This is a genomic window from uncultured Algoriphagus sp. (assembly GCF_963974365.1).
Taxonomy (GTDB): domain Bacteria; phylum Bacteroidota; class Bacteroidia; order Cytophagales; family Cyclobacteriaceae; genus Algoriphagus.
In genome coordinates, this window is the sequence record NZ_CAXBBX010000017.1 from 57,672 (window position 1) to 102,875 (window position 45,204).

At 41.1% G+C, this 45,204-nt stretch carries 31 protein-coding genes (1 of these 31 cut by a window edge); 24 read left to right on the forward strand and 7 right to left on the reverse strand.

Annotated elements, in window-relative coordinates:
* On the reverse strand, positions 1-865 hold the beginning of the coding sequence (locus AACZ87_RS20065; protein ID WP_339869853.1) for a TonB-dependent receptor. The gene continues 2,213 nt to the left of window position 1, outside the view; the window shows 865 of its 3,078 coding nt (coding positions 1-865); its start codon is at positions 863-865; its stop codon lies beyond the left edge, outside the window.
* 498 nt (positions 866-1,363) lie between these two features.
* Entirely contained in the window at positions 1,364-1,906 is a 543-nt protein-coding gene (locus AACZ87_RS20070; protein WP_339869855.1) for a 2'-5' RNA ligase family protein, read from the reverse strand.
* A gap of 243 nt (positions 1,907-2,149) precedes the next feature.
* On the opposite strand from AACZ87_RS20070, the gene AACZ87_RS20075 reads away from it, so the two are divergent.
* Complete coding sequence (locus AACZ87_RS20075) at positions 2,150-3,064, forward strand: universal stress protein (RefSeq protein WP_339869856.1); 915 nt, start codon at positions 2,150-2,152, stop codon at positions 3,062-3,064.
* Here the strand turns inward: AACZ87_RS20075 and AACZ87_RS20080 are convergent.
* Positions 3,061-3,996 carry a class I SAM-dependent methyltransferase gene (locus AACZ87_RS20080; protein WP_339869857.1) on the reverse strand — a complete coding sequence of 312 codons (936 nt, stop codon included), beginning with the start codon at positions 3,994-3,996 and terminating at the stop codon, positions 3,061-3,063. The genes AACZ87_RS20075 and AACZ87_RS20080 overlap by 4 nt on opposite strands.
* Positions 3,997-4,230: 234 nt before the next feature.
* Here AACZ87_RS20080 and AACZ87_RS20085 point away from each other — a divergent pair, with 234 nt between their 5' ends.
* Positions 4,231-4,902, forward strand: coding sequence for a methyltransferase domain-containing protein (locus tag AACZ87_RS20085; protein WP_339869859.1), 672 nt, complete (start codon positions 4,231-4,233; stop codon positions 4,900-4,902).
* Here AACZ87_RS20085 and AACZ87_RS20090 read toward each other — a convergent pair.
* Together AACZ87_RS20090 and AACZ87_RS20095 are read right to left on the reverse strand one after the other, a co-directional pair.
* On the reverse strand, positions 4,899-6,686 hold the full coding sequence (locus AACZ87_RS20090) for an ABC transporter transmembrane domain-containing protein (RefSeq protein WP_339869861.1): 1,788 nt from the start codon (positions 6,684-6,686) through the stop codon (positions 4,899-4,901). The genes AACZ87_RS20085 and AACZ87_RS20090 overlap by 4 nt on opposite strands.
* Before the next feature lie 164 nt (positions 6,687-6,850).
* A complete protein-coding gene (locus tag AACZ87_RS20095; RefSeq protein WP_339869862.1) occupies positions 6,851-7,450 on the reverse strand; it encodes a hypothetical protein in 600 nt (199 codons plus the stop codon).
* 184 nt (positions 7,451-7,634) lie between these two features.
* Between AACZ87_RS20095 and AACZ87_RS20100 the strand changes: the two genes are divergently transcribed.
* On the forward strand, positions 7,635-11,279 hold the full coding sequence (locus tag AACZ87_RS20100; protein WP_339869864.1) for a hypothetical protein: 3,645 nt from the start codon (positions 7,635-7,637) through the stop codon (positions 11,277-11,279).
* A gap of 37 nt (positions 11,280-11,316) precedes the next feature.
* On the opposite strand, the gene AACZ87_RS20105 is transcribed toward AACZ87_RS20100, so the two are convergent.
* Positions 11,317-12,546, reverse strand: coding sequence for an FtsX-like permease family protein (locus AACZ87_RS20105; RefSeq protein ID WP_339869866.1), 1,230 nt, complete (start codon positions 12,544-12,546; stop codon positions 11,317-11,319).
* An 11-nt stretch (positions 12,547-12,557) separates the two neighbouring features.
* Positions 12,558-12,944 carry a 30S ribosome-binding factor RbfA gene (gene rbfA, locus AACZ87_RS20110; protein WP_339869868.1) on the reverse strand — a complete coding sequence of 129 codons (387 nt, stop codon included), beginning with the start codon at positions 12,942-12,944 and terminating at the stop codon, positions 12,558-12,560.
* 209 nt (positions 12,945-13,153) lie between these two features.
* Between rbfA and AACZ87_RS20115 the strand changes: the two genes are divergently transcribed.
* From AACZ87_RS20115 to AACZ87_RS20215, 21 genes are all read left to right on the forward strand, one after another.
* Positions 13,154-14,416: a hypothetical protein gene (locus AACZ87_RS20115; RefSeq protein ID WP_339869870.1), complete on the forward strand. Its 1,263-nt coding sequence runs from the start codon at positions 13,154-13,156 to the stop codon at positions 14,414-14,416.
* A gap of 228 nt (positions 14,417-14,644) precedes the next feature.
* Positions 14,645-15,916 carry a hypothetical protein gene (locus AACZ87_RS20120; protein WP_339869872.1) on the forward strand — a complete coding sequence of 424 codons (1,272 nt, stop codon included), beginning with the start codon at positions 14,645-14,647 and terminating at the stop codon, positions 15,914-15,916.
* Positions 15,917-16,159: 243 nt separating this feature from the next.
* Complete coding sequence (locus AACZ87_RS20125) at positions 16,160-16,768, forward strand: DUF4255 domain-containing protein (RefSeq protein WP_339869874.1); 609 nt, start codon at positions 16,160-16,162, stop codon at positions 16,766-16,768.
* On the forward strand, positions 16,765-17,892 hold the full coding sequence (locus AACZ87_RS20130; RefSeq protein ID WP_339869876.1) for a hypothetical protein: 1,128 nt from the start codon (positions 16,765-16,767) through the stop codon (positions 17,890-17,892). The genes AACZ87_RS20125 and AACZ87_RS20130 overlap by 4 nt, the downstream gene beginning before the upstream one ends.
* 14 nt (positions 17,893-17,906) lie before the next feature.
* Positions 17,907-19,646 (forward strand): phage tail sheath C-terminal domain-containing protein, encoded by a 1,740-nt coding sequence (locus tag AACZ87_RS20135; RefSeq protein ID WP_339869878.1) that lies wholly within the window; start codon positions 17,907-17,909, stop codon positions 19,644-19,646.
* Positions 19,647-19,672: 26 nt separating this feature from the next.
* On the forward strand, positions 19,673-21,130 hold the full coding sequence (locus AACZ87_RS20140) for a phage tail sheath C-terminal domain-containing protein (protein ID WP_339869880.1): 1,458 nt from the start codon (positions 19,673-19,675) through the stop codon (positions 21,128-21,130).
* A 40-nt stretch (positions 21,131-21,170) separates the two neighbouring features.
* A complete protein-coding gene (locus tag AACZ87_RS20145; RefSeq protein WP_111320708.1) occupies positions 21,171-21,605 on the forward strand; it encodes a phage tail protein in 435 nt (144 codons plus the stop codon).
* 3 nt (positions 21,606-21,608) lie between these two features.
* Entirely contained in the window at positions 21,609-22,079 is a 471-nt protein-coding gene (locus AACZ87_RS20150; RefSeq protein ID WP_283413554.1) for a phage tail protein, read from the forward strand.
* A gap of 4 nt (positions 22,080-22,083) precedes the next feature.
* The gene (locus tag AACZ87_RS20155; protein ID WP_283413553.1) at positions 22,084-22,239 is read left to right on the forward strand and encodes a DUF5908 family protein; all 156 of its coding nucleotides are present in this window, start codon (positions 22,084-22,086) and stop codon (positions 22,237-22,239) included.
* Between the two features lie 11 nt (positions 22,240-22,250).
* On the forward strand, positions 22,251-23,042 hold the full coding sequence (locus AACZ87_RS20160) for a hypothetical protein (protein WP_339869883.1): 792 nt from the start codon (positions 22,251-22,253) through the stop codon (positions 23,040-23,042).
* Between the two features lies 1 nt (position 23,043).
* On the forward strand, positions 23,044-24,798 hold the full coding sequence (gene vgrG / locus AACZ87_RS20165; RefSeq protein WP_339869884.1) for a type VI secretion system tip protein VgrG: 1,755 nt from the start codon (positions 23,044-23,046) through the stop codon (positions 24,796-24,798).
* 3 nt (positions 24,799-24,801) lie between these two features.
* Positions 24,802-25,080: a PAAR domain-containing protein gene (locus AACZ87_RS20170; protein WP_283413550.1), complete on the forward strand. Its 279-nt coding sequence runs from the start codon at positions 24,802-24,804 to the stop codon at positions 25,078-25,080.
* Position 25,081: 1 nt separating this feature from the next.
* Entirely contained in the window at positions 25,082-25,495 is a 414-nt protein-coding gene (locus AACZ87_RS20175; protein ID WP_339869885.1) for a GPW/gp25 family protein, read from the forward strand.
* Positions 25,492-28,878: a baseplate J/gp47 family protein gene (locus AACZ87_RS20180; protein WP_339869886.1), complete on the forward strand. Its 3,387-nt coding sequence runs from the start codon at positions 25,492-25,494 to the stop codon at positions 28,876-28,878. Before AACZ87_RS20175 ends, AACZ87_RS20180 begins: the two co-directional genes overlap by 4 nt.
* 11 nt (positions 28,879-28,889) lie before the next feature.
* Complete coding sequence (locus AACZ87_RS20185; protein WP_339869887.1) at positions 28,890-33,125, forward strand: hypothetical protein; 4,236 nt, start codon at positions 28,890-28,892, stop codon at positions 33,123-33,125.
* An 11-nt stretch (positions 33,126-33,136) separates the two neighbouring features.
* Positions 33,137-36,781, forward strand: a complete 3,645-nt coding sequence (locus AACZ87_RS20190) for an Ig-like domain-containing protein (protein WP_339869888.1) — start codon at positions 33,137-33,139, stop codon at positions 36,779-36,781.
* Positions 36,781-38,358, forward strand: coding sequence for a contractile injection system tape measure protein (locus AACZ87_RS20195; protein ID WP_339869889.1), 1,578 nt, complete (start codon positions 36,781-36,783; stop codon positions 38,356-38,358). Before AACZ87_RS20190 ends, AACZ87_RS20195 begins: the two co-directional genes overlap by 1 nt.
* Positions 38,352-39,701, forward strand: a complete 1,350-nt coding sequence (locus AACZ87_RS20200; protein ID WP_339869890.1) for an ATP-binding protein — start codon at positions 38,352-38,354, stop codon at positions 39,699-39,701. Before AACZ87_RS20195 ends, AACZ87_RS20200 begins: the two co-directional genes overlap by 7 nt.
* Entirely contained in the window at positions 39,698-39,886 is a 189-nt protein-coding gene (locus AACZ87_RS20205; protein WP_339869891.1) for a hypothetical protein, read from the forward strand. The genes AACZ87_RS20200 and AACZ87_RS20205 overlap by 4 nt, the downstream gene beginning before the upstream one ends.
* Before the next feature lies 1 nt (position 39,887).
* A complete protein-coding gene (locus tag AACZ87_RS20210) occupies positions 39,888-43,964 on the forward strand; it encodes a DUF4157 domain-containing protein (RefSeq protein ID WP_339869892.1) in 4,077 nt (1,358 codons plus the stop codon).
* 724 nt (positions 43,965-44,688) lie between these two features.
* The gene (locus AACZ87_RS20215) at positions 44,689-45,177 is read left to right on the forward strand and encodes a hypothetical protein (RefSeq protein ID WP_339869893.1); all 489 of its coding nucleotides are present in this window, start codon (positions 44,689-44,691) and stop codon (positions 45,175-45,177) included.
* Positions 45,178-45,204: the final 27 nt, after the last annotated feature.

Sequence of the window (45,204 nt, forward strand, 5' to 3'; positions counted from 1 at the left end):
GCGCAGCAAGTTCAGATTGACCTGCATTTGTTCTTTTTTCATTTGCAATAGTAACCCACTCATCACCAGTAAGGAGATCAAACGTATCTACAGCCTCATTGAAGCCCATAGTAGTGCTGTAATTCACCTTAGCTTTCCCAGTTGCTCCTCTTTTGGTTGTGATCAAGATGACACCATTTGCAGCTCTAGAACCATAGATAGCAGATGCAGAACCATCTTTCAATACTTCAAATGAAGCAATGTCAGAAGGGTTGATATTTGCCATAGGGTTTGAAGCGTTAACAGCAGATCTGTCAGAATTCACCATAGGAACTCCATCAATAACGAAAAGCGGGCTTGCACTTGAAGTAAGTGAGTTCACGCCACGGATTCGGATGATTGGAGCAGAACCCAAGATACCACTTGGAGTAGTTACTTGCACACCTGGTGCTCTACCTGCAAGCTGAGTCTCAAAAGAAGGAGACACCAAATTCTCAATAGCTGAAGCGTCAATTGAAGCTACCGAACCAGTGATTTCTCTTCTTTCTTGAGTGCCGTATCCGACTACCACTACTTCATTAAGTGTTTTTACATCAATGTCAAGTACCACATTGATAATGGAATTTGAACCTATAGACATTTCTTTGGTCAAATAGCCAACAAAACTGTACACAAGAACAGAAGCATCTGCAGGAACTTGCAAAGAATAACTTCCATCCAAATCGGTTATCACCCCTTGCGCGGTACCTTTTACGACTACACTTGCACCTGGTACGCCCTCTGGCTCTTCGGCCGAAGTAACCCTACCGGTGATGGTCTTGCTTTGCGCCAAAACTGTCACCAAGGACAGCAACGCGAAAGCACAGGTTAATAAAACTTTCTTCATAGGTTGAACATTTACGTTTAGTTATATTTTGACGCGAATATTAACCGAAAGTTTGAATTGAAAAAGAGCACAACTAACACGTAGTCAAGCCTCTAAAATAGATTATATCGTAAATTTTATATTTTAATAAAAAGCACCTCTTAAAACAGTCAGTTATTGAATTTATCAGATTATTATTTCAAAAAAATCATAATTCCTTCCAAAAAAAGAGGAGCTAATCTAAAAAAATATCTTTTACCTACCTGCTTAACCTAACTTTATAAAAGTACAATTATCAACCTAACTATATTTTATGATATTTTACCAAATAATATTCCTTTAATCGATTAGTTTCATATGAAAACAGTAAAATTCGATTGCTAGGAAATTGTATAAGCAAATATACAAAAAGTATAATATTTCGTTATATCATTAAAAACCGATGTAATATTTTTTTTAGCAAATTTTGAATAAAATGTAATTTTCTGTAAAAATCTTTATTAAAGCCTATAATTCAGATCAAATTAATCCTAAATCAATTTTTTTGTACACTTTCCATTCACCCTTTACCCGTTTTAGCACTGAGATCTGATTTTCCTTTAATTCTTGATAAATATCAACTTCCTTCGCGTATTTAAGAATATTCTGAAATTCAGTTTTCTTAACATCTTTAAAAGCGATGGTCATATGCGGCTGATAATTTCGGTCACTTAACTCATCTACGAGGTTAAGCTTCCTTTTACAAAAACTTTTTAAAGCGCTTTGGAAATCATAAAACTCCTTAGGTGCATCAACCCCGAGGTAGATTACTCGCTCCCCGAAAGTTTTCACTCCTTTTATTGACAAACTAGCAGGCCCATAACTACTCCCAAACTTCCTCAACTGTCCAATGAGCTGATCCTCCTTTGCCTCATTATAGATAAATGGCATTTTCAATGTGACATGAGCAGGAGACTTAAGGGCAAATTTAGCTTGAAACCTATCCCTAATTTCCAATTTCAGGGTAGTCACTTTTTCCTGAAACTCACCTTCAGGAACAATCGCCAAAAAATACTTCTGCATCACTTTCATATACTTATAATTATCTTTGGTAGGACATATTTTCAGTTCCTAACCTACCTTCCGCATCTACACTTGGTTCGGGAGAGTCATTCAACTAGTTAAGTCTGCAGCCTTACGTCAAATATCTCATCTTTTTCATCCCGCTAAATTACCTTGAAAAGGATTTCATCACGTAAAAACAGAAAAACTATTCGATTAACTGGATCAAAGTTTTAAATTAAGGGGAATAAACACCAAACAACTATGAAGCATTTTTATAAGGCCATGATTGGTCTTGATCTGACAGAAATGGACGATATCCTGATCAAAAAGACGATTGTATACCTGAATTTCCTAGGGATAGATAAATGCTACTTTGTGCATGTAGCCAAAAATTTGGCCGTGCCGGATGAAATTTTGAAAAACCACCCTGAATTATTGGCGCCAGGAGACGAATCTATCGAGGCTTTAATTCAATCCAAACTCGAGGAATTTGATTTTCCAGACAGTATGGAAATAGAAGTCTTCGCTGAAGAAGGTGCCCATCCCTTAGATACGCTTATCCGCTGGGCTAAAATCAAGGATGTGGATCTCATCATAATGGGGAGAAAAGAAGAACTCCAAGGCAGTGGTTCTCTGGCCAAAGGAGTGGCAAAAAAAGCTCCGTGCTCCGTATTGCTTTTGCAGGAAAGGAGACCTCCTGGATTACCTAAAAAAATTATGATCCCTTCGGATTTCTCAGATCATACAGATTTGATCTATGATTTTGGCGAAAGAATCTCTGAAGAACTCGGCGCAGAACTCATGCCGGTCCACCTCTACGAAGTCCCTCATGGATATTCAAAGACTGGAAAAACCTATGAGGAATTTGCTGAAATCATGAAGGAAAATGCGCAGGAAGATTTCAAACGTTTTATCCAGAAGCATAATCACAAGGAATTAGAATGTCATTTTGTTCTGAATGATGGTGAAGGTCAGGGCAAAGCCTTGCTGGAAGAAGCAGAAAAACTCGGTGCGGATATGATCTTACTTGGCTCCCGAGGCAAAACCAAATCCGCAGCAATTCTTCTAGGGAGTGTTGCAGAGAAATTAGTGCTAGTAAATAATGTACTTCCTATGCTCATCTTCAAAAAGAAAAATGAAACCATGGGATTCTTTGAAGCTTTATTTAAAGTCTAATCTGGCTTAGTAAGAAAAAAACAAACCTGATCTCCTTTGCCCTCCTTATTATATTGGAGGGCTTTTTTTTCGAATACAGCCAATTCTTGCTGAGAATACCGCTCGTTCATTAGCTTGTGATCCAGAGTAAATCCTTGCTCATATAATCCTGTCCCCCAGAATTGAAATCCCGTAGCGTCAAAAAGGACTTCCTCAAGATTAAAACCCAGCGTTTTGGAAAGTATGTCAAACCCTGCTACGGATGGAATAATCAAATGTCTAGGCGCATCTAGCTGCACCCAAAATTGCCGCTTTTCTTTCCAAATTGCCGCATCAGTCACAGGTGTTCTAATCAGCAACTTTCCGCCAGGATTCAATTTGTCAAAACAAGCCTGAAGAGCTTCCATTGGGCTTTCCATATGCTCAAATGCATGATGCATCATGATCAGATCAAAGGAATTGCTACTCTCCTCTAATTGCTTCTTCCAGAGATGTAAATGGGAATTGATTTTCTTGTCATGCTCTAAAAACGGATCGAAGCCATGTAAATCAGTATATCCTGAAGCATACATTTCATAGAGCAACTGACCGTTGCCACAGCCTACATCAGCGATTTTCGCATCGAAAGGTGGATTAATTTTCTTTAGCCAGTGCGCATAAATTCCAGGCTCAAAGACTTTAGCCTTCGTTGTTTTCAACAGATTCATCCGAATCTGCTTAAACAGTCTTCTAGCAAATCCTGATTGCACCAAGGGCAAGAACGAATAGTATCCTGAGCTCGAATAATAATCCCCGAGATTTTGAGGGATTTCATCCAATTGAATTGATTTACAATCCAAACATTCTGAATAATGGAAAGAGCCTCCCATGCCAAACATTCGCTCAGTCGCCTCAAAAGTGCCTAAGCTATTACTCCCACAAAACTTACAAGCTTTATCCAAATCAAAAGACATTTCCACGAGTAAAAATCTGCTCGTAACTAGTTTTCAATAGATTTCACAATTCAATTACATTCCGATCCATTAAAATAAAAAGAGGCCATTATCAGGCCTATTTCCAATTTAAACCTGAATTCTTCTGATTAGCTCTGAATTGAGATTCATTTCAATGCTAAAATTAAGCAAAGAATCCCCAAGGCTGATTACTTTTGTGATTATTTGTTAGTCGAAACGCCCGCTGGGCAACGCATGAGTTTTATTTCGAATTTATTTTCACCTTCCGATAATCCCGACTCTTTAGGAGCCAAATTTAGAAACCAAAGACAAAAGGATTTTGAGGATTTATTCTTCCAGAATTTTTCAAAAAATGACCCAATTCGCATCCTCGACGTAGGAGGAGCTGCTTATTTCTGGGATACGAGTAGCCTGCCGTCCCTTCCTAATGTTGAGATTGTGCTCCTCAATCTTCGAGAAGAACAAACAACCCATCCAAAAATTAGGTCTGTCGTCGGCGATGCTACGAATATGGCTGAATTTGCAGAAAACAGTTTTGATCTTGTTTTTTCAAACTCGGTAATCGAGCACTTGTATACTTGGGAAAATCAGCAAAAGATGGCTAGTGAGATCATTCGTGTGGGCAAAAAACACTTCATCCAAACGCCAAATCGAACTTTCCCTGTAGAGGCACATTATGCTATTCCCTTTGCACAGTACGCTCCTAAACGGCTGTTGCATTTTTTCCTTACAAAAACTAAGGTAAGCAGACTTCGAAAATGGGATCCAAAAGATGCGCAGCAATACCTTGATGAAATCAGACTACTTGACCTAAAAGAAATGAAACTGCTTTTCCCTGATTCAAGTATGTATCTGGAAAAAATCTTCGGAATGGTCAAATCAATCTCTGCACATAACCTTTCTTAGTCGGCAAACTGTAGCCTTACCAAGTTGGCATAGAAGCCATCCTCTCTAGTGAGAAGATCAGTGTGATTGCCTTGCTCTACGATTTCTCCGTCGCTGAGCACATAGATTCTATCTACTTTGCGAATCGTAGCCAATCTGTGCGCGATGATGATGGTAGTTCTACCTTTCATTAGCTCATCTAATGCCTCCTGAACCAGGTGCTCTGACTCCGCATCTAGCGATGATGTCGCTTCGTCCAAAATCAAAATCGATGGGTCTTTCAAAATCGCACGAGCTATTGCCACACGTTGTCTTTGACCACCTGATAGCTTCACTCCGCGCTCACCTACAAGTGTATCTAGCCCCTCTGGGAATTGGGAAATAAACTGCCACGCGTTCGCCTTTTTGGAAGCCAAAATGATTTCTTCCTCGGTTGCACCTGGTTTGGCATAGGAAATATTCTCACGAATAGACCCACCAAAAAGCAATACTTCCTGTGGCACCATACCAATATGTGAGCGGAGATTTTCCAGATTCCATTCATCCAAAAGCCTGTCATCTACTTGAACAGATCCTTTCTGGACCTCATAGAACCTCATTAATAACTGAATGATCGTAGATTTTCCAGCCCCAGAATGCCCAGCCAAAGCCACTTTTTCTCCAGGATTTACATGAAAAGTCAGGTCTTTCAGCACTTCCATTTCTGGTCGGGTCGGATAGTGAAAGCCTACATTACTAAAGGCGATTTTGCCTTGGAAATTGGTAGCATTAGCTCCTGAAACTGATTCTGGCTCCTCGTCCAATATTTCCAGCACTCGCTCAGAAGAACCGATCGCCTTTTGAACCTGACCATAGATATCTCCAAGTCCAGCGATGGATCCACCAATAAATGTAGTGTACAACACAAAGGAGACTAACTCTCCAACGCTCATATCTCCAGAACTCACCAAACTCGCTCCGTACCACATCACCGCTACAATTCCGCCAAACAGGGCAAAAATGATAAAGGAAATAAATGCTCCTCTGTATTTGGCAGCGCGTAATGCAACACCAACCACGCGGTTTAGCCCACCACCATACCGAGCTGATTCGAATGCTTCTCCTACAAATGATTTGACTGTGCTGATAGATTGTAATGTCTCCTCCACGATCACATTTGCGGCAGCAAGTTCGTCTTGGGTACTTTTAGAAAGTTTTCTGATAAACCTCCCAAAAACCATTGCAATTACAACCAAAACAGGGAAAGTGGCCAGCATGAACAAGGTCAATTTAGGTGTATTTACCATCAGAAAAATAACGCCAGCGACAAGAGTTACAACTTGTCGGAAAAGCTCTGCCAGCGTGACCGAAAACGTATCCTGAAGCATGCTCACATCAGAAGTAATGCGGCTAATCAACTCTCCAGTACGACGCTTATCAAAGAATGTCATCGGTAAGCGCACCATTCGTGAATACAAGGCCAAGCGAATATCACGCATCGATCGCTCCGAGACTAAGGCAAAAAGCCAAACTCTGAAAAAGGAGAAAATACTCTGTACGGCAAGAATCCCTACCAATATCAAAGCGATCGAATTGATATCGCTTACGATCCAATCCGTTCCTTGAGCAGTATCAATGAGCTTACCTGCAACAAACGGGAAGGTAAGCAGGGTAAGTGAAGAAAATACTAGGAAAATCAACCCTAAAAAGAATGCTCCTTTATAAGGCATCAGAAATTGAAAAATGCCTCCGAGCTTACTTAAATTCTGCTTATTCAACTTCCTCTTTTCACTCTCGTCCAAAGCAGTTCCTCTTTTCTTAGCCATTCGTTATTTTTGGTATTGAGGGGACAAACTTAAGGCTTTTTTCGCAAGGATTTCCTTAGTAAAAGTGAAAGGTTTGACCATCCACTCCTACTATTTGAGCAATCATAGCTTTTCAATCCGGAGTGGGTTTACTTCTGCACTTTCAAAAATGAGGAAAAGTGCAACTATCTGCCCAATTGTGCATCAACCAATTCACGCTTCAGCTTGCGCTCACGATCTAGCATATTCTTACGATGATTGTCAAATTCCTCCTGCACATCAGCCAAATCTTTTTGGGCTTTCTTGATTTTTCTGAAGCTGGTAAAATACTGGAAGGAGAAAATAGCCAATGCTCCCGCTAGAACTGCTACTAAAACCCACATCATAGAGGAATAAACAGTCTTGTGAATTCCCATTCCCAAAAATGAAAAATTATCCTTTTCGTCAATTGCAGCCTGCTTTTCGGTTTCTGCTGTTTCCAAAATCGCATTGAGGTTTTTAATTGAATCCTTCTCGCTTACTATCAAAAGCTTAAGATCTCCAACTTCTTTTCTCATAGTGACCATTGAATCCAGAATATTGGACTTTAGCTTATCCAAATTGGTTCGCTTCACTACTTTATATTCCTGGAAGTTATTTGAGACACTGTAGATGTATTCAAACTGGCTATCTATAGTTCCAGAGTTAAGTGATCCTTTGTCCTCAGAATTTTCCTGTGAAAAACTGTAAGACGGAAAGGTGATCAAAGAAATCAAAACTAGGAACAGGGAAAGTACGCTCTTCATTGGGTAATCTATTTACAAACTAGGGTGAAATGCTTCGGTGTCCAATAAACATGCCTTGGAGGGTAAATACAAGGTTATTTGTATTAAGCTATCTCATTACACTTTTACAAATTTTACACTAAACATTGATTTTCAATACATTATAAGCTACATTGATTTATATTTTTTATTAATTTTTTTTCCTATGGTTAAAACCGTAAAAATCTGGCTGGTGCTTTTACCTCTTATTCTTATTATCGGGGTGGTGCTATATATGCAATCCTATAAGAATCAGCAAGAACTGGCAAATCAGCTGACCAGAAGCGTAGAAGCATCCAAAAATGATATAGTACGAGCCTTAGAAGATTACTACACAAGGGTAGAAGCCTATTTCGTACGAGAAGGATCAGCAAAATCAGCAATCCTTCGCTCTGATAAAAAAACAAGGATAGAAGCCAATAAACTTGCTCAAATCATTACCTGGAAGCCTAATTATACCAACCCAAAATTACTTAGTTCTTCATCTGATTTTGATGATTCTCTAAACTTCAAAAATGGGATGGTCATAAAAAATGGATTAGTCATTCGAATAGAAAATTTGCAGAATGACTATGACATAGATCAGTTTAGAAAAGCTTTCAATATTCCTGAGAATACTTCAAAAGAGTCTGTAAACTCTTTGGTGGTTGATTTAGAAATTCCGATCACAGAACTTTTGCGAAAGCAGAGCACCAACAAAATCTTTGAACACTTCTTTATCACCTTCGATGACGGAACCATCCTCTATCCAGCTGATGAGGCAGGAATCAAGCTTTTTATCCCCTCAGATATAGAGATTGACACCTTGGGCGTGACCAACTCTGGCACGGATATGATCCAGCTCAACTATTCCGGAAATCAGACCAGAGCCTATGTATCACCTATTCCTATAGAGAATCAACAACTCTACGCCGTAGGGTTGATCTCAGAAGGCACTTACCAAAAAGTAGGAATGCGCTTGGACTTCGGTAAACTTAGTATGTTGATCCTCTTTTTATTGATCCTGATCGCTTTAGTCCCAATCCTCGGGGTGATGAATCTTTCACCAGGCGATAACCTCACTCAAAACAAGGTAACTCAGGTGGGTATTTCACTGGTTTGCCTGACGATTATCATTGGCTATTCTATCTCTCAGTTTAAGAATGAACCAGACCCTGTGGCCGAGCAATCAGAGCTGGTGAACCAGCTTGAGTGCAGTTTGAGGGATTCTTTAGCTATCTATAAGGCAACCCTGGAATCTATTAATAGCTATGAGCAACTAGATAAGTTGCAAGTAAATTTCAATGAGGTCATTGCTTTCAGACCTACTGGGTATGTCGATAAAATCTATTTCAAAAATGCACCAACTCCTTTAATCGACTTTTCAAAGGACAGTTCAGCCATTGATTTGAGTCAGCGGGAGTATTTCACCTTTTTCACTAATAAGTCAATAGCAAGCAATACTTTTCTAGACTCACACTACAGCAGATCTGATGGACAATTGGAATCTGTGATCTCCAAAGACTTTGAATCGGGCGGCGATGGGAGCGAAATATCCGGAATAAATGCCATTACATTTAAGTTTAAGGTAGATCCAGGCTTAAGTGATCATTACCGCTTTCTCGCGCTCAAGGAAAATGGAAAAATCCTGCTAAAAAGCAATAAAATTTCTTCTCCAATCGCCACTATCCAAGAAGGAATCAATCAGGAGAAATGGGGAGAGATCAGCTCTTTAATGAGAAATAATTCAAATTCTACCTCCCACATAGAAACCTCACTTTATTTGAATGGTAATTTTTACACAGGAGTCCTAAAAAGGGTAGCTATTGATGGGTTTGATGAAAATGTCTGGCTACTATTTCTGGTGAATGAAAACATCAGTCATGCATTCTCCTCACTGAGCTCTGCAGAGTCCATCTCTTTGCTTAGTATCTATTTCCTGGCTTTGGTATTTAGTTTATTGATCCAAAAATATTCGAGAAGGTCGTTGGATAAGCAGGGTACCAAGGCATTTCTATATTCCTGGCTGGAGCCAAACGCCACTAATCTCCCTAGACTAAACTACCTAATCTTCGCCTATATAATCTATGCAATTTGTCTGATCGGTATATACTATGCCGCTGCAGTCTCGCATACAGATATGCTACTCTTGCTGATTTACTCCAGCTTTCTGATCTCATTTGTCAACTTATCTACGTCGATCAATTCGATGACCTTCGACGATTTCACGGAATTTAAAGTTCAGAGATACTCGATGAGATCGATAATCTTGGCCGGAATAAATCTTGTATTGATCATTTTCATTTGCTTCTGGAATGCACAGGTAATAATACCTAGCCTAGTATTGACTTTTATAGCTTGTGGAATTGTTTGTGTTTGGTTTGTTCTAATCAAACCCAGACTCAACTTTAACAATCGTTCAAAAAATATTACCATTCCCACGTTTCTTAGTCTCTGGTTTTTGATTATCGGCTTTTTGCCTGGATATTTTCTCCAATCTAAAACCCAAATCTATGAGCAAACCATCTGGAACTCTTCAGAAATCAACCTACTGAAAGACACCACCTATGATTCAAGAAATCTAGATTCATTTTATAGCCAATACGAATTGGACAGAAGAAAATTTCTCACCTGGATTGCTGATCCTTTTGACGAAAAAATCAAAAATTTCATAGCTCCAAACCAGCAAGTTTTCAAATCAGCAATGACTCAAGGAAGCCTCGGAATCCCTAAAGTTACAGTGCTCATCACCAATTTACTGACGGTAATTTTGATGTTGATTTTATTCATACTTTTTGTAAACATCATCCAAAATATCGTCTTCTATCCATTTTTTGGTTTAAAAAGGAAAGGAATAAATTTCTCCAATCCCAAGCTCTTTTTCTGCTGTCCACAATCAGGAAGAACAGCAGAATTGGTGAATAAAAAAATAAACCAGAATCAACTCCAGACCATAAATTTATTGGATGCTGACTTAATTAGCCCGGATCTTCTCAATCCCGAAAAAACACATATACATATTCAAAATATTCATTGTCTGAAAAATCAATTGGATATTATCCCCATTCTCAACAAACTTTTAGCTCAAAATAAATCCATCATTATCAGTTCAGGCAAAAGCTGGGATGAGCTTTTCTCCAGACTTACGGAAATAGACGATCAAGTCATCTTTGCAGAGACATTCACTGAGTTTGAATTCCACACGCTACCCATCAATCTACATAGTTTTAAAGCTGAGCCGAATGTCAAAAAACATGTATTGCTTCATCAGGCAGAAAATGAAGAGAAAATGCAACTTGGAATTGCCCAGTTTGCTGACATCTGGTCCGAGCTGAATTTTCAGGAAAAACTCGTTTGCTACTCATTTTCTATGGAGAGATTTCTCAATAAATCACGCAAAAACGCAATACATGAATTAATCCGAAAAGGAATTTTAGTCAAAACCAAAACACTAGATTCCTTATCAGCTGCGGATCAAAAAGGCTGTACAGATGCTAAGGAAGAAGAGGAAATGGACTCCACCTTAGAATGGCAGAAGTATGAATTTTTCAGCAGGCTTTTCCAGACTTATATTTTGACACATGTGAGTAAAGAAGAGATCAAAGGATTCCGGGATTTTGAGAGTAAAAACGGAAATTCACGCATGATTCAAGTCTCAGCTATAAGCTTTGTACTGATCTGCTTTGCGTTGATCAGCATATTTGATAGAACTTTTCTCAATGAAATCTATGCTTACCTCACAGGAACGTTAGGCCTATTGGGAAGTCTATATGCGCTGTTAAACAGAGGTTTTTCAGGTTTCAAATTTGGCAAAAGTGAACCAGCAGCTTAATACCCATCTTACTAGTGGATAAGGAATTTATTTAGTATTAGATTTCCTTTACTGTATCCACCTGAGAAGCGATATAGGCAGGTCTGGAAGATGCAAAAAAAGTGATCGTAATCATGGCGATACTAATCCAGAAAAAATCAGTCCAAATCATTTTAACTGGGTAAGAGTCCACTACTCCCGAGGAAATCCCAAGGGAAACCAAACCAAATGTCTGCTGTAGCCAGCATACCAAATAACCCAAAACAATCCCAATCAAAGCCCCGCTAAACGCAATCATTGCTCCTTGCTTAAGAAAAATTCGTTTGATCAATTTCTCTGTTGCTCCCATGGCCTTTAGAACTGCTATATCTTTTTTCTTTTCGATTGACAGCATACTAAGCGAGAAGAAAATATTGAACGAAGCAATCCCGAGGATAAAGGTCAAGGTAAGGAAGACAAAAAACTTCTCCATCTTCACAGTACGGATCAGATCAGCATGCTGTTCATCTTCATTTTTGACCAGAAACTCCTCCCCTAAATGGTTTTTTAATCTTTCATGAACTTCAGCGATTGAATACCCATCCTGAACCTTCACTTCCAGCGCAGTTCTTTTTTCTCCGTACCTAAGTAAGTCTCTGACAAAACCAAGAGGAGCAATCACATATTCATCGTCAAACTGGCGCTCACCAATGCTAAAATAAGCAACTGGGTCAAGAACCGCTGTTTCATAGAATTGGGATGGATCGATGGAAGCGGCTGTTCTCGGAGCTTTGGGATAAAAAACTTTCAGAGGGACATTCACATCGTCCAGATTCACCGAAAGAAAAAAACCAACTCCCCTACCCAAAATCGCAGCGGGATTTAGCTCTGTTCCTAGCGTGGTATCTCCCCAGAAATAGCCTCTAGCAAACCTTCCTTGATCCAGAAAATTATCAGATACTCCTTTGAGCCTTCCTATCATCTGGTTGCCATTGTAATCCAGCAGGGCATTGTCTTCGATGACTTCAGTGAGGACCGCTACACCTTCAAGGCTTCTAATGCTATCCAGCCACTCTTCGCTCGTCATAAAACTTTTGCCTTGAGCAGCCTCAATTTTCAGTTCAGCGTCGAAACTAGCAAAGATACCGCGAATCAAATCCTCCAAGCCATTGAATACAGACATCACAATCACCAAGGCCATCGTGCCCACAGCAACTCCTATCATAGAGATTCTGGACAAAATGGTGATGAAATTTCGCTTTTTCTTACTGCGAAAATATCTGGAGGCTATGAAAAAACTGAGATTCAACGCTAGCTAGATTAATCCTCTTCTTCTTGATCCTCTTCTTCAGGCGGTGCTGGCGGAATAGCTAGGTTAGAAATCACCTTATCCATATGCTGAGCATAGGCAGCTGAATCATCTGGGAAAAATGCGATTTCAGGAATTACACGAACTGATTTCCCGATTCTCTTGGCCAATTGATGTCTGATTTCCTTCTTGTGCTCATTGATCAACTTATACGTCGCTTCTGGATCAGCTAATAAAAAGCTTAGGTAAACTTTTGCCAAACCCAGATCTGGACTCATTAGCACGCGAGTAATAGTCACCATAGCCCGACCGACTAGATGTTTTGATTCTTTTTGAAATATATCGCCCAACTCTTTTTGGATCAGTTTGGCGTATTTTTGTTGTCTTTTACTTTCCATATGAAGTATTTGTGGTACAAATTTAGCGAAATAGTTGGGCAAGCTTTAATTTCGGGCAAAACCAACCAAACACTCTTCTCCAATTTACCTTGTTTAGCTTTTTCAAATTAAATGATCCCTTCAGGCTAATCGGCATAGGAATATACATTCTCCTGCTGACAATCGTCTATTTAACCCTTAATCCTTTCCCAATTACCAATCCACAATTAATGTGGATGCTTCTTGGAGAGCGTCTAGGACAAGGATATTATTTATATCAAGACATCATTGATGACAATGGGCCGCTTTCAGCCGGGTTCTTTACTATTATGGATTTACTCTTTGGAAGGAGCCTGTTTGCCTATGAGATAGTAGGTAGACTATTAATTTCCTTCCAGATTTTGTATTGGAACTCAATGCTGATCAAGTTCAAGGCCTTTGATATTAACACCTATTTTCCAGCGATTATCATGGCTGCGCTCTTTCATTTTTCCTTTGACTTACTGAGCTTGAGTCCGGCCTTATTGGGAAGTTGTTTCCTGATGTTGGCACTAGGGCAGCTTTTCTCTCAAACTGTTTTGCAAAAAGATTCGAGTGAGTCTACGTTGCTGATTGGAATTTATGCAGGTCTTGCTACAGGGTTCCACCCAAATTATATTCTCTTTCTACCTTATATGATCTTCACAGGAATCGCCATCAGTAGCTTTTCCTTTCGTCAATTGATGCTTTCGCTGGTGGGCTATTTCCTTCCATTGCTGTTGATTTCAGTGTTTTATTTCTGGAATGATGGTCTTGAAGAAGCTATACAGATCTGGCCTCTGACCTTCCTTTCTCAAAAATATGAATACCAGTCTTTACTTGACTGGCTGATTATTGGCATATTCCCTCTCCTATTGGCTGTGACTGGATATTTCATGGCTACCGTTCTCCGTGGATCTACCATCAATCAGCAGAAGCAGCGACAATTAGTCATTATATGGTTACTGTTTTCTGTAGCAGAATTTTTTATTCTTAAAAAACAAGCAGCATACCAATTGGTGATTCTAATCCCAGGATTGACCTACCTCATCACACAGTTTTTCTTGAATACCAAAAAAGAGATTGTAGCTAAAATCGCATTTTATCTTTTGGTAGTCGCCTTACCTGCAGTTGGTTTCTGGTACTGGCAGCAAAAAATCTCAGGTTCAGAATATTTTGTAGACAAAAGCGAAACAACATATACAGGAAATATACTAGTGCTGGGGGACAATCTATCTCCTTATCTTAACGCTAAACTGGGCGGACCATTTCTTAACTATCAGCTGAGCAAACTTTACTTAGATCAAGATCGGGATTTGAGGGAGAAAGCAAGGCTATATCAAATGCTCCAAAAGCAAAAGCCATCAGTGATTCTTGATCCGAATGGAGATTTCCAAAATCTTCTTAAGCTATTTCCGGCACTTGAAGAGGAATACACTAAAACTTCAACAGGAGTTTTTGCCCTGAAAAAGTAACAAGCACTTCTTTTTTAAAAAACCCATAGGTCAACTTATGTTTTAATCATTTGATTATCAGATAAATAAAAAGTATTTTAAGGGGCGCATTGTTTTTTCCACGCCTTAGTAATCTTTTTAATGGAATCCCTGACTCGCCTACTGCATTCCTGCACTTTGCCTGAAAAAGTACAACTGGTGGAGTTTGCGAAAATAAAAAACCCCCCAAATTCTAAAAAGCTAATGCTCATGAAACTTTTTGTGAGCCATCCTGAGCTTTCGGATGCAGATTACGCTCAAAAAATCTATAAGAAGCCGGATTCTCCTGCCTATTTCCAATTGAAAAAAAGAGTCAAAGATGAATTTGAAGAACTTTTATTACTCCTCAAACCAACCTGTGTAAAGAAAGAAAATCAACTTCACATAGAATGCTCCGAATTACTCTTGAAAAGCGAGCTAATTCTTGCTAGAGGAATTCGCTGCGAAGGTTCAAAATTATTGGAAAGAGGGTTAAAAATGGCAATCAAGTATGGTTTTCACGACTTGGTTTTGACTATTTACAGCACAGCTGCACGATTTGGGATATGCGAAGTGCTGAACAACAGCGACCTGCCAGAACTTGAACTAGCGATTAAAAGTCACCTGCAATTATTGATCAAGAGAAACTACAAAAAGTCTGAACGAGAGCCTTCCCATCGAAATGAGCATCTAAATACCATGATTCGTCAATTGAATTACTGCCGCAATTCTTGGTTTATCCTAGATGACATCCATCAATCTATTCAGCATAAGGATTATAAAAATGCATTAACCCAGGTGAACCAGGCCGAGTCTAGTTTGAATTCTGAGATCGAGCCAAGCACAAAGGAAGAATTACAGATAGCAAAGTTGTCCATTCTACTTGCCCAGAGGAAGTTCACTGAACTAATCGAGGAATGCTTGGAATATGAAGAAACGGATTCCTATTCACTAGAAACAAGGATCGGTTATAGTCTGAATCGTTGGTATGCCCTATTTCACCTGAATAAACTAAATGAGGCAGAACAAATTCTTAGAAAAGAGCTGATTAAATTGGATTCTAGCCAGCAAGCAAAGTGGGCATATTTTGAAGCTTTTTTGTTTTTCAAGCAGAGAAATATGAAAGCAGCACAAAGACAAATACACGCCAATCAAAAATCTATTAAATGTACTCCTGACTATTATTTGGGATCAAAAATGCTTGAGTTGATGATACTTTTTGATCAGAATGATCAGGACTGGCTGGAATACAAAATTGAGAATTTTCGAAAATTAATTTCTCGTTACAAATGCGACACAAGCGCAAGAATTCATCATGCTTTTCATCTGTTCTTGAAGTTGCAAAAATCACATTTCAAAACTGATTTACAGAACCTAACCCATGATCCTGAATTTTTAATTCTTCAGAATGAAGCAGAAGGTTTGGAGTGGAAACCAGATACTTTTGAATTAATTCGTTACGATACCTGGATCTCAGAAAAGGTGGTAGGCCAAAACTCTTGATTTACATCTCAGCTACACCGAATTATCTATTGCCGTAGACTGACATTTATCAGTTTATAAGAATCATTCATGTCAACGGTAGCTCTCTTTTTCCGCTCATTCAAATGATTTTCAGCTAATTATATTTTTTTAATTCTTAATTATTGCATAAAACTCCAGTATTATTTCCTGTCTATTGCAAGCTAAGTTCAATACCTTGACAAAGGTTTTTAACTGGTTTTTTTAAACATTTTTTATACAGACATGATCCATTCCACTTTGGAATTTTTAACCGCAGAACTCAATGCCTTTATCAAGCTAAAGGTAGGTGACACGATGGGGAATAGAATTTATCTCTCCAGTGTCACCAATGAATCTGGGCTCGCCATACCCGATCAAAGCCTTGGCCTCTCACTTATAAATATAGAAGAAGAGCGCACGATCAAAGAACAGCGAAGCACCTATATCAATGCTGTCGGAAAGACCGAAAAGAGAAATCCAGAGATACAACTGAATCTATATGTGTTGATCACTGCAAACTTCCAGAACAAAAAGTTAAATGATTCCTCGGATGACTATGTGGAAGGACTCAAGCAATTGGGATACGCCATTGCTTTCTTCCAATCCAAAAATATATTCACGAAAGAAAACAGTCCTGGCTTGGCAAACTTCGATCCTGAACTTTCAAAAATTGTCGTTGAGCTATACAGTTATTCTTTTGAGCAACTCTATAACTTCTGGACTGTGGTGGGCGCAAAATATCTGCCCTCTGTTTTATATAAGGTTAAGACCCTGAAAATTCAGGAAAATGCTATTCAGGAAAGCGGAGATCCAATTGAAAAAATACATCTCGATACTCTTCATAAATCATGAGCATAATCTACACCCGCCTCGGCGAAGTAGCGCTTCGCCATGACTTTTACCGCGACGGCTTGGCCAAAGACCTGATTCTTATGCCTTCAGCTGAAACCGCGCATTTGATGAAAAATGGCAAAATCCTATTCAGAAAAACACCTGGAGGTATTGTATTACTCTATCGTGCAGAAGATGATGAAACTACTCCTCTTACGCCATTAGCCTTACCCCAGTCATTTTTCTTCTTTTTCAAACCAGAGAATGCAGGCGCATTTCTTCAGGTAACTGACCTGGATAATGGTTCTGAAGAATTTCAAGCCGGCAAAATTCCTTTTTTTCAAAATATTCCGGCAAACGCCTCAACGGCGAGTGAAAATCCAGAGGAATTGTCTTATCAATTATTAGATGGGCTTAGGCCAAAAGCTTTCTCCATGCAGCTCACACTAGATCCGATACCAGGTTCAGTTCTGATCAAGGTCAGAAATGCTGCAGGAGAAGTAGTATCAGCCGGAAAAGATTCTGTGGGAAATCCATTGCCTGATGGATATGAAATCAATCCTGATGAAAATGGCCTTTTTAGAATTCTTTTTGATCTCAAAGGAAAAAAAGAAGGTGTTTACACATTCACACTTAGAAATTCCGGTGATACGGATGACTTGTGGTCCAAGAAGTACTGGCTTGGTGAATCCGCCTCGGGTCAGCCATTTGGCTTGATTGAATTACGATACCAAGCTGCTCCTAATCATCTCTATGGAGCAATGGAATACTACCAAGTTTCCTTTTCAAGAAAAGAAAGTCGCTGGACTTATTTCGTAGTGAATGGCAACAATAAAATAGATCTAGTTGCTACGCAGCTGCAAATTCAGGATCAAGGAAATGTAGGCAGCGTTCCCTATGGCTCCTACGCATTTGACCAGATTGGGGCTAGTCCAAACGCTGACATTAAAATAAATAATCTGGAAACAGTGGTTTTTCGCTCGCAGAGTAAGATTCCATACTTCGAAATTCCAAAACTCAATTTTCAGCTTAGAAGAACTCCCGGAAATCAGATTCTAATCCCAAACCTCCCAAATCCATCCCGATCCGCTCCGACTAAGCAAAGTGGTGGAGAGGCAAACTCAGAAATATATGTATTCATCTAGCAAACAATCCGAATATGGCAGACTTTAAAACCCCCGGGGTTTATGTTCAGGAAATATCAACCCTTCCCGCCTCTATTGCTCCAGTCGCGACAGCGATCCCAGCATTTGTAGGCTATACCGCTACTCGCGAAAAAAATGGTGAGACTTTACCGGCAAATAAGCCAGTTCGAGTCAGTTCTTATTTGGAATACAAGGAGATTTTCGGTGAATCCTATCCTGAAGACTATGGTGTAACCTTGACTGAAGCATCGGACGGATCAACAGTGGTAGAAATCACGGATCCAACAAATTTTTCGCCTTACCGCATGACTTATCAGGTCTTCATGTATTTCAACAATGGTGGTGGCCCATGTTACATTGTTCCTGTTGGAGGATTCGTAGCCGGACCTAATCCAGCTCCAGCATCTATCGACCCTGGCGAATTGATAGCAGGGATTAATGCGCTGGAAGAAGAAGACGAGCCAACACTTTTGGTGGTACCAGAGGCTGTAATTCTGAGCCCAACAGATCGAAAAACTATCCATGACACATTAATAGCGCAATGTTCCAAACTCCAGGACAGGTTTGCCTTGATGGATGCACTAAACTACAATGGACAAAGTGTTCAAGAAGATGGAGACTCTTTCCGAGATGAAGTAGGTAGCAGCGATTTGAAATATGCAGCTGCTTATTATCCATCGCTGAAAACCTCACTTTATAAATATTATTCCGAATCCAAATTGACCATTACTGATAATAGAGGCGGAGCAGGTTTAGGACCATTTCACAATAAAAGGCTTACTACTGTTGGTAACGGTGATGCTTTTGCAACTGCAACAATACGCATAAATAATACTGCAAATATCGATGGTGATATTATTACTATCGGAAGCACAGCATATACAGCTGGTATTACTTTTACTCCAGGCGCCACTGATATCAATACCGCGGATGCCTTGCTAAATGCAATTAATGCAACTGCAGACCCACTTTTTACTGCTTCCCGAACCCCTTCTACTTCCACACTCACGCTCGTGGCAACCACACCAGGAATTGCTGGGGCACCTATCGCCCTGACCTATGATGACAATGGCGATGGAGGGGCTGTCATTTCAGGTTCAGGCACTTTCTCTTGGCAAGCACCTGATAAGACTCTTTATAATTCTATAGTAGCAAAGCTGCAATCCAAAAAAATGGAACTCTATCCATCTGCATCGATGGCAGGTATCTGTGCACGGGTTGATCGGCAGCGTGGTGTTTGGAAAGCGCCGGCAAATGTGGATGTGAGAGGAGTAATCAAACCAGTAGTCTCTATCAGTGCGGAGGATCAGGGTTTACTCAACGTAGATCCCACTTCAGGAAAATCTATTAACGCGATACGCTTTTTCCAAGGAAAAGGAAACTTGGTTTGGGGAGCTAGAACACTCGCAGGAAATGACAATGAGTGGCGCTACATCCCTGTCCGCAGACTTTACATTTTTGTAGAAGAGTCGGTCAAAAAGGCAACAGAATTTGTGGTGTTTGAACCAAACGATGCCAATACATGGCTCCGGGTAAAAACCATGATCGAAAACTTTCTGAGCAATCTTTGGCGAGATGGAGCTTTGGCTGGTGCCAAGGCTGAGGAGGCATTTTTTGTGCGGGTAGGTTTAGGGCAAACTATGACCCCCTTAGATATTTTGGAGGGAAGGCTTATAGTAGAAATCGGTATGGCGGCAGTGAGACCGGCAGAATTCATCATCCTGAAATTCTCTCATAAACTTCAGGAATCTTAATCCATTTCATTTAAAAAAATTTAGCCATGTCAATTCAATCAACGCCAGGCGTATATATCGAAGAAATCGCCACTTTACCAGCATCGGTAGCTTCTGTGGAAACAGCAGTCCCCGCTTTTATAGGTCATACAGATCTAGCTGAAAAAAACGGTGAGGACGTTCGGGGAGTCCCAACACGAATCACCAACATGCTTGAATTCGAAGGGATTTTTGGTAAAGGAAATCCAGAAACTTTTACGATTACGGTGGTGGACAGCTACGACGCTGCTAAAGGTTCAGGAGAGAAATTAGCAACCAGAAAAATCACTGCTACCCCTCCTGCCACACCAAGCCCTTACAAGCTCTATTACAGCATGCAGCTCTATTTTTCCAACGGTGGTGGCCCATGTTACATCGTGTCAGTCAATGATTATGACAATCTACCTGTCAAAGGGGATTCTGCTACTCCTGCGAGTATTCTGGGAGGTCTTGAAGCTATCAAAGCGATCGACGAACCAACCTTGCTCGTCTTTCCTGATCAAATCCCCACAGATCTTACTGGGTCTGATTATAAAGACATCTACGATGCAGCACTTGCCCAATGCGACTCTTTAAAGGACAGGTTTGTAATAATAGATGTCAAAATAGTTACTGCTGACCCTTTTGCTGATGCACAGAATTTCAGAAATAATGGAATAGGAATGAGCAATCTAAAATATGGAGCGGCATACTATCCAAACTTGAGTACTTCTTTGAATTACGCTTACTCTCTAGCAGATCAAACGATCACGCATACTAGCAATTATCCTTCTGGAGGAACTCTTACAGAAGCAGGAGCTTCTGATACGCTAAGCTTAGAAGCTCTTGAAACTAGCGAACCAAGTATTTATAGGGGAATTCTAGCAGAGATCAAAAAACAATACATCACTTTACCTCCATCAGGAGCAGTTGCGGGCATCTATGCAAGGGTTGATCGTCAGCGTGGTGTATGGAAAGCTCCGGCAAATGTGGATGTAAGAACAGTAATCGGTCCATCGCGCAAAGTTTCCCATGATCAGCAAGCAGCACTTAATGTAGATGCTACTTCAGGAAAATCCATCAATGCCATCCGTACTTTCACTGGTAAAGGAACGCTAGTTTGGGGCGCAAGAACATTGGCTGGAAACGATAACGAATGGCGATATGTACCCGTGCGAAGACTCTACATTTTTGTGGAAGAATCAGTGAAAAAAGCGACTGAATTCGTAGTCTTTGAGCCAAATGACGCCAATACTTGGCTGCGAAGCAAAACCATGATCGAAAACTTCCTTTCTAAACTTTGGCGGGATGGAGCATTGGCAGGTGCCAAACCCGAAGAGGCATTTTTTGTAAGAGTGGGACTCGGTCAGACGATGTCTGCTCAGGATATTCTCGAAGGGCGACTCATTATCGAAATCGGAATGGCAGCAGTAAGACCTGCCGAATTTATTATCCTGAAATTCTCTCATAAGCTTCAGGAATCCTAACCTAACATTTCATCGAAAGCAAACTTAAAATCAAAATATTATGGCAGTAGCATATCCAGTTTCCGTGTTTCATTTCCAGGTAGAATGGGGCGGATCCCGCATAGGTTTCACAGAAGTATCAGGCCTTACTGTGGAGCTACAAAGCATAGACTATCGTGAAGGCAGCTCACTTGAATACCATGTGAGCAAAATGCCTGGCATTCCTCAATATTCAAATATCACATTGAAAAGAGGGGTGTTCAGAGCTGACAACGAATTTTTCCAATGGCTCAACACGGTAAAAATGAATAACATTGAGCGTAGAGACCTCACCATCAGCTTGCTCAACGAAGAGCATGAACCAGTGATGGTCTGGAAGGTAAAAGAAGCTTGGCCGTGCAAAGTGGAAGGACCTTCCTTGAATTCAACAGGAAATGAAGTGGCGATTGAAACGATCGAGCTTTGCCACGAGGGATTGGCAATCGAAACCCCGTAAACAATGGCGCTATTTCATCCACCAACCGGGTTTCACTTTCTAGTAAGGTTTGAAGGGCTTTTACTAAAATACCCGGCCTTACCTGATATAGGGTTCCAAGAGGTATCTGGATTGAGCGTGGAGATAGGAGTTGAGGAATATGCCGAAGGTGGAGAAAACCGATTCAAGCATAGAATGCCTAACCCGATTTCTTATCCAAATCTAGTTTTAAAAAGAGGGATGGCAATCAGTTCTCAAATCGCAAAATGGTTCAAAGACAGCGTGGAAGGCTTTCAGTTTGAAACGCAGGATATCACGGTCATTCTTTTGAGTCCAGAGAAGGTTCCTCTGCAGGCTTGGAATTTTGTCAATGCCTGGCCAGTGAAATGGTCGGTGGAAGGACTCAATGCGATGGAAAGTTCAATCATGATCGAAAACATAGAATTCGCCTATCAATACTATAGGAGGATTAGTCCAGACGACCTTTTGCCATAAGAAGATGCCCATAGAAATCAAAGAACTCATCATCCGTACTACGGTGGATGCAGCAGAAAGCAAGCCTACAGGTAGCGGAAATAAACTTCCGGATACAGGTGCAGTAATGGACGGAATTAGAGAACTGAGCCGAATAATTAAAGAAAAAAACGAGCGCTAAAACTTAGCTAAATGTCACTTTTAGATATTTTTTCTCAAAAAGGAGGGTTAGAAAAGCTGAAAATCACAGCTTTCAAAGACGAAAACTACAATGAGTCCACTGCGACTTATGTGGTGATGTATAATCCTACAACATTCAGCCAGGAATTCAAGTCTAAATGGATTCCAGAAGAAGGGCCTTCCGATGGAAAACAATATCAATTCAGGACATTGGAATCTGACTCGGTATCTTTTGAGTTTCTTTTCGATGCCAGTGCTGCTTCCCCGCCAAGTGAGGACAAATCAGGTGATACAAATTTCTCTTACCTCGGAGAGGACAAGCCAAATCTGGAAAGTATCTCTAGCAATAAAATCTCTGCGATAGAACTTATAAATCAGGACAAACACGTAGATCGTGCAATTCGGAAGTTTCTTGATATCACACAAAACATTCAGTCTGACACGCATAAGCCAAATTACCTGCAGATCAACTGGGGAGCCTATCAATTCAGAGGAGTTTTGGCCTCAGCCACAATTAATTACAAACTTTTCAACAGCTCAGGCCTGCCCATTAGAGCAACTGTCACGGCCAATTTTGACCAATCCCTTTCCCGACAGGAACAAGCCGCAACTACAGCCCGGACTTCACCAGACCTGACTCATGAGCGCATTGTAAAAGCTGGAGACACCTTGCTTTTAATGTGTCAAAGAATCTATGGAACACAGGAATATTACTTGGAAGTAGCCCGCGCAAACCAATTGGGAAATTTCAGAAAACTCATTCCGGGCCAGAAACTCATTTTTCCCCCAATAGCAAAAAACTGATATGCCTTTAGTCCCGATAGCTACACAAAGCAACCTAGATCATGCCACCTTCAAAGTATATTCTGAAGGTCAAGAACTCCCGCCTTCTGTAGGAGTGGCAATGATTGCTATCCGCAAAGCTGTGAATAAAATTCCGATGGCGAAGCTGGTGCTTTTCGATGGGGATATCTCAACGGGTGAGTTCCAATGGAGTGAAGGCGACTTATTCAAGCCAGGTGTAAAACTGAAAATTGATGCGGGATATGATAATAGGGAGGAGACTATTTTCGAAGGAATAATTATCAAGCATGGACTGGAAATCTATACCGACAAAGCATCAAGACTAATTCTAGAGCTTCGTGATCCTGTGATCAAAATGACTGTCGGGAGAAAAAATAAGTACTTTTTTGAAAGTAGCGACAGCGATGTGATGGAAGAGTTGATTGGCAAATATTCCGGTCTGGAAGCTGAGGTAGAAAGCACTAGTTTATCTCACGCAGAGATTGTTCAATACCACGCTACTGACTGGGACTTCATCCTGAGCAGAGCTGACGCAAATGGACAAATCGCTACAACAGAAGCTGGAAAAGTAACTATCCAAAAGCCACAAACCAGTGCTGATCCTATCATCGAACTTCAATATGGAGATAATGTCGTAGAGTTTGAGGCCGAGATGGATGCAAGGCAGCAATATGCTGCGACAACAGGATTTAGCTGGGATTTCATCAAACAAGAAGTAGCCGAAAAAGAGGGAGCTAATCCATCTATGGACTTTCAAGGGGACATCAGTGGCGATGATCTAGCAGCAGTTATTGGTCTGGAATCCTTCCAGATGCAGCATGGTGGTCTATTAGCAGACGAAGAACTTCAGGCTTGGACCGATGCTGGTCTGATGCGAAGCCGACTTTCGAAAATTCAAGGCAGGGTAAAAATTCTTGGTGATAACACGGTAAAACCCGGAGACATGGTAGAGCTGAAGGGCTTTGGATCACGATTTAATGGCAAGGCCTTCGTGTCTGCCGTCTACCACGAGATCTCTCCCAATCAAAAATGGTTTACCCACCTAGGTTTGGGCTTGGATCCAAAATGGGTTTCTCAGCAATACGATGACATCATCGATGTGCCTGCAGCAGGACTGGTTCCAGCAATCAAAGGCTTACATATCGGCATTGTGACTGCATTAGAAGGCGATCCTGATGGAGAAAATCGAATTAAGGTAAGACTACCGCTCATAAGCAAAGATGAAGAAGGAATCTGGGCAAGATTTGCGTCACCCGATGCTGGAAATGAACGGGGAATATATTTCAGACCAGAAATTGAAGATGAAGTCATAGTCTCTTTTATCAATGAGGACCCTCGAGATCCAGTGATTTTGGGCATGCTTCACAGTAGTACCAAACCTTCTCCCTTTGAAGAGAAAGATGATAATCACGAAAAAGGGATTGTAACTAGAGACAAACTCAAGTTGCTTTTCGATGATGACAAAAAGACAATTTCTATTGAGACTCCAAATGGAAATAAAATCCTCCTCACAGATGACGAGGGAGCTATCCTTTTGGAAGATGAAAATGGAAATAAGATCAGTATGAATAGCGATGGGATCACAATCGAAAGCGCTAAGGATCTCATTTTGAAAGCGAATGGAGATGTTTCCATTGAAGGAACCGGTGTGGAGGTAAAAGCCAGTGCCCAACTCAAAGCTGAAGGGTCAGCAGGAGCAGAAGTTTCCTCTGGAGGACAAACAGTTATTTCAGGTTCACTAGTACAAATCAACTAAACTATGCCTGCAGCAGCACGATTCGGAGATACAACTACACATGGGGGAACCATCATTGGCCCAGGAGAACCTACGGTATTGATCGGAGGTATGCCTGCGGCAGTTTTGGCTGACAACCATGCCTGCTCATTGCCTCCAAATTCCCATCAGCCAACAGTCAGCCCCTTCATAGCTGGAAGTGCAACTGTCTTAATTGGAGGAAAACCCGCAGTGAGAGTTGGGGATGCATGTGTATGCGGTGCTTCAGCTGCTGTGGGAGAACCAACTGTAATCATTGGATAACATGGAAAATAACAAATCATTTCTAGGTAGAGGCTGGGCATTTCCAGTGACTTTCAGCTCTGAAAGCCAGCAAGTGCAGATGGCAGAAGATGAGGAGGATATCCAGCAGAGCCTAATCATACTCCTAAATACTACGCTGGGAGAACGGGTCATGCGTCCTGATTATGGTGCAAATATGGAGGATCTACTATTTGAAGCGCTGAATGTGACCACTGCAAATATGATTGCAAACCGAATCAAAAAAGCGATTCTGTTCCATGAGCCAAGAGTGAAAACTGAAGACATAGACCTAAGGCCAGATTATAATGAAGGAAGAATCGAGGTCTTGGTCACCTATACCATCATTGCCACAAACAACCGAAGAAACTTGGTGTATCCTTATCTATTCACCGAAGCAACAGACATTGAATTATGAGTAAAGACTGCAACGATCTTACCCTTCCCGGCAACGGAACTAGCCGCGCGCAAAGACTTATAGAAGGTCTTTTGCCTGACTGTGTCCGTGTGGATGAGCGGAAAATGGAAGATTTGCAGGCATTTGCAGTAAAAATTGCAGGAGAATTAAAATTCATCAAAAATGAAGATCCTTGGACTGTAGGAGATTGGTCAGGATTTTTCGATCAGAAAATACAGGAAAACCAATTAACCAACCCTCATTTTGCTCTTTTCCTCGCCTTCTTAAAGCTTTTCAATTTTGCGCAGCAGGACATCAATTCTATAACCCAGAGGCATTTAGATTTTTATTACCGTGATGTACTTCGGTTGAAAGAAAAGCCGGCAGAGTCTGATCAGGTTTATTTGATTATTAAGCTTGCAAAGCATATTCAAGAACATTTTCTTACCAAAGACACGGACTTCAAAGCTGGAAAAGATGACTTAGGAAAAGAAATTCTTTTTCAAACAACAGATCCAAACGTTATCAACAAGGCTGAGGTCAGTTCATTGATGAGTCTTTTTAAAGATGAAAATGGAAGGCTTTACAAATCCTCAATTGCCAATTCCGCAGATGGATCGGGTGCAGAAATTCTGTCTGAAGAGAAACAATGGAAGACCTTTGGAAAACCCTCTACACAATTCCCAAATCAGGATCGAGAGCTAGCCACCATAGGCTTTGCATTTGCTTCTCCCATTCTGCTGATGGGAGAAGGAACACGCAAAGTTTCCTTAAGAATTCGATTTGAACCAACCGAGGGGTTATTAGAAAGATTGCGAACGCTCGCGCTGGATAAAACCTTTGAAATCTGGTTTAGCGGAGAAGAAGAGTGGATTCGCGCAACTATAGGATGGGAAAACGCTGCAGATACTGTGGATGCAGAAGTGTTGGCATTTTTAAATAATGCTACTTCTTGGCAAGACATCGCTGGGCTGGAACCTCAATTCGGGCCAGTAATAGATGATCCTGAATTTGGCCAGCACCGTCCGTTCAAGGGCTATGACATAGGAGAGATCACTGCTAAAAATATTCTAAGTCGAAGAGATTCATTTTCTACCAAGAGATTTTCGACTTTGAATCAAGTAGAAGCAGTCCGCGGAGTTGGCTCAGACAAAATCAATGACCTCCGCTACTCCTTTCGGAACACCAAACACAAGCTCATTTCTGGTCCTTACGGAATCGATCTGATTTTGAATTGTATGCTGCTGCCGGAGGATCCAGCAGTGGTAAATTATGACGAAGAAGTCCTGCTGCAACGAATTCAAACCAATTCACCAATTATGAAAGTGAATTTGGCGAATACCATCCAAAGCTATGGCTATGAGATTCTGAAAGATTGTGAGGTAAAATCAGCCACTATCAAAATCGATGTAGCTGGCGTAGAAAACCTGATCCTGCAGAACGACCAGACCATTTTACCGATTGGCAAAAACATTCAGCCCTTTGGATTCAGGCCAGTCAAAGGATCGAATTTTTATATCGGAAGTAAGGAGGTTTTTGGTAAATCCCCGAAAACGGTTGAGTTGAAATTCAAATGGCATGGACTACCGGAAGCTACCACGGGATTTGAAGACCAATATGCAGGTTATGAATCTCGAAATAACCAGAGCTTTACAGCAGCTGTGGATTTCTTGGATCAGAAAACCTGGAAACCCATCAACGCATCAAAATCACTATTTCAAGGAAATAATAGTCTTCCACTAAGCACTGACAAAACAATAAATCTCAGCGGTGCAGCTTGGAATTCAATCACAGAAGATCCCGATTTAGAGCACCTTACCCAATGGTCCCCAGCTTCCAACCGTGGTTTTCTTCGATTAAAACTGAACAGCCCAGATTTTGGACACAAGGAATACCCTCTACTTTTTGCCAAGGCTGCACTTTCCCAAGCTTCACCAACAATTACTGATATAGCTCTTCCTAAAGAGCCATATACTCCAGAACTTCAAACGGTTAGTCTAGATTACACTTCTGAGGAAGAACTGAATTTGAAGCAAAGTAAATGGGATGGTTTTTTTCATCTTGGGGCATTTGGAGAGGCAAAAGTTTCAGGACAGAATGAGAGTTCACCATTGCTGCCTAACTATTCTGATGAAGGAGAATTGCTAATTGGACTTTCTTCTCATCAAAAATCACAAAACATTCAGCTCTTAATTCAGATTCTGGATGGCTCTGCCAATCCTGAGAAACCTGTTCCTCAAGTCAATTGGAGCTATTTGGCAGGAAATCAATGGAAAGAATTTGATAAATATTCCGTCCTAATTGATGAAACAAATGGACTGATTCAAAGTGGATTGGTATCCTTTGCTATGCCCCGAGAGGCAGATAATACGCATACGATTCTGACAGATCAGCTTACTTGGCTGAAAGCTTCAGTCAATTCTGATTCGGATGCTATCCCTGATTTTATTGCAGTTCTAGCACAAGCCGTCAAGACAAAGTTTGAATCCTACGAGAACGATCCTTTGCGAGTGGGGAAAGCAATCCCAGCAGAAACTATCAGCAAACTTAAAATAGGTGAAAGTGCGATCAGTAAAATCCTGCAGCCTTTTTCATCCTTTGGAGGCAAAACTGCTGAATCCTCCAATGATTTTTACCAACGAATTGCTGAGCGGATTCGCCATAAGCAACGTGCAATCACATCTTGGGATTACGAGCATTTAGTTTTGGAGGAATTCCCTGCAGTGTATCAGGTAAAGAGCCTCAATCATACTAGCTACGATGGAGATCTCACAAAATACCGTGCCTTGGCTCCTCGAAATGTGACTTTGGTCATTATCTCAAATGTGCAAAACAAAAATGCCATCGACCCGCTTCGTCCAAAAGCAAGTGTAGCCCAGCTGTCTACGATCCGAGATTTTATCACAAGAATAAATCCTCCGGGAGTTTTCCTACATGTGGTAAATCCAGTATTTGAGGAGATTCAGGTCAGAACAAAAGTGAAATTTCACTCCTGGGCGGACAAGAACTTTTTTGCCAGAAAACTGGAAGATGATCTCAAGGCTTTCCTTTCTCCTTGGGCATTTGAAACGGATTTCGATTGGACTTTCACCGAATCTTTACACAGCTCAGTGGTACTTCACTTTGTGGAAAAACTGGAATATGTGGACTACTTGACCTGCTTTGAACTTTACCATCTGGTCAAAAATCCAGTTTCTGGAGAACACCTTTCAAGAACCAGAGTAGAGGCAGCCAAAGGCACTCGCGGAGTTTCGGTCCTTGGGTCAATCGGCACATTGAATTCCTATGGAGATCATCTTATTGAAGTGTTGGAAACTGAGGATTGCCTCTGTGAGGACAATGAAATAAAACCAGCTGCGAGCATCGCATCTGTAGAAGACGAGGACTTGGATGAGGCATTTTGATACTTAAAAAAATGGAACAGTCAATAACCATATCGAAAGCGAAACCTACCATCAAAAGCATGGATTATGAGCTACTGCGTACTGAAGCAATCAGCTATATCCAACGCGTGGGAGGAAAAATATGGACTGACTACAATAGTCACGACCCTGGCATCACCATTTTGGAAGTACTTTGTTATGCAATTACAGATTTGGGATACCGAAGCAATTTTCCCATACAGGATCTCCTAGCTGATGAATCTGGAAGCTTGAAAAACCAATTTTTCTCAGCTTCCGAGATCCTTCCCTCCACACCTGTCACGATAAATGATTATCGGAAATTTTTGATGGATGTGGAAGTCCTCGATGAAGAGGATTTAGAATGCCCTCGTGCTGGAATCAAAAATGCCTGGGTAATTATTCGCGAAAGCAATGAAATTGCTATTTATCCTGACAGAAAAGAAAAAACCTTAGCATACAACCCTTTTCCAACAACCGAAGAAGCTCTTCAACTTGGGATTTTGTACGATGTTTTGCTGGAGTTTGACTCTTGCGAGAATCTTGGAGACCTCAACGAGAATAAAATTAGCATGGAAATCGAAGTCGTGGAACACCCAGATTTGGAAGGTGTGGTCATCGATATCCAGATTGAATTCCCGAGATGGGATGATACCAAAGTGGATTGGGCAGATTCGGTTAGCATCCGCAAAAATGTACATGCAATCTCCATTCAATTCCAAAATGTGCCGGATGGGATTACGCTTGAATTCGACCTCAGTCCAAGCAATCTCATTGAATTAAAAGGTAACAAACTAGTGGCTGAGGGCCTTGATCCTCTTGAGGGACTAGGAACTTTGAGCAATCAGGTAAATACGTTCACCTACTCTAGTCCTGAGGGTATCTTGGCATTTTACCTGAAAAAAGTAGCCAAAATCAGACAGATTCTCGGGAAGGCAAAAGGGAGTTTACATGCCCATAGAAACCTATGTGAGGATTTTGTGGATTTTCATGCATTGAGAGTGGAGGAAATCCTGGTTTGCGCAGACATAGAACTGTCTCCAAACGCTCCTATTAATGAAACTGAAGCACTGATTTTTCAAACAATAAGCGCATTTCTTTCTCCTCAGGTCAACTTTTTCAATTTGGAAGAGATGCTCAATCGCTGCAAAAATGAAGCATTGCCGATAGCCAAGATCCAGCAAAATCCAGCAAAAATCTGGATCGAAATACCAACCTCTGACTATCCAAAACCAAAGTCCAGCTTAAGTATAATCGGCTCGGGTGGAAACGTAGGTATCTATGAGGCGCTTGAGGTGAGAACAGATCCAAAAAACAGTAAACTCTGCGAAATCCTACTTAGTCCAAATTTCCCCTCACCGGTTTTGATGGATGACGATCAAGTATTTCTAGGAAATTGGGAGGAATCTCAATGCATCCCAACAGAAAAACTTTTCGAAGGACCACTCCTAAAACATGGCTTTATAGATGAAGGAGAACTAGCTAAAGCCGACCGAAGATCCAGCATTCATGTAACGGATCTGATCCATATAATTATGGACATTCCAGGTGTGAAGGCAGTTAAAAGTATCCAAATAGCGAACAAACCACAGGATAATGCCAGCGGATCTATTCCATCTAAAAGTGTAAGATGGTGTCTTGAATTAGCAGTGGATGAGTATTACGTCCCAAGACTAAATACCGAACTGTCTAAAATCACTTACTACAAGGAAGAATTGCCTTTCCGGGCAAATCGGGAGAAGGTCGAAGATTTGTTGCAAGAATATAAAGCTGGCGAACGCAAGCAAAAGATCTATTATCCTAAAATGGATTTCGATTTGCCAACGGGAAATTTCAGAGATCCGGGAAATTACGATTCCATCCAAAATGACTTTCCGCTGGTCTACGGTATCACAGAAGCCGGTATGCTTCCAAAATCCCAAGGGAGGCCGAATCTGCTCCAAGTGCAGCAATTGAAGGCCTATTTGATGGTTTTTGAGCAGATGCTGGTGAATTACTTGAGTCAACTTGCCAATACTAGACACCTATTTTCCATAGATAATAGCACTGATGAATTTGGAAACCCAATCATTGATGCGACTTATTTTTCCCAGAGCTTAGAAAATCTAACACCTGATGGAGCAGCGCTTTGGAAGGATTTAGTAGCTCTTGAACCTACAGTCAAAGAAATTACAGAGTCGGTCGAAGACTTTCAAATCAGAAGAAATCGCTTCCTGGATCATTTGTTAGCACGTTTTGCCGAGCAATTTACCGACTACGGTTTACTTGCGCTGCGACTAAACCCTGTAAAAGGCCAAGCTAGATTGATTGAGGACAAAATGGCTTTTCTCAATAACTATCCGAAAATCTCCTCTTACCGAGGAAAAGGATTTGACTACAAAATCGGAGATCATTTTTGGCATCGGGAAAACTTGTCTGGACTGGAAAATAGGATCCAAGGATTAATGGGAATTAGAGAAAAATCTGCTTCCTGGCTCCGATTCTCTCCTGCATTTGAATTTGTGGAAGCTTCTGGCAACTGGAAAGTTCAGGTGAAGGATTCTTCAGATGTAGTTCTATTCGAATTAAAAGCAGTTTTTCAAAGTAAAGAAGAAGCTGCTTTGGCGTTAGAAATTGCACTTTTGATCGGAGCAAGCAAAGAAAATTACCAGATTAGCACAGGAGATTCAGGCTTCTCATTTGAATTGCATTGGGATGGAAAAACTGTAGGATCAAGCTTAAAAGTTGATTTTGGCGACGATACCGAAGGAGGTGATGCAGATCTTGCTCTTACGGAAGTTTGGGAGATTTTTCGAGAAGAATTCTTAAACAATCCCCTCGCAAATCGCAAGAATTTAAGTCTTGCTTTGGAGGCATTTTGGGAAGCCGATATCACAGTTAGCCTAGCTCCCGCGCCTCCGAAATACACCTTAGAATATGCTCTTTTTGACGCCCCTTTCGGGGCTGGGATAAAATTGATTGAAGGAACTTTGGAAGTAGAAGTTCCAGACGCTACTTCAGAACTGGAGCTACAAGAGCTAGCAGAAGAACGGCTAGAAGAGCTTATTTGGCAGATTTGCACTGCTGGAGTAATGCAAGCAGCCTATGTTACTGATCCTGCTCCTTATTCTTCACCTTATAAATTCTCAGTTAATGATCCAATCCGTGGGGGTATGCTTGCTAAAAGTGTGGAATCTAACTTCAATGCTCCTTTAGCCACATCCATTTTAAATGAGGATTGGGGAGATGCTTGGCTGGTTCAAGCTGGATTCGAACCAATAGAATTGAACTTCACAGAAGCCACGGCGATTGGTCCATTCATTCAGCTCAAAGCCAATCCAATGCCGCAAAAGTCTGATCAGATTCATTTCGAGCGTGCTTTTGAGATTATTGGGTTAAATGTAGAAGCACATGAAATTAAAATAGCAGGGCTACAAGCAGCACTCTTTGAAGATTTCGAGGATTTTGAAGTTCAATTTATACAGGGTGAAACCGAGCATTTGATTTACTACACCATCCATCAAATCCGGGAAGAAGATGGGGATACTATATTGGTAACTAAGAAAAAGCCAAGGCCTGACTTGGTAGAAAATCCTGAAAATGCCGAAGAGCAGCCCGGAGGTTTCGTGATTCTCAGCAGACAGTTTGAGGTAAAAACTGTGATTGGAGACTCTTTTAGAATACTAGGCGGAGCGGAAACGAAAGCAATTCAAAAAGTACAGCAATTTTTCGTTCGGGAATTTTTCTCACATGAAGGGACACATCTGATCGAGCATATTTTACTCAGACCAAAAGTAAAAGGTAAATATAAGCTGCCTGATGGACTTGGCGGATTTGTCAATGAAATCCTGGAAGATAAGCTCCTAGATCCGCACTCAGAAGATGAATGTGTCTGCACACTTGATGATCCTTATACCTGCATGGCGCATGTGATTTTGCCTTATTGGGCAGGTCGCTTTACAACTACAGACTTCAGGAGATTTCTGGAGAAAAAGATAAAAAGGGAGACTCCAGCGCATGTGTTTTTGACCATTTGCTGGATTAGTCCTAGCCATATGAAAGCGTTGGAATTGGCCTGGAAACTTTGGCTACTCGAAACGCTAAAATCTACTCAGGAGCCCAAAAAGCTTGCTGAGACACTCGCAGGGCTAATTGATGCCTTGGCGCAAATCCGAAACGTCTATCCTGTAGGCACTCTTCACGACTGTGACGAGGATGACAATTTGGAAAACTCCATCATTCTCAACTCCTCATCACTGGGAGAATTTTAACCACAACGATTATGAGCCAGATCATTTCAACTTATCCGATTTTTGAAGGTAGCCAGGTACTGACCAGTACTCAGCTCAACCAGCTCTCCGCCTACCTGGATCAGCAAGGCAGGCTCACCCGATCAAAGCTCATCGGAATTGGTGTAGTCTGCGGAATGCAGGTTCAGCCCTATCCGCAAAGTCTGCAGATTACAAAGGGATTAGGAATTACATCCGAAGGCTTTTTGATCCAAGGAGGCACTTTCAATGCGACACATTATCGCCCATATTCGTTACCAGAGGGCGTAGTTTACAAGCCTTTCAAGGACGTGGATCATGAGGTTTCACTTTTCGAATTACTGACAGAAGTCCCTACTGATAACACAGGCGTAAAAAAACTGACTAATCCCGCCAATTTTCTAAATGATAAATATGTCCTCGTTTTTCTGGAAATCTTTGACAAAGACCTGAAATCCTGCCTTGGGAATGCTTGCGATGATCGTGGTCAGGATCGATTACTTACGCTGAGAAGGCTTGTTGTAAGCGGAGCGGATTTGGATAAAATTCTAACTAAATCTTCCAACGTTCGTGCACCATTTTCAAATGCCTTAGACCTTCCAGAATTTTTTCCCCAAACCCCGCTATTTTACCCGGAAAATCCTGAATCAAATGAATATGAAGCTTTTGTAAAACACTATCAAAACTATATATCCCAAGCATTAAGCAAGGAATTTTTCGAAGCGATTTCACTTTCATATACCATTTTTGAACCTATCCTAAGTAAGGGTTATAACTTTTCCAACCCGCTGGATAATGCTACTTTACAAAACAAGATCTCTACCATTTCTTCTTTAATAGAAGGTAATCCAGCAGAAATTCAGGGCATTCAATACCTCTGGGATTTCGCCAAGGAACTTCTGAAAGCATACAGAGAATTCCGTGATTCCGCAGTTGAGCTTTGGTACAATTGTGTGACAGATAGCTCACTTTTCCCACTTCATTTGATGCTCGGTCGGGCAAAAACTAGCTCAGAAACACATGCCCAATTCCTAAAATATCGTCATGGGTTCGTACAGCCACCCATATTCAATCAGCAGAAATTGCTTGCAGAAACCTGTATTCAGCGACATAGAAGGGTGATTTTAATGCTTGAAAAGCTTGAAACAGAAATATTTAAAAAAGCTGACACTGAAAAATTCCCAATCAAGATCACTCCTTCCAAAGAAAAATTGGGGCTGTTGGGAAATCGTGCGCTTCCATATTATTACGACATCAAGTCAAAAGGAGCTATATCAACCTGGTTTTCTCTGGAAAACAGCTGGGTAGATCCAGGGTATATTCAGTTGTTGAACCCAGCAAGAATACCTGTTCAATCTTATGATAACCAACCAGATGATGAGGCTACCGAGGCCAAAAACCCTATTGAAACTCCCCTATTCTTTGACATAGAATCTTATCCTTTTCTGCGGATTGAAGGGCACCTAGGAAAACCATTAGACAGCACACTCAATTATTTGAATCAGCTCATTTTACAATTCAACCTCCCAATACATGTGGAAACCCTTCATTTAGGTGAAGTAGGTAAAGTAGAATTAATAGAAGATTGTGGATGGAAAGACCTTCAGGAAGAGTATGCTTTCCAACGGTATTTTATGCTTGGGATGATCATGGAATTGAAACAGATTTTTGACTACGTGACGGAATATGCCAAGGACTCTGAAGAGGAGGATTTCACCTCCAACGAGTTCTATATAAAAGCTTCCGAGGTTTTGGATTTACTTGTTGGGATGGTTAATGCTTTGCCAGAATGTCTCAAAGATTTGGTTTGGACAACCTTTCAAAACACCTATAAAAAACTACTTCAATACTTAATTGATTTCGCTTTGTTGGAATCAGGCCTTTTGAATCAGGTAAAAGCAAATCCAGAAAACACCAAAGAATTGGATTTCTATAATGGCATATTGATGAGGCTTTCGCCAGTTCTTTATAGGATTTTAGATTTGTTTTTCTTCACCAAGCTGCAGCGAATTTATACCAGCTATGAAAATCGGATTCAGCAGCTTGTCAAAGCAAATCAATTTTCTACCTACCTCAAAAAACACAATGGGCTTACCCATGAGGCTGGTGTATTGAAAGCAGGCACTTTCTTTTTGCTCCATGATGCGAAGCAAGAGCGCATTATCGGAGATTTCAGCTTGCCTTATTACTGTTGTGAATGCTCGCCATGCCTGGATGCTTGTGGAGAGCAAGGGTTCTCTTTACCTCCATTCGCCAGGCCAGATTATGCAGTAGCCTATACAGAGCAACCAATCAAGCTGGAGATCACCTTAAACGACGCCTTAGTTTCGGGCAGAAGCTATGTTGTTTTAGCGTCTGGATCATCCTCCGCTCAGAATGGAAAAGTAGAAAAAGACCCAAATTCAAATAGTTTCAGATACACTTCGGCTCCAGGATTTACCGGGGTCGACAGTTTCCAATATGTCCTACGGGATACCAAAACAAATCAATCCGATCAGGGAAAAGTCAGCATTTTAGTCAAAGGCGCACTGGGTTGTTATTCTATTGAGGTGCTTAATTGCTGGGGAATTGAACGAGTAAGACAGACACTGGAGGAAAGAAAAATTGAAGCCGCAAACGAGTCGGATTCTCGTGCTGTTGACTTGCTTCTGAAAAGTCTCACAGATACAAAAGGCTTCTCAATTGACGAAATTAGGTTCAGCGTATTGGAAGATGAGCAATCAAGGAGGCAGCTACTGAGTTGCCTAGGACTCCTAACTGATCAGATGACTTATCAACAACAAGAACAAGCAATCTTGGATCATCAGGGGAAAAATTGTGGAGCAATAGTAACTCCAGAATGTACTTCGCTAGGAGTGAAAGGGACTGTGACAGGAGTGGATGGAAATGTTCTTTCCAAAGTAAGAGTGACGGTGGTTGGGGAAGATCTAAACACATTTACTAATGGTGAGGGAATATACGAAGTCCAATTCCAATCGCCTGGCCAAACATTACTTTTTGAATTTGACGGATTTGAAAACCAAGAGGTGGAAATCTGCAGCCAAAGTGAAGCGAACGTAACGTTGGTTCCAAGTCCTAAACCAGCCAGAGAATGTTATTCCATCGCAATTATCTCCACATGGCAAGAAGATTTCATTCGAGCCGTAGCAAAAGACAGACAATTGACTCGTCCATCAGGAAACCTTCCTGAAGTGATCACTAATCTGCTGGAAAGCCTAAGATCAACTGCTGGCTTCACCTCCACAGAACTTCGCGAAACGACTGCAAGTTCTTCGGAAATTCAAAAAATGATTTTGGAAAGTGTAGGCATAGACTCAGCTAGTATAAGTCCAAAACTGTATGCGACAAGAATTGAGGAATACCAAAATAGTAATTGCGGTGCTCGACGAGTGATTGTGGGTAGAGTGTCCTCCGAGCTATTAACTGCCGATGAAATCAAGGTAATCTTGGACTCAAATAAAGTGTCCTATTTGGAAACTTCTGATAAAACCGTCCTAGATGAAACTTACAGAGCTGCAATCACTGACTCCGCCTTGACTGAAAAGGACCTCACTCTTCTGAAGAAAGACACATTGATTAATATTCTCAAGGAAAAGTCAATATCCACCAGCTCTGCTGACAACAAGAGTGTGTTAATTGGAAAAATCCTGGGTAAATAATGGCTTCACATTTGATCCATCGGCAACTTATAGAAGCAAACTTTCAGAATAAGGAAATTGCTTTATCTGGGCAAAACTTGCTTCAGGAACGCTATAAAAATGTCTTAATTCCATTGATGGAGCAGGTATTTGATGAATATAGCCCCAAAAGTTGGTCTCTCAGGATAGAAAAATTAGAACTTGACTTAGGAAGATTCCCTGCTGATCTGCCCGAAAAAATGATGCGTGATAGGCTAAGAGATGTGCTTGAAGATCAGCTCAGGAAAATCTACTTAGAAAAAGGAATTTTAGCTGATCCGACCTCCACTTCTAATTTCAAGAAAGAAAAACCTGGATTATCTAAAATTCATTCTGACTGGGAAAAAATCACTTTTTACCTTATTCACGGGAGACTTCCTTGGTGGACTTCATCCAAAGAAAAAAAATCCATTCAATCGCTTTTCAATCAAGTACTGAATGAAAATCATTCCTTACTCAAATCCTGGTTGAAGGAAAATCCTATTTCCTTGGCTACGGCAAAAAGACTGTCTGTTCTCCTTACTGAAAATGAACTGGAAAGTATATTTCAAAGTGGCTCAGGGCCTACTAAACAGGAGTTCAAACTCATTTTAAACTTCCTCGAACTATTGCTTACTGAATCAATCCTCAAGAAAGCTGAAATTCGATTTTGGTTAAGTGCCGTTGTATTGTTTTCTCTCTTTGGAAGAAAGACTGGGCTCACTTCATTTATCCAATCTGGATTTGCATCATTGAAAACACAGGAAAAAAAGAAAGCTGTAGAAACAGCGCAATTTCTGATTTTCATGAGCAAGTTTATTGTCCAATTCAGTAGCAATAAACCTGCCTCAGAGAACGGAAAAATAGCCTCTGAATCTCTCAATTTGGTTAGGAATAAGAATATTGATTTTTCAAAAGTCGAAAAATTTCTACCCTCGGTTACTTCATTTTGGAAAACCGTTGTGGAAAACTTAATCAGTGAATCATTACCTAAGAAGGAGTTATCCACAGCCAATAATGAGCTTGAAAAGCTAGAATTTCTTGAGAATAATTTGGCGCAATCAAAAGCACCAGACCTAGACGAATTGATAGTTATCAACAACGCCGGTCTGGTCTTGACAGCAGCTTTTCTTCCTCGATTTTTTGAAAATTTAGGCTTGGTGAAATCAGGTAGATTCATTTCTGATCAAGCTCAATTGAGGGCAGTAGTGATTCTGCAGGAAATGCTCGGAACAGATCAAGAATATGACGAGACAGATTTGATTCTTAACAAGCTTCTTTGCGGAATTCCGCCTGCAGCAGCGCTCGGCTTACTTCCAAAAATCACTTTGTCTGAAAAAGAAGAAATCACATCTCTTCTTAATAGCATGGCGGAGCAATGGACAGCTTTAAAAAGCCGCTCCGGAAAAATGGTTTCTGAGGGATTTTTCCAACGGGAAGGATCACTTAGAAGAGTTAGTAAGGGTTATCAACTTCAGATCCAACGAATGCCTTTCGATCTATTGTTGGATCGCCTGCCTTGGACTATCGGGATGATCAAGCTGCCTTGGATGGATGAACTAATAGCTGTAGAATGGTAAAATCGAACCCAAATAATGCGGAGGTAGTTCAGGCAGAGCTAGACTGGCTTCAGACACTTCTGAAAGCTCGATCGGCAATGAATGCCAATTCTGGTTCGAGTATTCGGGACGTCTTAGAAATTCCCGCTCCAACTTTTGAAAAGGAGTCTGGCTCATATGCCAGGCTTATTCAGCGACTAAATCTATCTGCAGAGGAAAGATTCTTATTGATTTTGGCAGCTGTCCCTCATATCAAGCCTCAGATGCTGGATATGTTTATGGGAAAAAATCAGCTGACCCAGCAGATTTTCACAGAATTCGGCGGTAGAAAAGGCAAAAACCACAACGGTTTTATCCCCACAGGCGAGACTGTTCTTTTTATCCTTGCTGGAAGCGACCTCGCAAAGCGATTCAAATACCTCGGCTTGTTCAGTCAAGAAACCACACTTTTCAAAGAAGGTCATTTAAAGCTCAGTGATACGGATCCTGATGATCCCTACCTGAATGGAACCCTGACTATCTCCCGAGATACACTTCAAGAAATAACCAGTGGTACTGTTCGTAAGCCTGATTTCAGTGCAGATTTTCCTGCGCAATTATTGGAAACAGAAATGAGCTGGGATGACCTCGTGCTCAATCCACATACTGAAGAGGAGCTTCGGGAGATTGAAATCTGGCTTAAGCACAAGGATAAATTGCTTCAAGAATGGGGCATGCATAAGAAACTAAAGCCCGGCTTCAAGGCGCTTTTCTATGGACCTCCTGGCACAGGAAAAACGCTGACTACAACGCTACTTGGACAAAAACTAGGATTGGATGTCTACCGAATCGATCTCTCGCGAATGGTATCAAAGTATATCGGAGAAACTGAAAAAAATCTTGCGAAGATTTTTGATCGGGCGGAGCGAAAGGGATGGATCTTATTTTTCGATGAGGCTGATGCTCTTTTTGGAAAAAGGACTTCTGTCTCCGACGCACATGACCGGTATGCAAACCAAGAGGTTTCTTATTTACTTCAGCGGATTGAAGACTATGATGGCTTGGTGATTTTGGCTACGAATCTTAAAAACAACTTGGATGAAGCCTTTATGAGAAGATTTCAAGCCTCTGTTTTTTTTCCTATGCCTCAGCCTGATGAACGAAAAAAACTCTGGAAAAAAGGATTTCCGTCCAATGTAGAACTGGAAGATCGCATTGATTTGCAGGAATTGGCACGAACCTATGAGCTTTCTGGAGGATCTATAATTCAGGTGATTCAGCATAGTCTTTTGATGGCTTTGGATCAGCAAAGTGCCCAAGTAAAGCTTGGCGATATCAAAGAAGGAGTTAGAAGAGAATATCATAAAATGGGAAGGACAATATGAGGAAGAAAGTCAGAAAAAAGCAGGATCAAGATAAAGATCAAGAAGATGTGGTGGTCGTAGTAGCTGAGAAGGAAAAGGAGAAAGATCAAAAACCAGAAGTGAAAATGACTCCTGTGGAAGAAGAACAAGAGCCGATGACACCGTTGGCAGCTGCATCTCCGATGAAAGCTGAAGTAAAAAAATAATATGGGAGCTCTAGCTGAACGTAAGCCTATGCCTATGCCATTGAGAAATGGGGAGGGAAGACATACGATTCAGCCAAGCTTAAAAATTGGTCGACCCGGAGACAAATACGAACAAGAAGCCGAATCTGTAGCAAATCACGTGGTGATGGCTCCTTCAAATGCAGCACCCGCATTAGCGATGAGTCCCGCACCAGCTTCTGAGGCAGCTTTTCAAATGAAAGTAGAAGAGGAGGAAGAAACGCTTCAAATGATGCCTTTTGCAGAAAGCACTTCCCTTCTTCAACTGAGTTCCATGGAAGAAGAAGAATCCATCCAACTCAGCCCAGATTTTTCCAAAACAATCCAAAGACAGGAAGAAGAGGAAGAATCTATCCAACTTTCGGCAGATGGCACAGCTATAACTTCTCCAGACATTTCTTCACAAATCACCCAGAGTAAAGGTTCAGGCCAAGCACTTCCCGCACCAGTTCAAGCGGAAATGGGAAGTAAGATTGGAGCGGATTTTAGCGGAGTCAGCATTCACACCGATTCTCAGGCAGTTGGAATGAGCAATGCTCTTGGAGCACAGGCATTCACGCACGGAAATGATGTCTATTTCAACGAAGGAAAATATCAGCCGGAATCTTCTCAGGGTAAGCATTTGCTGGCCCATGAATTGACCCATACCGTACAGCAAGGAGCTGCTCCTGTTCAGCGAATGCCACTTCAGCAGATTAGCTCAACAAAACCTCAAGTACAGCGCCTACCCTGGGCTGTGAGAGAAGGATTGGCTGAGTTTGCCAGCTATATTCCAGGCTATTCCTTACTAACAGTTATTATCGGATATGACCCATTGGCCGGCAGAAGTGTTGAAAGAAATGGTCCAAATCTCCTTCGTGGACTTTTAGGGCTTATTCCGGTTTTCGGGATGCTACTTTACAATAAGCTGGATGAACTAGGAATCATCAACGATGCCTTTACTTGGGTAGAAAGCGAGATGACTTCTCTCAATCTAACTTCCAGCAGACTGAGTGATACATTGGAAGAAGCTTGGGACCGAATGGGGCTTACGGAAGGCTGGGATGGGAATATTAGGATTCTGGATCAGACTTTTGGACAACTCTATCGAGACATAGTCACTTTTGCAGGTAGGGTAAAAGACCAGATTTTCAACCTAATCAAAGATGCATTAATGGCAGGGCTAAAAGCACTTGCCGATGCTTTCCCAGGATATCCATTACTGACCAAATTACTCGGACACGACCCACTCACAGGTGAGGAAGTAAACTCTACCACGGCTGAGAAAATCGAAGCATTTTTACTCCTGATCGGAAAAGAAGAAGAGCTAGAGCGTATGCAAGCTGAGGGTACCATTCAGGAAACTGCTGATTGGATCGATGCTGAACTCGCCGCTTTAAACTTCAGCTTTGAGGAAGTTAGAGGACTATTTGAAACAGCCTGGAATGCATTTTCACTGGAAGATATCCGGGATCCAATGGGGGCATTTCAGAGAACGGTGGCCATATTCACACCGTTCACTACCCGTGTTTTCACTTTTGCAAGCAACGTTGCCATCAAGGTCCTTGAGTTTATCAAAACAGCTCTTTTGGCGCAGCTTTCTGCCTATGCAAGGGAGCAACAGGGCTTTCATCTGCTTACTGTAATTCTCGAAAAAGATCCGTTTACTGAAGAAGTTGTCCCAAGAACGACGGTTAATCTGATTCGAGGATTTATGAGCCTGATGCCAGGCGGAGAGGCACAATTCCAACAAATGCAGGAAACGGGAGCGATTGAGCAAACTGCTTCCAGAATTGATGATGCCGTAGCAACCCTTAATTTTTCTTGGGGGTATATCACAGGCCTATTCTTGGGTCTTTGGAATAGCTTTTCCATTCAAGATGTCTTTCATCCAATTGATGCATTTCTCAGAATTGTTGAGACGCTAGCTGCGCCTGTTCAACGCCTTTTTGCCTTTGTAGTCACCATAGTGCAGATCTTGGTGGAGGTGATCCTGGTGGTGATGAACTTCCCTATTGATACTATTCAGCAGATAATAGCCAATGCACAAAGTGCTTTTGCTGATATCAAGAGGGATCCCATCGGATTTATTAGAAATCTTCTAGGTGCTGTCAAGCAAGGATTTGTACAGTTTTTTGATAATATTCTCACTCACCTACTTGGTGGCTTGAGAGATTGGCTATTTGGAGAATTAGCATCTGCTGGGATCAATCCGCCCGCTGATTTGACCTTCGAAAGTATTCTAGGATTTGTGTTGGATGTCCTTGGTCTGACCATGGACAATGTATGGGAAAGACTGGAAATGAAACTCGGACCAGAGCGGGTCGCTCAGATCCGTGGAGCGATCGATACCCTGACTGGGATCTGGACTTTCATCAAGGACGTGTGGGAGCGTGGCCCAATTGCGATCTGGGAATATGTACAGGAGCAATTGAGCAACCTCTGGACTATGGTGCTGGAGCAGGTGCAAAACTGGGTGGTCACTCAGATCATCACTCAGGTCACCACTCGCCTACTTTCTATGCTTGATCCTACAGGAATCATGGCGGTGGTCAATAGTTTTATTGCATTCTACAGAGCCATTCAATCCTTTATTGAGAAGCTTCGGGAAATGCTGGAAATCGTCAATTCCTTCGTGGCTGGCGTAGCGAATATCGCCCGTGGCAACATCGCAGATGCCGCTAACTTCTTGGAGGCAGCATTGGCTAGAGCTATCCCAGTAGCTATTGGATTTTTAGCAAATCAAGTTGGCCTGAGAGGTCTTGGAGCCAGAATAGCTGAAATGATCGGCGGCCTACGAGATCGGGTAAATGCCGCGATTGACTGGTTGATTGATCGGGCGATAAGCGTGGGTGGAGCGATTTTACAGGCAGGGAGAAATGCCATTGATGCAGTCATGAATTGGTGGAATGCTCGTGTCACTTTTACGGCAGCAGATGGTCATGAGCATGCTATCTATTTAGAAGGAGATGAGGAAAATCAGCAATTAATGATAGCCAGTAACCCGATCCAATTCGAGACTTTCATCAGAAATATCGAAACTGATAATAATCCAGAAAGAGCTGACGCTAAAGTACTAGCACTTAGCAAAGCACAAGAAATTGATACTGAAAAAAGACGCAGGATAGATAGAACCCAAAGTGAAGAACAACAGGAAATAGATGGAAATGCAAAGAAAAATAGGATTCAAGAATTACTCCAAGAGCTAAGACCTCTTGTAGAAATATTCTTTGGAACCGACCGACCGGAAGGTCCTCCAGAAAGACTCTTGCCTGGCACTGATCCAGTCGGCTTCGGGCAATCGATGGATATCAAAGAACTGCATTTAACTAATAAGCCATCTGATGGATCTACCCCAACACAAGCTGCTCAAACCGAATATGACAAGCTGAATAAAAGAAGAACTTCTTCAGGTGCTTCCTACTATATCCGTGGTCATTTATTAAATCACAATATTGGAGGACCTGGCACTTGGCCAAATATGGTTCCTCTATCCCGAGAGGGAAATAGCACTCATGAATCTACCGTAGAAAACCAAGTGAAAGCCGCTTTTGATGCAGGAGCTGTGATTGAATACTCTGTTCATCCGTCTCCTCAAAAATTCAATGGTGGAGCCAGTGGCATAAAAGCAGAAATTGATGCTAGTGATGATGATGCTCAAACGAAAGTCGATAAAAAGCAAATTGTAGATGCTGAAGCAAACGTACCTCAAACCTTAATAACAAAAGCATATACTCTTAGAAAAAATGAGACCAATCAATTTGAAAGAGATCATACTATCGTGGACTTACCAGTTCAAAACCCCGTGGAACGAACAGCGAGTTCTTATCATGTATCTAGGACTGGTGAGCCAATAGTCTATTTAAATTATGATAATGATCACGATCGTATTAGACAAACTACAGGACTCACTGCCGACCAAGTAACTTTGATGTTAACTGTAAGAACATCTAGAGGCCAAAGATTTGGGCAGTACGCCACTTTTTTGAGAGCGGCTGGCCTACCAGAAACCGACATAGAAACTAGAGCAAGTGCGTTAAGCTCCAATCCAAGAGTTTCACTAGGAGCTCCTAGAGAATAAGAAAGGTTATTGCTAAATCCACAAAATACCTTACCCCTTATTCCATATTCCTAAATAAATACCCACTTTAATTAGCTGGTTTACCAGCATACCGTCGGGAATTTTAATTTCACTTTTCCAGACCTTAAGACCCTTTTAGCAAAAGCGTCATCTGAAAAATCCGGAGATCAAATGGCTGTATTAGCAGGTTTACCCCTAAAACATTTTCTAGCTGAGGAAATCATCCCATCCGAAATTGATAATGAATTGTGAATATGTGAATCGGGATTATGGCTTTGCTAACTGGAAAAACTGGTGAAATCATTACCATCGCCTGCTTTGGAGCTTTGATCTTATATATCCTTTTTTGCCTTAAGTAAAAACCATGCAGACTTGGTGCGACCATTTCGTGTTCCACTATTCCCCTATTTCCCAGCTATCGCTTTGGTCATAGCAGTAATTGCGATGGTTGCGATGAGCATTTACAATGTAGAATTAATGCTGATTTTCTGGGGATTGATAGGTTTTGGGTATGTGAGTTTTCGGTGGTATCAGAGGGAGGGGGTGAACCAACACCTTTATAATTATACAGTTTTAAAACAATTTGAATTATTCATCTTGCAAAGAATATCTTTCCAATTCTATGGTTTTCTTAAATTCGTTCACCATGTACAAAACCAAAATATCTAATATGTCAATGGATGGACTATGAAAGTAAATTCATATCAACTTTGTATTTTTCAGAATGGAAATGGAAAATATTTTTGAATGGATTAGAGGTATTGTTTGTCAAAATCCATTTTGGTCAATAGTAGGAGCAGTATTTACACCAACAGCAATTATCCAGCTAAGGAAATTTTATCTCGAATACTACTCAAAGCTTGAAATAAAAATTCTGCGAGTTATTATTCTTCCCAGAGAAGCAAATTTTAATGTACCAAGAAATCAAATTTATTTTAGTGTTGAAGCGGAAATAACTAAGAAAACCAGAAAATTGATTTATCTGAAAAACACTGAATGCAGAATTCTTACAGATTCAATAGTAACCAGATGGTATAACACAAATTGGGGACCAGGAAAAATTAATCTAACAGATACCAGGTCTAGACCTGTTAGCTGTAATTTTTTTGAATTCGCAAATTATAGTATTTATCAATTTGAGATCCGAATAAAAGAAGATGGAACAGGTAAATTCTGGACAAAAAAGACACTATCCCGAAAAGTGTGTAAATGAATTTTAAGGTTGGTTAGAATTTTAGAC

What these genes read in the sequence shown, in the direction of transcription:
- AACZ87_RS20150 (WP_283413554.1), top strand. Translation starts at nt 21,609, where the DNA reads ATGGCGCTATTTCATCCACCAACCGGGTTTCACTTTCTAGTAAGGTTT.
- AACZ87_RS20095 (WP_339869862.1), bottom strand. Translation starts at nt 7,450, where the DNA reads ATGAAGAGCGTACTTTCCCTGTTCCTAGTTTTGATTTCTTTGATCACC.
- AACZ87_RS20155 (WP_283413553.1), top strand. Translation starts at nt 22,084, where the DNA reads ATGCCCATAGAAATCAAAGAACTCATCATCCGTACTACGGTGGATGCA.
- AACZ87_RS20160 (WP_339869883.1), top strand. Translation starts at nt 22,251, where the DNA reads ATGTCACTTTTAGATATTTTTTCTCAAAAAGGAGGGTTAGAAAAGCTG.
- AACZ87_RS20085 (WP_339869859.1), top strand. Translation starts at nt 4,231, where the DNA reads ATGAGTTTTATTTCGAATTTATTTTCACCTTCCGATAATCCCGACTCT.
- AACZ87_RS20090 (WP_339869861.1), bottom strand. Translation starts at nt 6,686, where the DNA reads ATGGCTAAGAAAAGAGGAACTGCTTTGGACGAGAGTGAAAAGAGGAAG.
- AACZ87_RS20195 (WP_339869889.1), top strand. Translation starts at nt 36,781, where the DNA reads ATGGCTTCACATTTGATCCATCGGCAACTTATAGAAGCAAACTTTCAG.
- AACZ87_RS20145 (WP_111320708.1), top strand. Translation starts at nt 21,171, where the DNA reads ATGGCAGTAGCATATCCAGTTTCCGTGTTTCATTTCCAGGTAGAATGG.
- AACZ87_RS20135 (WP_339869878.1), top strand. Translation starts at nt 17,907, where the DNA reads ATGGCAGACTTTAAAACCCCCGGGGTTTATGTTCAGGAAATATCAACC.
- AACZ87_RS20175 (WP_339869885.1), top strand. Translation starts at nt 25,082, where the DNA reads ATGGAAAATAACAAATCATTTCTAGGTAGAGGCTGGGCATTTCCAGTG.
- AACZ87_RS20210 (WP_339869892.1), top strand. Translation starts at nt 39,888, where the DNA reads ATGGGAGCTCTAGCTGAACGTAAGCCTATGCCTATGCCATTGAGAAAT.
- AACZ87_RS20170 (WP_283413550.1), top strand. Translation starts at nt 24,802, where the DNA reads ATGCCTGCAGCAGCACGATTCGGAGATACAACTACACATGGGGGAACC.
- AACZ87_RS20070 (WP_339869855.1), bottom strand. Translation starts at nt 1,906, where the DNA reads ATGCAGAAGTATTTTTTGGCGATTGTTCCTGAAGGTGAGTTTCAGGAA.
- AACZ87_RS20200 (WP_339869890.1), top strand. Translation starts at nt 38,352, where the DNA reads ATGGTAAAATCGAACCCAAATAATGCGGAGGTAGTTCAGGCAGAGCTA.
- AACZ87_RS20140 (WP_339869880.1), top strand. Translation starts at nt 19,673, where the DNA reads ATGTCAATTCAATCAACGCCAGGCGTATATATCGAAGAAATCGCCACT.
- AACZ87_RS20205 (WP_339869891.1), top strand. Translation starts at nt 39,698, where the DNA reads ATGAGGAAGAAAGTCAGAAAAAAGCAGGATCAAGATAAAGATCAAGAA.
- AACZ87_RS20100 (WP_339869864.1), top strand. Translation starts at nt 7,635, where the DNA reads ATGGTTAAAACCGTAAAAATCTGGCTGGTGCTTTTACCTCTTATTCTT.
- AACZ87_RS20115 (WP_339869870.1), top strand. Translation starts at nt 13,154, where the DNA reads ATGTGGATGCTTCTTGGAGAGCGTCTAGGACAAGGATATTATTTATAT.
- AACZ87_RS20120 (WP_339869872.1), top strand. Translation starts at nt 14,645, where the DNA reads ATGAAACTTTTTGTGAGCCATCCTGAGCTTTCGGATGCAGATTACGCT.
- rbfA (WP_339869868.1), bottom strand. Translation starts at nt 12,944, where the DNA reads ATGGAAAGTAAAAGACAACAAAAATACGCCAAACTGATCCAAAAAGAG.
- AACZ87_RS20075 (WP_339869856.1), top strand. Translation starts at nt 2,150, where the DNA reads ATGAAGCATTTTTATAAGGCCATGATTGGTCTTGATCTGACAGAAATG.
- vgrG (WP_339869884.1), top strand. Translation starts at nt 23,044, where the DNA reads ATGCCTTTAGTCCCGATAGCTACACAAAGCAACCTAGATCATGCCACC.
- AACZ87_RS20125 (WP_339869874.1), top strand. Translation starts at nt 16,160, where the DNA reads ATGATCCATTCCACTTTGGAATTTTTAACCGCAGAACTCAATGCCTTT.
- AACZ87_RS20130 (WP_339869876.1), top strand. Translation starts at nt 16,765, where the DNA reads ATGAGCATAATCTACACCCGCCTCGGCGAAGTAGCGCTTCGCCATGAC.
- AACZ87_RS20180 (WP_339869886.1), top strand. Translation starts at nt 25,492, where the DNA reads ATGAGTAAAGACTGCAACGATCTTACCCTTCCCGGCAACGGAACTAGC.
- AACZ87_RS20185 (WP_339869887.1), top strand. Translation starts at nt 28,890, where the DNA reads ATGGAACAGTCAATAACCATATCGAAAGCGAAACCTACCATCAAAAGC.
- AACZ87_RS20190 (WP_339869888.1), top strand. Translation starts at nt 33,137, where the DNA reads ATGAGCCAGATCATTTCAACTTATCCGATTTTTGAAGGTAGCCAGGTA.
- AACZ87_RS20215 (WP_339869893.1), top strand. Translation starts at nt 44,689, where the DNA reads ATGGAAATGGAAAATATTTTTGAATGGATTAGAGGTATTGTTTGTCAA.
- AACZ87_RS20080 (WP_339869857.1), bottom strand. Translation starts at nt 3,996, where the DNA reads ATGTCTTTTGATTTGGATAAAGCTTGTAAGTTTTGTGGGAGTAATAGC.